A 42,904-nucleotide genomic window follows, 5' to 3' on the forward strand; every position below is an offset into this window, starting at 1 on the left:
CGGAAAAAAGCGAAAGGCAAACGGCAAGCCATTTTTCAACAATTTAAACCAGAAGTCATCCACCATGAATTGACGGGAGAAGCTTGTACTTGTCCAGATTGTCATGAAAAGTTAAAAGAGATCGGTTCGTGTGTGCAACGACAAGAATTAGTCTATGTTCCTGCACAGTTAAAACGAGTGGATCATATTCAGCACGCCTATAAATGTGTTGCTTGTAGCAAGAAAAATGCGACAGATAAAATCATCAAGGCCCCTATACCCAAGGCGCCCTTGGCGCATAGTCTGGGTTCAGCCTCTATTATCGCGCATACCATTCATCAGAAATTCACACTGAAAGTGCCAAACTATCGACAAGAAGAGGATTGGCAGAAAATGGGGCTACCGATTAGCCGTAAAGAGATGGCTAATTGGCATATCAAGTCTAGTCAGTATTATTTCGAACCACTCTATGAATTACTGCGTGAAAAGTTATTAACACAAAGCCTTCTTCATGCGGACGAGACAGCCTATAGAGTTTTAGAAAATGATACCTCTTTGACCTATTACTGGACATTCCTTTCAGGAAAACAAGCAACACAGCCAATTACGCTTTATCATCATGATCAACGGCGAAGCGGCTTAGCAGTTCAAGAATTTCTTGGCGAATATGATGGCTATGTTCACTGTGATATGTGGTCAGCGTATCGCCAACTGCCTAAGGCAAAGTTAGTAGGTTGTTGGGCACATGTGCGCCGAAAATTTTTTGAAGCAACGCCTAAACAGGCAGATAAGAAGTCATTGGGGCGCAAGGGATTAGATTATTGTGATCAGATGTTTTCACTAGAAGCATCTTGGGCTGAGCTGTCTTCAGCTGAAAGATTGTGCAAGCGCAAAGAAAGATTAGCGCCATTGATGACAACGTTCTTTGATTGGTGTCGCAATCAATCAGTGCTTCCAGGATCGAAGTTAGGCCGTGCGATCACCTATGCCTTGAAATATGAGGAAACATTTAAAACAGTTTTAACAGATGGTTCCTTAGTATTATCCAATAATCTGGCTGAGCGTGCGATTAAAGGATTAGTCATGGGACGGAAGAATTGGCTTTTCTCTCAAAGCTTTGAAGGAGCTAAATCTAGCCGATCATCCTGTCACTTTTAGAAACTGCCAAACGAAATGGCTTAGACTCAGAGAAATATCTTACCTATCTTTTGGAGAAGTTGCCAAATGAAGAGTCTTTCGCAAAAAAAGCAGTTCTAGAAGCTTATTTGCCATGGTCAGAAACTGTGCAAGCAGATTGTAAATAAAGAAAAGAATCTCCAAAGTCGAGTGACTTTGGAGATTTTCAATATACCTCGTTATTGGGCGCTTACTTAGCTATTAATATTTATCAATGATAAAAATAGCATGTTTTAAGGGACTGACCCCAAAAAGTGAGAATTTAATAAAAAGACTTGACATAATTCGTTTACAATAGTAAACTTATTTCAAACATATTCGTTTACATCTGTAGACAACTAGGGGGGAAGGAGAATGAGCACAATAGAATTTAATACTTATATCACAGATGCAGAATGGGAAGTCATGCGTGTAGTTTGGGCAAATGATCGAGTAACTAGTAAAAAAGTCATTTCCGTATTGCAAGAAAAAATGGACTGGACACAATCCACTATCAAAACGATCTTAGGTCGATTAGTTGGAAAAGGCGTACTAAATACAGAGCATGAAGGTAGAAAGTTTATTTACACTGCCAATATTGAAGAGACAGAAGCCGTAAGGGATTATGCAGAAGATATTTTTAACCGTATTTGCAATAAGAAAGTCGGAAATGTAATAGGAAGCATCATTGAAGATCATGTTTTAAGCTTCGATGATATAGATCGACTAGAAAAAATATTAGAGATGAAAAAATCTTTTGCAGTAGAAGAAGTGGATTGCAATTGTCCAGAAGGACAATGCGAATGTCATTTACATCATCATTAAGCATAAGGAGGAATTTAAAATGAATAATGACAACAGATATTCGTCCCATAATCACCATGATTATGACGACATGGATAAGTTAAAACACGAGCATGGAATCACAGATGAACATGGATACCATAAGGATCAACATCAAGTACATCATGCTGGGCATGATCACTGCGGGCACAGTGGACATGATCACAGCGGACACAGTGGGCATGCCCACCATCATCACGGAAGCTTTAAGGAACTTTTCTTAAAGTCATTGCCACTAGGAATCATTATTATGCTCTTAGTCCCTTTGCATGGATTTGAACTACCATTCCAGTTTACTTTTCCATATTCTGATATTGTAGTAGCTATTTTATCTACTATATTAATTATTTATGGTGGACGTCCATTCTATCAAGGTGCAGTTGACGAATTTAAACAAAAAGAACCTGGAATGATGGCACTCGTTTCTTTAGGTTTAAGTGTTTCATATTTATACAGTATTTATGCTGTGATCATTACCTACGTAACGGGTGAACACGTGATGGACTTTTTCTTTGAATTTGCTTCATTACTATTAATCATGCTTTTAGGTCACTGGATTGAGATGAAAGCTATTGGAGAAGCAGGAGACGCACAAGCAGAATTGGCTAAGTTAGTGCCGAAAGATGCTCACGTTGTATTAGAAGACGATTCAATTGAAACACGTCCAGTTGCTGACTTACAGGTAGGTGATTTAATTCGTGTTCAAGCCGGAGAAAATGTGCCAGCAGACGGGATTATCGAGCGTGGCGAATCACGTTTAAATGAAGCTCTTTTGACTGGAGAATCAAAAGCAGTTAAAAAAGGCCCTGGCGATGAAGTAATCGGGGGCTCAACAAATGGAGAAGGGGTTCTTTATATTAAAGTGAATGAGACAGGTGATCAATCCTTCATCTCTCAAGTTCAGAATTTAATCAGCCAAGCTCAAAGTCAGCCTTCCAGAGCAGAAAGTATTGCGCAAAAGGTTGCAGGGTGGCTCTTCTATATTGCTGTTATTGTCGCGCTAATTGCTTTTGTAGTGTGGATGATTATTGGAGATATCCCAACGGCAGTTATATTTACTATTACTACATTAGTTATTGCTTGTCCGCACGCATTGGGTCTGGCTATTCCATTGGTAACCGCCCGTAGCACAAGCTTAGGAGCTAGCCGTGGCTTACTAGTAAAAGACCGCCAAGCCTTAGAAATAGCTCAAGATGCAGATGTGATGATTTTAGATAAAACGGGTACTTTAACAACTGGTGAATTTAAAGTATTAGCTGTAAAACTTCTTAATGACAAATATACAAAAGAGGAAATCATTGCCTTATTGGCAGGTATTGAAGGAGGATCTAGCCACCCAATTGCTCAATCAATTATAAGTTTCGCCGAGCAGCAAAATATACGTCCAGCATCTTTTGATTCGATTGATGTGATTTCCGGTGCTGGAGTAGAGGGTAAAGCAGGTGGGCACCGTTACCAATTAATCAGTCAAAAAGCCTATGGACGTAATCTTGATATGGATATTCCAAAAGGAGCAACTCTTAGTGTCTTAGTAGAAAACGATGATGCCATTGGTGCTGTAGCTTTAGGGGACGAATTAAAACCAACGAGTAAAGAGTTAATTAAAGCTCTTAAAAAGAACAATATTCAACCAATTATGGCAACAGGTGATAATGAAAAAGCGGCTCAAGGCGCGGCAGTAGATTTAGGGATTGAATATAGATCAAATCAATCTCCACAAGATAAATATGAGTTAGTTAAAACACTTAAAGATGAAGGAAAGAAAGTTATCATGGTAGGTGATGGTGTAAATGATGCTCCTTCTCTTGCCTTAGCAGATGTTGGTATAGCTATAGGTGCTGGAACTCAAGTTGCGTTGGATTCAGCTGATGTCATATTGACTCAATCCGATCCAGGAGATATTGAATCATTCATTGATTTAGCACACAAAACAACTCGTAAAATGAAACAAAACCTATTTTGGGGAGCTGGTTATAACTTTATAGCTATCCCTCTAGCTGCAGGAATTTTGGCTCCTATTGGTATCACATTAAGCCCTGCATTAGGAGCAATCCTAATGTCTGTGTCAACAGTCATCGTCGCCATTAATGCTATGTTATTACGTTTAGATCCAAAAAATAACAGTTAACAGATTGAATGATGGAAACTCCTTAAAGTATCAAGATACAATAGTTTTACAGGAGAAAAAGAGATGTAAGTAATGGCTCTTTGTAAAATCGTGTTGGTAGAAGTAGACGATTTTTCTACCAACACGATTTTTAATTTATTATAGAACTGATTTCTGTTAAAATCCTAAAAGCCACCTATTTCGACAGTTTTATAGCTTGTTATCCTATTTTCTTGACAATAATACCACCGTCTCCACACGTTTTTTAACCATAAAAAGACACCTCCATGAGCATTTGATTATATTGTACCAAATCCAACTTGGAGGTGTTTTTATTTAATTCTCATTTACGGGGGTCAGTGCCAATTAAAATTGCGTATTTTTTGTTTAAAATGTATTAGAATTAAATTCATATAAAATATGCACGAAAAATAAATCAAAATTAAAAAGTACAAATTAATGAAGTGATTATTGATAAAAATAGTTAATAATTGGTTAAACAAAATATATAACTCGTTTATAAATTTATAGAAATGAACCATTATAAATCTCCTCTTAAATATTGAAAAAACCATTGGCAGTGGACATACTTTAAGACTATATATTTCTGAAACTAGTTTCACAATACAAATATTGACATGCAATTATTAATTGGTGGATTTTAAGTTGACATCTACAAAGCTTAATGTTAGAATACATTCAAAAATATATTTGAATGAGGTGTTTTATGATTCAAAATGTTGTTACTTCAATAATCCTGTATTCTGGGACAGCCGTAGACTTACTTATTATCCTAATGTTATTTTTTGCCAAAAGAAAAAGCAGAAAGGACATCATTAACATCTATTTAGGACAATTTCTAGGCTCTGTTAGTCTAATATTCCTAAGTTTGCTTTTTGCATTTGTCTTAAATTATATTCCTAGTAAAGAGATTTTAGGTTTACTCGGTTTGATTCCAATTTTCCTAGGCCTCAAAGTTTTGCTTTTAGGAGATTCTGATGGAGAAGCTATTGCAAAAGATGGTTTGCGAAAAGACAATAAAAACCTGATTTTTCTAGTCGCTATGATTACTTTTGCAAGTTGTGGCGCTGACAATATTGGTGTCTTTGTCCCATATTTTACCACCTTAAATTTAGCGAATTTGATAGTGACTTTACTTACTTTTCTAGTCATGATTTATCTCTTGGTTTTTTCTGCCCAAAAATTAGCACAAGTCCCTTCTGTTGGAGAAACTTTGGAAAAATATAGCAGATGGTTTATTGCCGTTGTCTATTTAGGATTGGGGATGTATATCCTGATTGAAAACAACAGCTTTGACATGCTATGGGCTGTGTTAGGCTAGGAGAAAAAATTATGAAAAAAGATTATGAAAAAAGATAGTATCTGTCAAGTGGATGTTATAAATCAACAAAATGTTACAACCGCAACGAACTACCTTGAAAAGGAAAAAGTCCAAAAATCACTTCGCATTTTATCAAAATTTACCGATAATAAACAGATAAATATCATCTTTTATCTCCTGGCCGTCGAAGAACTCTGTGTCTGCGATATAGCCTGTTTATTAAATCTCAGTATGGCATCTGCCTCCCACCATCTTCGTAAACTAGCCAATCAAAACATCTTGGACACTAGAAGAGAGGGAAAAATTATATATTATTTTATAAAAGATGAGGAAATCAGAGATTTTTTTAATCAACTAGGATAACAACTATTTTTAATACTTTTCCATGATTATAGGGAGATTATATATGAAATTTTTTGATGAAAATTACTCACAAGAAATACCTACTCGTATCAAATGTTTAAGAAAAAAGTATAATTTAAAGCAAAGCGACCTAGGTAATGCAGGTCAAGTTAGCCAAGTTGAAAAGGGAGGAATTTGAAAGGATTTGTATCTTTTATTTTTTGTTTCATTTATGCCCTATTCTACTGGAATAGTTAGTAGTCATTTCATGAATCATACGGCACAGTTCTTTTATGGACTGATCGTTATTGTTTCAACGGTAGCAAACTGGTTTTTACATAAAGTAATTGATAAACCCAATATAGATCAGAAAGAATTACTTGAAGCTACCGCACAATATAGGAAGTTATTGATACCTGACCTAATAATTAAAGGAGTGGGATTGATTCTATCCTTAATTCTCTATCCTCCGATTATGATGTATAGTGTTTTAATTGCGGCATTTTACATCATAACTTTAAAAACACTATCCGAAAAAAGAGTGAATAACTAAAAAACGGTGACCAAAGTTAGGTGTATTATTTTAATGCTTAGAGACCTAAACTATTCCCCTATTTTAAAAATATTGATTCAGATTTTATGAAATTAAAAAGTAGATATTGTTCAGAAAATCCTTGATATTACGCTGTTTTTAGTCCAACTGAAATCCATACTTTCCAAACCAGGTCTTAAGAAAGCTCGTAAAGCATCACAATTCTCAAAGCGTTAAAACATTGTTATATCAACGTTTCAAGGCACTTTGCAGATTTGCAAGGTGTCTTTTTTTCGGTTTTGACTATCTCTTTAAAAATTAACATAACTAGCGAATTTCTTAGGTGTAACAGCATTTTTCATTAATATATCATGTAGCTGCGTAAATTCTTTGACACTTGCAAGCTGCAAAAAACGCTGTAATCCTTGTGTCCCAAAGGAAAGGTGTATTGAATAATCGATTAAAAGTGTTGTATGTGGTATATAGTATGATAATTTGAAAAATATGAAAATAAATCAGCAAGCCTTCCAAAATTTTTGGAAGGTTTTTTCGCGCTTTTGAGAATTTTTTGCGTATTTAATAAGTAGAGGCAAAACTTAGCTTTAAGTATTTAAACTCAACGTAAGAAGATATAATCCCAATGTTATACTAGAAGTTTTTCTAATTTTTTGAGAGAGCTGTTTGTGCTGCTTTTGATATCCAGTGAAAAGGTTTTATAGTATAAAAAATTTGTGGGGAAGAAAGGAAATTTACATGAAAAAAGAAAATAAAAACCAGGAGTATTTTGGGTTGAGCAATGATGTTATCTTTGGTTGGATTATGGAGAGTGATGAGAACTGTTTGGCGATTATCCGTGCGATTTTGCCAGATTTAAACCTCGCTAGCATTGTTTATAAAGAGGCTAAATACAGTCCTATCCCAGGAACCTCTGTGCAGGAAGTCCAGTTTTATGTCGAGGTGCAAGATGATCAGGACTGTTGTTATGCTATTGAAATTAAGGCCGCAAATACCAATCACTTAGGGCTACGTACGCGCTATTATCAAGCACAAATTGATGAGGCAATCTTTGCAAACGGGCAAACATCTCATGATTTAAAAGAGTGCTTTGTTATTTTCTTATGTTCGTTTGATCCATTTGGCTGTGGATTACGTCGCTACCAATTCCATCAGTACGAAGACACTCTTCAGGATTTGCGCTTAGGTACGCAGTCACATACGATTATTATCAATGCACAGGGGACTAAAGGTGAGGTATCAGATGATTTGGCGGGGATTATCGATGTGATGAATCAAAAACCGAATCAAACCAATCCGTTAGCAAACAAGTTAATGAAAGAAATTGATCACTACAACCAAGATTTGGAAAAGAGGCAAGAACTGATCGACTATGAAACAAGCCTTCATGGCGACTTAATTGGAGAAAAAAGGATTATGAATGATAATGATTGCATTCAAAGCGAATAAAGCTGAGACAAGTTATATTTTTCAATTTCTCAAACTTTGCACTTAAATAAGTGCTTAAATACCTTGATAAATCAATAAAACTTGATATAAATCAATTATTATATTTCTATGCTCGGTTATACTGGATATAGTAAAGGAGGTAGAAATCATGCAAAAATGGTTATCACATTATCGGAATTGGTTGACATCAATAACTGGTGTTCTTATTATACTTGCTTTTTCATCCAAATGGGTTTTTAGTAGTGAGCAGGGCTCAGCTTATCTACTGTTTGTAGCTTCATTAGTTGGCGGTTTACCTATTTTTGTTCAAGCCTATCAAGCTCTTAGAGTTAAGGTGATTAGCATAGATCTCTTAGTAACTCTTGCTATTTTAGGGGCATTCGTTATTAAAGAGTTTGAAGAATCAGCTATTGTAGCTTTTCTCTTCTTATTTGGTGCATACTTAGAACAAAGAACATTAGCCAAGACACGTTCTGCGATTAAGAATCTCGTGGAGATGGTACCAGAGACTACTTTTCGTAAACTACACAATGGTGACTTTGAAGAGGTGTCAGTTGAAGAGGTTAATGAAGAAGATATTCTTTTAGTAAAAACTGGTGGAAAGATCCCAGTTGACGGTGAAGTGATATTTGGCTCTGGTACTGTAAATGAAGCAAGTATTACGGGCGAATCTATTCCAGTCTCTAAAGGTTTAAGAGATAAAGTTTTTGCTGGCACCATTCTCGAAAATGGCACTATACAAATACGTACTGAGAAGATTGGGGAAGATACAACTTTTGGGAAAATTATTGAATTAGTAGAAGAAGCACAGGACAGCAAGTCAAAAGCTGAAAGATTTATTGACAAATTTTCAAAATACTATACTCCTTCAGTTTTAGTGTTAGCGATTATTGTTTGGCTTATTAGCCGCAATATTGAGTTAGCCGTTACTATTTTGGTTCTTGGATGTCCTGGTGCACTGGTTATTGGCGTACCAGTTTCAAATGTGTCAGGGATTGGAAATGGCGCACGACATGGTATTTTATTTAAGGGTAGTGATGTCATTACAAACTTTAGTAAAGTTGATACAATGTTATTTGATAAAACAGGAACATTAACTTATGGTAGCCCTCAGGTTGTACAGACAATCTATTATAGCAGTGATAGGAGTCTTGCTGAGAGCTTACTGGCTAGTGTTGAGAGAGAATCAGATCATCCGCTCGCGAAAGCAATTGTGAACCATTACTCAGGTTCTGTAGTAGAGGTGATTGACTCAACAGAGGTCGTTCAAGGTGGGGGAATTGTTGCTCGTATTCAAAATCACCAAGTTCTCGTTGGGAACTCTTATTTGATGAATCAATATAATATTCCTTTCACTAACCAGATGAAGACCGACATAGCAGGGATGGAAGCAGAAGGGAATTCAATTGTCCTAACTGCTATTGATGGACAAATAGCTCTTGTTGTAGGGATTCGCGATCAGATTAGACAAGGAGTCAAGGAGGATTTAGAGACGCTTAAGAATATGGGAGTAAAAAATCTCATTCTATTATCTGGAGATAATCAAGGCACAGTTGATTTAGTTACTAATCAGTTAGGCTTAACCGAGGCTTATGGTCATCTACTACCAGAAGACAAGGCAGAATTTGTGAGAAAACGTCAGGCAAGTGGAGAAATAGTAGCATTTGTCGGAGATGGTATTAATGATAGCCCATCGTTGGCCTTAGCAGATATTGGAATTGCCATGGGAAACGGTACAGATGTTGCTATTGAAACTTCAAATGTTGTTTTGATAAATTCGGATTTTCACAGAATCCCTCATGCGATTAGATTGGCTAAAGCCACACGACGTAATATGATTGAAAATATCTTCATTGCATTGCTAGTCGTAGTAGTTCTTCTTATCAGCGTTCTCTCAAGTTCGTGGATGAATATGGCAATTGGCATGTTTGTTCATGAAGGTAGCATTCTCGTAGTTATTTTGAATGCTATGAGGCTTTTAAAATATAAAAGAAAATAGAAATTCTTGATAGAAATCAATTTTTTATTCTAAATATCGTACTATACTAAAGATATAATAAAGAAAGGAAGTAAAGATGATGAAAAAAGCTATACTACAGCTTGAAACACTGGCTTGTCCAACATGTATGCAAAAAATTGAGGGAGCCATTAAAAGTGTAACAGGTGTCGATAATGAAAGTGTCAAAGTTCTATTCAATGCCAGTAAGGCAAAAGTAAATTTTGACGATAGTATGACAAACATTAATGAAATTGTGAAGGCAGTGCAAGCAATTGGCTATGATGTCCTAAAAGCATCAGAAAAATAATAGGAGGAAGTTACAATGTTAAGACAATTTTTTGAAGCAAACGATGAGATGCTTGATCTATATACAAATGCTATTACAAAAGCTCATGGGAAAAATCATCCAGAAGTCTTTGATGTTCGCAAAGTTTATGAAACAATTCAACATAAAATTAGGGATAATAATTTGGACCTATCAAATGAATTTTCAGAACTAAGAGCTCTTACAAAAGATTATACAATTCCAAATGATGCTTGTGAGACATTTACTAAAACTTATCAGCTATTAAAACAATTTGATGAATTATCTCAAGAATAGGTTTTATCAATTAGAAAGAGGCTATCCATGATTCAACATATTTGTGTGACACTTGTACCATTATTTAATTATCTGTCAGAAGATGAACAGATTAAAATTAATAGATTGGCACAACACAAAAAATTTAAAAAAAATGAAATTGTTTTTAAACCAGGAGATGAAAATCTGGACATCGTGGCTCTCGGAAGTATGAAAGTATTCCAACTGTCTACAAATGGTGATGAACAACTTTTACGGGTCGTTGAACCAGGTGGCTATGAGGGTGAGAATCAGTTGTTCGGTATTAAAAATGAATCTCTTTTTGGTGAAACTCTTGAAACAACTGAAATTTGTAGATTAAGTAAACAAGCTTTTGATCAAGTAATGCTTAGGAATCCACAAATAGCTATTAAATTATTTGAATTAAGTGCGCAAAAGATGATTCAAGTAGAGAAGCAGGCCAATATTTTATCTATGGAGCGTGTTGAGGAACGTTTAGCGAACTACCTCTTGGATCTGTCAAAAGTAGCGAACGATTATCAGTTCAGTTTACCTATGAAGATGATTGATATCGCGCGATATATAGGGACTACCCCTGAAACTCTTTCTAGAAAATTTAGATTTCTTGAGGATAATAGATTAATAAAACGTTCAGGTAGAAGAATAATTATTCTTAACAGAGATGGCCTGATTGATTTATGAGGTGAAAAATGTCGTTTGACAAATTAAAGGAATATCTACCCTATCGAGGAGAAAAATATATTAAGCCGGAAAAGGCTGGTAATTATCGCCAGTATATGATGGATTTGAGGGACCTAGCTCGACAGGCCCGGGATGAATTCAGTTTAATCAGTAAATCTTTTGAAGACAGGGTAAAGCCATTTAAAGCAGAGCGTGTTAGTCAATGGATGAATCAATCTCAGCTATGTCGTCCACATTTTTGGTGTTATTTCCGATTGCCTTCCGATGATTTGGATGATTCAGCAATGGCTATTCGTCTTTATGGGGAATCTGATAATTTTGGAATTTCCGTTGAGGTTAGTTTTGTAGAAAGAAGGAGGTCTGAAAACAGTTTAGAGAAACAAAATAAAGTTTTGAATCTTCTTCCTTTTGGAGCTATGTATTATTTTGTACAAAAAAATGGTATAAGTTTCAAAATGGATGCAACAGAAGAAAATCGAAAGAATTTACTAAAACAGGTCAAATCAGGTGAGGTTCGTAAGGTCTTGGTTAAACAGGATATTCCAATTGAGACTGACCACTCATTAGAACGGTTAATTGATGATCTATTAAAAAGTTTTGATGAATTACTGCCATTTTATAAGGAAACAAAGAATAAACTAAAGGATAGGTAGAAGTAACACCTATCCTTTAGTTTATAAAAATTATAGAAAGTCAAATTTATCCCAAAAAGAACGAAATAGTATAATTTTCTTTCCATTTCTATTTATTAATCCTTCTTCTTGAAAAGCTCTTAATTTACGGGATATAGTTTCAGGACTGGTAGCTAGATAGCTGGCTAGTTCTTTCAGTGAGACTGGTATCGTAATGGTCTCTTCAGTCATTACCTCTGAAGGGAGAGAGAGCTGACTGAAGTAGGTAGCTAAACGATCCTCTATTGAATCAATTGCCAGTAGTTGCAGTTGATTCTCAATCTCTAAAGATTTGTAGGCGTTTAATTGAAGTAGTTTGCAGCTTAATTGTGGGTAAAGATTGATTAACTTATTGAAATCTGACTTATATAGGATACATACTTTTGTTTCTTTAATGGCCTCTCCATAAAGAGAATCATTTGAGAGACCAAAGAGATAATTCTCTCCGTCGTATTCTCCCTCATTAACAATACGAATAAGCTGTTCCTTACCAGTTTTACTCAGTTTATAGATTCTCATAGCACCAGCTGAAATAATCGATAGCTGCTCTGGATCATCGGGAGAAAAAATAATTTCTCCCTTTTTAAAGGTTTTATGATATAGCAATTCTTGAACCTTACTCTGTTCATCACAAGAAAGATTATTAAAAAGAGGAACCCGATGAACGCAGCCAATTTTTGTCATATTTTTATTCTCCCTTGCATTCTTTTATATTTCCTAAAAAATTGGCCATGGTCAATTTTTTTTTAATTAGGAAAGATATATAATCAAATCACTATATGTAGTGTCTGTTTTTATAACCAAATACAATATATAGGAATTATACATATTAGGAGGGAAAAATGCAAGTGATTAGAATATACTATATCAGTCTTAGCGGGAATACGACTAATTTTCTTGAAAGATTAGATCATTATCTCCAGAGGGAACTTCAAGAGAAATTGGATTATGTTAATGTCAAGGATTTAGTAACTCAAACTTCGCACATAAATTGTAGCTATGAACCTTGAAAAATCAGTATCTAGAACCTATTTAGTTGTCAATGATTCTACTTTATGCAGCTCGCAGTTTCGTTTTCAACATAACTGGTAATGTATCCATAAACGCATCTACTAATTGCGTTATTTTTTCATCTGAAAGTTCAGTATAATCTGTAAGTATCGTTCTAAACATCTGTAGCAGCATTTGAAACGCTTGTATCCATGTGATATCCGCCATCTCATCAGAAAAATGTAGAAAAAGCTCTCCTAGAGACCGAGTATCACTGGATTCCCTACTCTCTAGCGAAAGCATCATGTATCGTGTAAAAACAACCGCAGTATGCGCAGTCATTGCATCGTAGGATAGGGAGTTACATTCTCTACTTAGGTTAAGATAGCTTTTGCATACCTTGAAGAAAACTTCTATATCCCAGCGTTTTCCATAAATTCGAATGATCTCATTTTCGTCCAAATTTACGTTTGTAGAAATCAAGCAGAGATATTCTTATGGAAATAAGTACATTGGAATACTTGTAATGCTAGTGCTGTTAGAAATCAATGGGATAGTGCTAGAATATAGCGATGAAGCGTTGGTCTGTCTTGGGATCAATGTCATAGCCTAATATTATCAACCACTAATCTATAGGCAAGGGACGCCCAAATTACTTGCATTTTTGTGCTACCTAAAGTTTTATATCTTGTGCCCTACCTTCAAATTTTCTATTTCCTTACAAACTCGAAGAAAAAAGTAGCCCATTTTATCCCAAGTGGCATGATTTAGCAATTTGTTCGCAATCGTTGGCTTTCATTTTATAAGTCATAAGCACATCATTTTTAAAAGCGCTTTCTGTAGTGGTATAATATCAAGTGTTAGATTTGTTGTAACGAAAAAGGAGGAGTTTTTATGACTTATCAAACAATTTATCCATATACCAATGAAGTGCTAGCAACTTTTGATAACGCTACCGAGCAAGATTTGGAGGCAGCTTTATCCAAGGGTCATGCTTTATATAAAAAATGGCGTCAAAGGGATTGGCTCACACAACGTAAAGAACAGTTACATCAAGTGGCCGCATTATTACGCCGCGACCTTGATAAGTATGCCGAAATTTTAACCAAAGACATGGGAAAATTATTCACGGAAGCTCAGGGCGAAGTGGCTTTGTGTGCCGATATTGCCGATTACTATGCAGATAAGGCTGAAACTTTCCTACAACCTAGACCATTAGAAGCAGTGCATGGACAAGCTTATTATGTCAAACAAGCAACCGGTGTGTTAATCGCTGTTGAACCATGGAATTTTCCTTTTTATCAAATTATGCGCGTTTTTGCACCGAATTTTATGGTCGGCAACCCAATTATTTTAAAACACGCTTCAATTTGTCCGCAATCTGCACAAGCCTTTGAAGCGTTAGTCAATGAAGCTAATGTCGAACCGGGTGCTTTTAAAAACTTATTCTTATCTTATGACTTAGTGTCTAAAGCCATTGCCGATCCGCGGGTGGCTGGGGTTTGCTTGACAGGCTCTGAACGTGGTGGCGCAAGCATTGCCCAAGAAGCCGGGGCCAATTTGAAGAAAACCTCGATGGAATTAGGCGGAAATGATGCGTTTATTATTTTAGAAGATGTGGATTTTGAGTTATTAGCCGATACGATTACTTTTGCGCGGTTATATAATGCTGGTCAAGTATGTACCTCATCAAAACGTTTTATTGTGGTCGGACAAGAAAATTATCAACGCTTTGTCGATCTTGTTGTCGAAAAATTCAAAGCAGCAAAATGGGGCGATCCGATGAATCCTGAAACGACCTTGGCACCATTGTCCTCAGCCACGGCGAAAAAACAAGTCTTAGCACAAATCAAGCTAGCCAAAGATCATGGCGCAACCGTTGTTTATGGCGATGAAGTGATTGATCATCCAGGTAATTTCGTGATGCCGACTGTTTTGACGGATATTACTAAGGACAATCCAATATATAACCAAGAAATCTTTGGTCCGGTAGCCTCTATTTATCAAGTGGACTCAGAAGAAGCAGCCATCGAACTGGCCAATGATTCAAGCTATGGTTTAGGTAGCACGGTCTTTTCTAAAGATTTAACCCATGCCAAAGAAGTCGCTGAAAAAATTGAAACAGGGATGACCTTCATTAATTCCGGTTGGGCTTCTCATCCAGAATTACCATTTGGCGGGATCAAAAATTCGGGTTATGGCCGCGAGTTAAGTGAATTAGGCTTTGACACCTTTGTGAATGAACATCTCGTATTCGTACCAGATGCTGCACTTTAAAAATCAGATAACCTCTAGAAGTTAGCCGAGCTTCTAGGGGCTGTTTTTGTTCGTTAGGGGGATGATTTCCAAGTTTTGAACTATTGACTATTTTTGTAGATGACCCCAAAGATGGCATAAAAGATGGCGAGATTGTTGAGATTTTGTCGGCGAATTATCCGAAAAAAACACGAAGAGATACGAATAAATCATTGAATCGACGCGGGATTATTCATCAAACCTCTAAATCACCAAGTCGGCACATAATGAATGAAGCAGCCCTGGATAGTGATTAAGTAAGTAAAGATAGCGTACGGACTTTTCTCGTGCGCTATTTTCCGTTTTAAATCTTTAATAATACGATTCGTACCTCCAATCTAATATAAGTTGAATTTGGTATAAATGGGATGCTGTATCGTTTGTCTATCGTTTGAAAAAGGTGAGATAATCGCTAGGAATATTGAAATATCGGTGTTTGTATCGTTTGCCTATCGTTTGACAACAAGATACACCCCTGCAGCGAGCTTCGTGTATATAGCCGGCTGCATGGTTTATTTTTACACTTCTAACAACTGATTAATAGTTTCGGCGGTCTTTTTGAGGTTTTCTTCTAGTTGTGCGAGGCCTTTGAATCCTAGACGCGTGGTTGGACCAGAACAGCCAAGAGCCGCAATTAATTGACCATTTTGATATAGCCCAGTTGCCATACAAGTGAGGCCATATTCATATTCTTCATGATCATAAGCAATGTGATTTTGCTTGATTTTTTGTTGTTCTTCACAAAAGTCAGGATAATGAATAATTGTATTGATTGTACGTTTGAATAACGATTTCTGATAGTATTTTTCCAATTCATCCGCAGCCATTTCGCTTAAAAATATTTTACCCATAGAAGAGCAGTACAGGTCTGTTACTGGTGTTAAGGAAGACTGTAGCATATAGCTTTCTCCACTTTCAGAATGAATAATATAAATTTCATCCCGATATAAAATCGACAAATTAATCGTTTCGCCAGTTTTTTGTGAAAATTCTTGCATATATGGTTTAGCTACTTTAATCAATTGTTGCTCATTTAAAGGCGAAGGTTGGTATTTTAATATTTTGTAACTAATCGCATAAATTTCATCTTCAATTTGCATGACGATGCCGCGATGTTCTAAGGTTTTTAAAATCCGAAAGACAGTGGTTTTGGCTAGTCCAGATAATCTTGTTATTTCTGAAATCCCTAAAGGACCATATTCACTTAATAAATCTAAAAGTGAAAAAGCATTGTCAATTGATTTGATTAGATCATTTTCTTTACTCATCGAATTCCCCCATTCCCATTTTTCCTTATTATAGCAGAAAATTTTTTGTGATAAAACTAACAATTTTTTGTTGACAGACTCTGTTAAAAGATGTACAATCTTTTTCGGAATGGTGTTCCGAAATTATCGAAGAGGAGAATTGAAATGGAGAAAACAAAAGATAATTCATATTTCATCGGACTCATGAAGTTCATTATATTTACAGTGTTAGGAACGGTTTTAGTACTGATTCCCTTTAGTTTTGATGGCTCAGTGGATACAATTCTTTTCCACTATTTAAAAATTTTCGTGAAGACATTCAATGGGCCACTTACTGCGATTATGGTTGCATTTATTGTTTTGAGTGCGCTTTTATCTGTAATTGATCAAGTGAAAAGCGACACAATCATTCGTAAACAAAGACTACTAAAGAAACTCTTTTCTACTAGTCTGTTTTATACGATTAACCGTGTGATTGGGGCAATTATCGCTTTAATGGTTTATTTTAAAGTCGGTCCTGCATTTATTACTTCACCTGATACGGGTGGTACGATGTTATCTTTAGCTACTCAGTTATCCGTACTAGTACCGATGATGTTACTTTTCCAAACCTTTATTTTAGAGTTTGGTGCAATGGAATTTTTAGGTGAAATTGTGGGTGGTATTGTAAAGCCAATCTTCAAGGTTTCTGAAATTTGTGCGGTAAATATAATCAGTGCTTGGGTTGGACCAGGAAATGTTGCGATTATGGCCACTGAGGAGTTTTTCCAAAAAGGGTATTTTACTGTTCGTGAAATGGCTGTTATTGGTTCACAGTTTGCTACAGGTAGTATTGGTTGGATTGTTTTGGTGAGCTCGGTATTAAATGTTATTGATTATTTTGGGTTGATTTTAGCAGGTTTAGCTGTAGTGAGTGTGATTGTTGCAGCGATTGGTGTCCGCATTCCACCGTTATCTACTTTCCCAGATACTTATGCGGATGGTTCGACTGTTTCTAAAATCAAAGTGGAAAAGACCGGTAATTGGTTAACACGTGCTGCGAATAATGCCGTGCGTCGTGCTAATGAATCTAACTTTTCGAATTTTGTTGCTAAAATTGACAATATGACTTTCTATGTATTTTGGTTAACGCCAATTATCGTATGTTGGGGTACGCTTGCTTTAGTGATTTCATTATATACGCCATTATTGAAGATTATTTCTATGCCAGTGGAATGGATTTTAATGTTATTTGGTGTTGCAAGTCCTGAAACCACAGCAAGTGCGATTATGTCAGGACTAGCAGATAACTATTTACCGGTTATTTTAGGACAATCTGTTGAATCTGCAGTAAGTCGTGTGATTATCGCCATGATGAGTATTATTCAAATCATTTACTTATCTGAAACTGCGACATTACTGATTTCAACGAATAAACAGATGAAATTCTGGCATGTCATCGTCATCTTTTTAGAGCGTACTTTCTTATCATTAGTATTTGTTATTTTGATTGCGAAATTTTTTGTTAGATAGATAGGAGAATTTTCATGAAAGTAGTAAGATTATTTGAAGATAATATGTTTGAGCATGAATTACAAGCGATTCAAGCGTTAAATTTAGATTTAGAAATGGTGGTACGTCCTAGTCAAACACCAAGCGAAATTATTGAAAATGCAAAAGATGCGGATATTATTATTACCGTGTATGAACCTCTAACCAAAGAAGTGTTATCGCAATTACCAAATTTGAAATTAGTGGTTTATCGTTCTATTGGGTTTAATTCAGTGGATTTGGCTTATGCGAATGAACGTCAATTGCCAGTTTCACATATTACGCAATATTGTGTCGATGAGGTTGCGAATTATGTTGTTGCGGCCATCCTTTCACATAATCGTCGCATTCTTGATTTCAATCAATCGGTTAAAGTCGATCACAAGTGGGACTATGAATTATTCCCAGATATGCGCCGTTTATCTTCATTAACTGTGGGACTGATTGGTTTTGGAAATATTCCACGCTTAGTTGCGCAGCGTCTACAAGTTTTTGGCTGCAAAGTGATGGCTTATGATCCGTTTGTTCCTGCAGAAGTTTTCGCAAATGCAGGTGTGACACAAGTAAGTCTTGAAGAAATTTTTGCGCATAGTGATTATATTTCTTCTCACTTACCATTAAATGATAGCACGAAAGAAATGCTGAATGCCACATTATTTAATCTTTGTGAAAATCAACCAGTCTTTATCAACTCTTCACGTGGAGGAGTGGTGAATGAAAAGGATTTAGTCGCAGCCTTGCAATCAGGTAAACTTTCTTATGCGATTTTAGACGTGGTGCATAGTGAAGATCCTGATTTGAGCAAACTACCATTTATGCAGATGGATAATGTTGTTTTAACACCGCACATTGCTTTTTACTCTCAAGAAGCTTTCATTCAAGGCGTACAGGACAACTTTAAAAACATTCAAGCCTTCTTAAATGGTGATTTGGCCCATGCAGAAATTGTCAATCTAAAACAAATCCAAGCATAAATCAAATCTTAAACAAGCAACCTCGCAAATCGGGGTTGCTTTTTTTAAACGTCTTTTCGGTTTTCAAGAAATTGCTCGTGATAATATGAGTAGGTGGGAAAGTTGGCTAGAGAAAAGAGACAAAAACGCCATAAAAAGCCACGACCGAATGTGATGATTTTTTGTGAAGGTGAGACGGAAGAAGCTTATATTCATATGATTAAGCGTAGGTAGTTATCGTCATAATAAAGCAGAGCAGATTAGTACTTATGTCGAAAATTTTATACCAACTGCGTTTAGAAATGTAGCATCATTAAATATAGATGATATTCCATTAAAAGAAGCTATAGCATTCAATCCCTATACCAATTTCCATCAAACTTTAAAACATATTTTGGCACAGAATGAAATAGACTTTTAAATAATAAAACCACTTCCGACAAAGTGCTGGGAGTGGTTATTTTTTTGCTGAAATGACTAGTCTTTTTCCAAATTAAACGGGGATTTGCGTAGGTTTTGGGGTATAACGAACAGAGATTTGGGTAAATATAACAAATATTCAGTATATTTAATTTAATAAAATCAGGATTATCAAAATTAATAACGTTGAAATAAAAACAAGTTCTAATCATACAAATAACAGATAGTCAATCCAGCGGATTTTCCAGGTAGCTTTTGTATTTGAAAACGTTTTAAATAAATTGTATAATAAAATACAAGGAAAAGATATTGATGAAAGAAGGTAGGGTCATGGCGCGTTCAAATAAATCATGGGATGAATTTTTCCAAGATGCCTTTATCAAATGGGCACACTCGCTTTTGAATAACGAAAAAGCCAAAATGATTGCCTTTTGGTCTGAATATAGTGAACTCGAAAAAGTATTGCTACAGCTAAAAGATAACATGAATTTATTATATGAACATTTTCCACAGTACTATGAAAAAGTTTATGGCAAAACAGTCAAGGATCCCGTCAGAAAAACATTCAAACAGATGCAAGAAATTTGTTCAAAAGCAGCAGGACTCAATCCTTTAAAAAATCCGACTGTTGATCAATCCATTAAAAGAATGGTGAAGGCTGGGCAGGATAGTCTGTATAAAATATATATTCCTTTGATTTTTGAACATTCGATATTTGATGACGCTGATCCGCTGTACTTTGTATGGTTGGATTCCTTGCTTGAAGCGCAGCAAATTCCGTTTCAATTTGTGCTAGATGAATATTTTGGTATGTATCGGATAGATGATTTTAGAGAGGATTTGATTGCACAAGGAAAGTTACAGCAACTGGAAAAAGAAGCTCATGGACCGATTTTTTATCATCCCAACTTTGATGAGTTATTTCGCGATAATAAAATCAATTACTATTTGAAAAGTATGGCATCAAATGTGGTACACGATATGGATGTTGACGATATGGAAAATGTTTTATCCAAAGCACCTCAGATTCACTATCCCGATGTGGTGGCCAGTATCCTGAATCATTTGAACGAAGAAGTGTTATATATACCGCCGGAATTTAACGTGGACATCCCCTTAGCTATTGAGCGCTTAGTCAGTTATATGAGTGGTTATTTGGCAAAACAAGCAAGAGAACACCAGCTACTTTTGGATTATAAAAAAATGCTTCGTGAATACGCTGAGTTAGATCAGTGTATTGCATTTTCGCGTTATATCCAGACTAAGGATGATTTTACTCATTTCTTTCAAGAATTCTATCATGCGATTGGCGGCGTAATATCTGTTGCGATTGAAGAAGGTGGGCTAAGGGAGCGTTTTATTCAAGCGGAAGAGCCAGAAGCATCTGAAGACTTTGAAATTTTACTGGCAACGTTATGTGAAATGCTTACGACAGAATTATTGAGTCAGGTGATTTTAGATTTGATTCACGAAGATTTGCTGAAAGTCGAATGTGTTTTTGAAGATGATGACGAATGAAAAATACCGCTCCTAGATAGATTTTCTAGGTGCGGTGTTTTTTACTGTAATTGTGATTGTAATTTCCGCTTCTTCGTCTGAATTTCTTGGCCAATCGTGGTGTCTTTGATCAGTGTGCGCTTGGCTACTTTGTCTACCACACGTTTGATAGCGTTCATATCCGTTTGTTGGTTAAACAGATAATCCGTGCTGATAAATGGTTGATGTGTCACAATTTGAAAACCATAGGAGTTATTTAATAGTGAATAGCCCGCGATTCCGGTTTGTTTTTGATAAGCTTTGGACAAACCACCATCAATAACAAATAAATGACCGTCCCCTCTAATTGGAGCTTCACCTTTAGTTGTTTTAACAGGCGTATGTCCGTTAATGATTCTGGAAAACTCGGAATTTAAACCAAATGCTTCCAAAATAAGCTGACAAACTTTTGCAGAATCGCGATATTGATAATAGGCATTTTTGCGTTCGAGATGCGTCTTTTTATCCTTAATGAAATAACGTTCGAAAGTGGTCATTTTATGTTTGCCAAAAAGCGGTGAGAATGGCCCACACCAAGCATACCAACTCAAATCTGTCGCAAAATCTTCATGGCTGTCTAAATTCTGAAAGCTTTCCTTTAAGTGTTTTTCAAAAAAGTTTAGCAATGCTGCACCCTGATAACTATCATTGCCCACGTTAAAATTAATGAGCTCACCTGATTGCGCAAGGGGGATACAGCCGTGATAAAGTAGATGCTGATTATAAATTAAATACATGCTGCCGTGCTTCATCAAAAATGACATGTGCTTTTTCATCTTTAAAGAGTGCTGAAAAGAATACATCAAGCTATCGAGTACTTCTTGTTCGGCCTTAGTTAATTGCAAAGGTTGCTTAGGGTTGACTGTTTGAAAGCAGGGATTTTCTATTTTGTAAGTCTGTCCGTCGATGTCTATCGTGTTATTTTCATAATCAATTTTAGATAACACATCATACATATCCATTTTAAGTTCTGGTCGGCGCGTGGTAATTTGCCCTTCTAGTTTAAACTGCATGATACTCAACGCTTGATGAACTTGTTCTAAGATGAGTTGATCAGCATCTAGCTTTCCTTTTGGGGTAAAAGCAGGATTGGCGTGATAAGTCTTTTCCGCAAATAAAAAGAGGGGTCGCAAATTGATGCCGTAAGCTTTTTCGATATCATAAAGGTATTGATAACGGGTTGCAATCCTCAGTAAATGGCAAAGACAAGCCGCATTACCCGCATAAGCCCCCATCCATAACAAATCATGATTCCCCCATTGAATATCCACAGAAGGTAAGTGACAAATCCGCTCCATAACCAAATCTGCCTCTTTCCCTCGGTCAAAAATATCCCCTACAATATGAATGTGGTCAATGATTAAATTTTGGATAACAGGAGCCACTTTTAATATAAAGGGAATAGCTTCTTTAAGTTCGATTAAATAATGAATCATATTTTTAAAATAATCGGCTTGGTCATTGTATTGTAAATCGGTATAGATAAATTCTTCTAAGATATAGGCATATTCCTCGGGAAATTTTTTTCGCACCTTGGAACGCGTATACTTCGTTGAGACAAAACCAAGCAAAGTGATGAGTTGACGAATGACACGTTCTTGATAGTCTTTGTTATAAAATGGATAGTGTCGTGGATATTGGATGGCTTCCTCGGGATAGGTAATCAGCAGTGTGAGTTGGTTGATCTCGCTGTCGTTGAGTTGTTCCTTAAAGCATTCGGTAATTTTTAGTTTGAGATTTCCCGCACAACTTCTCAAGATATAGTCAAAAGCGGCGAATTCACCGTGAATATCGCTTAAGTATAATTCGGTACCCTTAGGTAAGTTTAAGATGGCTTCTAAGTTGATTAGCTCAGTTAAGATAGCTTGGTTTTTCATAACATTCCTCCAATAATAAAATCACAGCTCGCTGAAGTGAAAGGCAAACTGTGATTTTATTTTTTTATCAATTATAGTTGATCCATAATCGTAAAGGCGGTTTCCTCAATCGATTTTTCAGTGACATCAAGGACTGGAATACCAAGCTTTTCGAATAAGTCATTGGCATACTTGATTTCCGCTTTAATTCGGTCAATGTCACAGTAATTGGCATCTTGATTGAGACCAAGGGCTTGTAGGCGATTTTGACGGATTTTGACCAAAGCTTCTGGCGCACAAGTTAAGCCAAACATTTTTTCTTTTGGTAGTGTAGCAATTATTTCAGGAACAGGTACTTCAGGTATTAATGGCAGGTTGGCTGCTTTAATCGCTTTGTTGGCCAAATACATCGATAAAGGCGTTTTACTTGTTCGAGAAATGCCTAAAAGCACGACATCAGCATCGATAAATCCATGTGGGTCTTTGCCGTCATCGTATTTCACTGCAAATTCGATGGCACTGATACGGTTAAAGTAGTCGCTGTTTAAGGTGTGGACAGTTCCTGGTTTTTGGATTGGTTCGATGCCTGTTTTTGCATGAATCGCTTCAAAAAATGGATGCATCAAATCAATGTAAGGAATGCTCGTTCTTTGGGCAAAATGACGAGCAGCTTGGGCTAAATCTGCATTTACTAAAGTGCTGACCACAATTGCTTTATCATGAACAGCATCTCTTAAGATAGATAGCAGATGTTCTTCGGTATTCACAAATGGGAAACGATAATTATTCGCCACTTCAAGGTCAGGATATTGTGCTAATACGGCAGAAATCAGCTTTTGAGAGGTTTCTCCGATTGAGTCTGAAATAGTGTAGATGGTTACTTTTTTAGTCATGTGCTTTGTTCCTCTTTTCCTTTATCGATTCAGTTCTGTCGCTTTGGCTTGTTCGACAATATAAGCTAAAATACGACTTTTTGTTATTTTACCAATGATTTTACGACTGTTTTCTTGGTCCACAACGGCTAGTGCTTCGGTGTCGTGTTGAATCATGAGTTGAGCGACTTCTAAAATATTCATTTCAGGCGTCACAGTAACCACATTGGCTAGTCGCGTCATGCAGACAGCAACCGGCGTTTGGTCATTACTTGTGGTGAGCGAACCACGTAAAAGGTCTTTTTGATTTAATGTGCCAATCAGCATTTTTTGTTCATCGACAACAAAAATTGCGCGCACATTATACATAAATAGATTGGTAATAGCCTCACGAATGGGTGTGCTTTGTTCAATCAATAAAGGCGGAACCATCAATTCAGAAATCGCAGTATGAAAAGTTTCATCAAATAAAAATGGTTCAATTTGACTGCCCGCGTAGGTATAACCAATTTTTGGAGCCGCTTGCAATATACCTGCCAAAGTTAAAAAGGAGAGGTCACTGCGCAAAGTAGCTCGGGAAATGCCTAGTTCTTCAGCAATCTTTTCACCGCTTAAAGGTTGTTGGGCCTTCACGATGTCTAGGATTTGCTGTTGACGAGGACTCAGTTCCATAAGATCCCTTCTTCCATATATGTGTCATATTGATTGTATTATAGCACATATAAAACAAAATACAAGCATTATATTAAATTAATGTGTGACATATTTAGGTGCGATAAAAATATATACGTCATATATTATATCTGAATAAACATAAATCAATAGTGGGTGATAAATTTTTTCTATATCCTAGACTTTTACAACATTTGTCGAGTTTTGTTGTTTGCATTTTCAAAAATTTTTGGCTAAACTAAGTACGTAATCAAGAAGTGAAAGGAATTTTATACTTATGAAAAACATTTTATTTATCGTTGGTTCATTACGTGAAGGTTCATTTAACCATCAATTAGCCGCTAAAGCAGAACAAGCATTAGCAGGTAAAGCAAACGTTACATATTTAGACTATAAAGAAGTACCTGTGTTCAACCAAGACTTAGAAACACCTGTGCTACCATCTGTTGCCAAAGTTCGTGAAGCAATCCAAGCAGCTGATGCAATCTGGATTTTCTCACCAATTTACAACTTTGCCATCCCTGGATCAGTTAAAAACTTATTAGACTGGGCAAGCCGTGCATTAGATTTATCTGATCCAACTGGCCCTTCAGCATTACAAGACAAAGTGGTGACTGTTTCTTCAGTAGCAAACGGCGGACATGATCAATTATTTGCTGCCTACCAAGCATTATTACCATTCATCCGTACACAAGTGGTTGGTGATTTCACTGGCACACGGGTAAACGACGAAGCTTGGGGAACTGGTGAATTAGTCTTAACTGACGAAGCACAAGCAAGCTTAGAAAAACAAGCAGAACAATTATTAGCTGCTTTATAATTTCAAGATTTTTAGACAGGCATCCTTTTTCACTAGAGGGTGCTTGTTTTTTTGTGCTTCAGGAAAAGAGTTTGACAATTGAAAGTGAGGAGCCGCAACTTTTTTATGAAACATTTGGTATCGTTACGTTAAAGGGTTGTGCGAATAGAGGGTTTAAGGTGTATGATCAAAATGAACAGTATGAAGGTCGCTTTACTTTATTTGAACGTTTTGTAGACATAAAGACTGATTTGCGAATGATTGAATGTCTTTGTGAAAGAAGAGTAATTAAGCGTTATTATATTCATTATGACTTGATGGGTATCATGCATTTTATGTCACGGTTTCAAAAGGCGCAAGTGGACCCAGATAAATATGTATTTATGATTTCTCGAATCTCTGAGCCATATCGGGTACAAGATTTTATGTCTCATTGGTATACACCTGTAGAGCGAGATAAATTTGTCGAATGGCTAGATAATGATGCATATGATTTTGAAGTGGATTATGATGAAGTTTGCGCCCACCGCTTTTTGAAGAAGATGAGATGGTAGAAGCTACAGATGAACAATCGCAAGCAAATGATTACGTACTAAAAGCCTATTATGTAGAAAAAGAAAATACGCTTAGTGCTGATTTGTATTATCAGGGTAAACTAGCTACGGATGAAGATTTTCAGAGATTATACGAAAATCCGGCTTTGGTGAATCATGTCATCATAGAATATCAAGATGTCCAAACTGCTGAAAGAGTAGAAATTGCAACAAATGGACAGTATGTTGTATTTTCACTTGTACGTAGATTGTTACTTGCTTGTATAACAAATATAAAATTAAGCTTTAGATTTTTAGAGCACGAGTTAAGTTTATATTGATAAAAAACCCACCCAACTAGGCTTAGGTGCTTAGCTGGGTGGGTTTAGGTTTATCATTAAATAATTTCGAATTGTACATCGATATTGTTGCGAGTTGCTTTTGAGTAAGGGCATACTTGGTGAGCCGCTGCGACTAATTCTTCTGCTTTTTCTTTTGTTGCGCCTTCAAGATGAACTTCTAAAGTCACGGCTACGCTAAATCCTTCTACTTCATCAGACATCAAGGATACACGTGCACTCACTTCGCTTGGGTAAGTTTCGCCGGCGTTTTCCATTACTAAGCCTAATGCACCGTTAAAGCAAGCACTGTATGCTGCTGCGAATAATTGTTCTGGGTTGGTTGCATTTTCGACACGTTTACCTGGAGCTGTTGTTTTAAAGGCAAAAGAGCGATCTGGTGAAAAGACTTCTCCTTCGCGTCCGCCGATACTAGTTACTTTTGTTTCGTAAATTTTCTTCATGATTGAGCCCTCCTAAGGTTTGAGTAAGTGTTTGCAGTTGTTGCATCAAAGAAAAATAATACGTTTCATCCGATGTCAAATCACTTAAACAATGCCCGATCGTTTGCAGCAAGTCCTCTTTCACTTCCTTGGCTTTTGGCGTTAGAGAAATCAATACGCGACGTTCATCATTGAAATCTCGTGTGCGCATCACATATTCTCTTGCTTCTAGGCGTTTGATTAAAGGAGTCAGCGTCCCACTATCTAAAGACAAAATCTCACCTAATTCAGAAACGCTTAAATGGTCTTTTTCATACAAAGCTAATAGCGTTAAGTATTGCGGATAAGTTAATTCAAAGGGCGCTAAAATCTTACTATATAGGCGATTGAATTCCTTTTGTGCTTGATATAAAGCAAAACACAGTTGATCTTTGACAATTGGTTGAATCATATTCTTTTCCTTTCACATTTACATTGTACACAATTTAATTTTACAAAGCGAATTATTTGCTCAACTATTTTTTCATGATGAGTTGGATGGCTTGGTTGATTTTTTTTTCTCTTTCTTCAGGGTTTTCGCATTCTTCTTCTAAACATTTACGAAAATTCTCAGCCACTAAAAGTCCCATTACACGGTCAATACTAGAACGTGCGGCACTAAGCTGAGTGACGATATCGATACATTCTTTTTCTTCTTCAATCATCTTCAATACACCGCGAATTTGGCCTTCAGCTCTTTTTAGGCGATGGGTTAGTTTGGTTTTATCGGTTACAGGCATGGTTTCACCTCATTTCAATCTATATACCATACTAGGTACTATACTGAAAAAGTAAAAAATTGTCCAGTCTCATTCAAAATGATTGACAAAAGGTTGGTTATCGATTATAAATACCCTATGAGGTATAAAAAGAGAGGAGAAAGATAGCCATGTTTCATTGGTTTGTCAAAGTGCCAAATGTTTCTACAAATGAATTAAAAAGTCAGTTAAATCAAGATATTGTACTATTAGATGTGCGCACCCCGGCTGAATACCGCAGTGGGCATATCAGAAGCGCCAAAAATGTACCGCTCAATCGCATCTCGCAATATGAGGCAAAAGGCAAGCAACCGCATTATATCATTTGCCAATCGGGGATGCGCAGTAAGCAAGCAGCTAAAATATTAGCGAAAAAAGGGATTCAAGTTGTTAATGTCAAAGGCGGCATGAATGCTTGGACAGATCGCGTGATAGGAGGAAAATAACGTGAAAAAAGTCATTATTATCGGTGGAGTCGCAGGGGGCATGTCTTGTGCCACGCGATTAAGAAGGTTAATGGAAGAGGCAGAAATTACTGTTTTTGAAAAGGGGCCGTATGTCTCTTTTGCTAACTGTGGCTTACCCTACCATGTATCTGGAGAAATCGAGAACCGCGAGCAACTTTTAGTGCAAACTGCGGAGAATTTAAAGAAAAGGTTTGCCATCGATGTCCGGGCCAATCATGAAGTCTTAGCCATTGATCGTAAGGCTAAGACTGTTACAGTAAAAAATCAGGAGCAAGTATTTACCCAAGAATATGATGTATTGGTATTGTCGCCAGGTGCTAAGCCGGTTGTGCCGAACTTTCCAGGTTTAGCTGAGGCGCAAAATGTATTTACTGTCCGTAGCGTGCCAGATATTGATCGGATTATGGCGCATTTGCAACAACAAGCCATCCAACATGTGACCGTGGTAGGTGCGGGTTTTATCGGTTTGGAAATGGTTGAAAATCTTGCCAAACGCCAATTGCACGTGACTTTAATTGAAAAAGCCCCTCAAGTATTGCCTGCTTTAGATCCGGAAATGGCAACTTTTGTAGAAGAGGAATTAGTTAAAAATGGCGTGAATGTACTGACTAATCAAGGCGTGTCAGGCTTTAGAGAAAAGGGTCGCGAAGTCGTGTTAGAAGATGGGCAAGTGTTAACTAGTGATTTAACGATTTTAGCGATTGGTGTGCAGCCAGAGTCACGTTTGGCAAAAGAAGCCGGATTAACGCTAGGACTACGTGAGGCTATCGTGGTCGATGAAAATTATCGCACCTCAGATCCCAATATTTACGCGATTGGCGATGCGATTTTAGTCACACAACACACTTCTAAGGAACAAACCTTAATTTCACTGGCGTCTCCTGCGAATCGTCAAGGGCGGCAGGTGGCAGACATCATTGCTGGGCTTCCGCGGAAAAATAAAGGCAGCCTAGGTACCGCAATTGTCCGTACATTTGACATGACGGCGGCTTTCACTGGATTAAATGAGCGCACCTTAAAACGCCTAGGAAAAAACTATCAAGTCGTGCATACATTAGGTAAACATCATGCCAGCTATTATCCACAGGCAACCGATATCTTATTGAAATTACTTTTTGATCCTAAGACGGGTGAAATTTTTGGGGCTCAAGCAGTTGGAGAAAATGGCGTTGATAAGCGAATCGATGTTTTAGCCACAGCGATTAAAGCAGGACTGACGGTAGAAGATTTACCAGAACTCGAATTGACCTACGCACCGCCATTTGGTTCAGCAAAAGATCCAGTAAATATGATTGGTTATGCCGCGTTGAATCTAATGGAAGGTTTGAGTGAAAATGTGCAGTGGTATGATTTGGCAAATGAGCTAAAAAATGGAGCGAAAATATTAGATGTGCGCAATCCTGCTGAACTAGAAAATGGTAAGTTTACCAATGCTATGGCTATCCCGCTCGATGAATTGCGAGCTCGTTTGGTTGAACTAGATAAAAATCAGGCGTATATTGTAAGTTGTCACAGTGGTCAACGCAGTTATTTGGCTGAGCGTATCTTGAAACAACACGGCTTTAAGGTCAAAAACTTGGATGGCGCTTATTATTTGTATTCACATGTCAACAAATAGTCACTATCTAAAGACTGATATTTATCAAAAAATTCACATAGAACTAAAGGAGCTAAAATAGATGTACGAAACCATTGATATTCACAAATTTAAAGAACTATTAGGCAAAGAAAGAATAAATTTAATTGATGTGCGTGAAGAAGACGAGTTTATGTTTGGTCATCTACCACAAGCGGAAAACATGCCGTTAAGTCGTTTCTTAGATTTTGTAGAAGAACTTTACGAAGACGAAACTTATTATGTGATCTGTCATTCAGGTGCCCGTTCCGCTAATGCCTGTGCGTTTTTGGCCAGTCAAGGCTATCACGTGGTCAATGTTGAAGGCGGTATGGCAGCGTTATAAAATATCATAATCGAATCCTATAAACAACACTTCGATGAAATTATTCACAAATAAAAGTGCGACTATTCAGAGCATTTTTCTATTCTTTTGCACAAAACTTCGGTATAATTAAGATAAGAAAATTTGTTGTTTGAGTCGACAATTTGCGGCTCAATTTGGCTTAATTTTGGAGGGATGTGTAAACAAATGGAATTTATTGGTATTTTATGTTTGATTTTAGTCACGACTTCGCTGGCAGCACACATTTGTCGTCGGATAGGTGTTCCTGGAGTGGTTGGGCAATTATTGGTTGGCCTAATTGTGGGAGCAGGGGGACTGAATCTCATTCATTCATCAGAGTTGATTCATATCTTTTCTGAAATCGGGGTTATTTTGTTAATGTTCTTAGCCGGTTTGGAAAGTGATATTGAGCTTTTGAAGAAATATTTTAAACCAGGGATGCTGGTAGCTGTCTTCGGGGTGATTTTCCCCTTGTTACTAGGAGCAGGGGGCGGATTTATCTTCAAATCAACAGCAACAGAGGCCTTTTTCTTTGGGGTTGTGCTCGCAGCGACTTCGGTGAGTATTTCAGTGGAAGTGCTAAAGGAATTAAATGCGGTGAATACCAAGGAAGGTTCGACGATTTTAGGGGCTTCCGTGGTGGATGATATATTAATCGTTTTGGTGTTGAGTATTAGCTTGACTTTCTTAGGCGCTAATCAAGGGAATAACGCATCACTAGGCTTGACCTTGTTGCAAGAGTTGGTGTATTTTGGCTTGATTTTCTTGCTTGTTCGTTGGATTGCACCTTATTTGATGAACTTGTCAGAAAAAATTTACACCACCGCATCAGTCATCATCATGTCGTTGATTATTTGCTTGGGCATGTCATATGTGGCTGATTTGGTTGGCTTAAGTTCAGTAATTGGGGCTTTCTTTGCCGGAATCGCTGTGGGCCAAACCAAAGTCAAAGAACGCGTCTTTATCAATGTTGAATCGATTGGTTACGCGATTTTTATTCCTGTGTTCTTTGTGAATATCGGTTTAGAAGTTGAGTTGGCTAGCATTATCAAACAATTCCCATTTATCGCTCTGTTTGTGGTGATTGCGGTGATTTCTAAATTATTTGGTGGTTACCTTGGTTCGAAAATGGCCGGATTTTCCAATAATAGTGCTTGGATGGTCGGAGCTGGGATGATTTCACGCGGGGAGATGGCACTGATTGTCTTACAAATTGGTCAAACAGGTGGCCTTATTCCTGAAAAATATTTCGCACCAATGGTTATCACGATTTTAATCAGCACGTTGGTCTCACCATTGATTTTGAAATTCTTCGCAAAAAAAGTTTTAAAACACGCATAAACATTTGCACGGTAGTCTATAGATTTAGGCTACCGTGTTTATTTTTTGCTATTATGTTTTACAAGATAGTTGAAGTGTGCTATGATTAGCTTGTAATGCAAGATAGTAGGTGAGAAAATGAAAGGCAAAATCGATTCGCAGCTATTAAAAGGTGTGCTGACGGGCTGTATTTTACAATTATTAACGCAAGAAGAACTCTATGGCTATACTTTGAGTGAGCGTTTGGCGGACAATGGTTTTAGCGAGATTTCCAATGGGACGATTTATCCCTTATTACTATCAATGGAGAAAAAAGGTTGGATTACAGGACAAATGCGTGAATCAGAATCCGGCCCCAAACGTAAATATTATTCGGTCACACCAGACGGACAAGCAGAATTAATACATTTCAAAAACCAGTGGCAGTTACTCAAGCAAAATGTCAATCAAGTGATGAGAGGTGCGGAAAATGAGTAGTCTAATCAAAGAAAATGCAAACTTACAAAAACAACTCCAAGGTGCCAATAAGCAATACTATGAAGATTTGCTCGTGTATGTGCGCCTGAATAGTATGGGGAAAAACGAACGTCAGACGGAAGAAATGTTGCTCGGTATTTTGCAAGATATTTTAGAAGCGCAACAAAACGAGGTATCTGCTCAAGATTATTTCGGAAAAGATCCCCAACCGATTGCCGATGAATTGCTCAAACAGCTTCCAAATGATGCAAAACAAATGGTTAAAATCAGTCTATTAGCGGTATTGACCTATTTTGCGGTGGTATTTATTGGCAGTTATTTTGTATCCCTTTTTAAACCAGGTACGCCACAGCTAATAGATGTTGGCGAGTACGTGATTTGTAGTATATGTGCCGGTATTTCGGCCTTTGTCATCTTGTGGTTAATGGGAAAAAACTATGGTCAGAAAAATAGTTGGAAAATGTTATTTACAATAGGTGGGATATTTGTTATCAACTGTCTTTTGTTTGTTTTCATTCGTACGCCTTGGGTTATTCCACTTTCTCGCTGGATGGCAACTGTACTCGCAATGATTTTAGCTGCAAGTGTTTATCTTTTGAATAGGGATAAAAATTTTGGAGGTGACCATGGCAAAAAAGAAACGTAAAAAATTTTGTGTACGTATCCGCTGCTTGAATGGGAAAATTTATCAGTTTCCTTTACCAAATGATTTACAAAAGGCGATGTGGCAATATAAGACTGAAAATCCTACAAATTGGTTTGATTTATTATCGCAAGCATTGATTAATATTCCGACAAAAGAATATTGCGAAAACTACCAGCCGCCAATGACCGTCGCTTTAGTGGAAAAAATATTTATCACTGCAAATTATGAACATGTCGCCACTCGTGGACAATTTGTGACTAAGGATAATTGGCAAAGGAATGATTTGTCCCGTCATTGGAATAATATTCGCTTTTTACAACATGATTATCCACTAATGACGAAATTACGCATTTTCTTGGCCTATCTGATATGGATGACAAAGTTGCATATATTCCAAATAAAATAGCATAACAAATAAAATAGCACGCAGAAAATAAAATCTACGTGCTGTTTTTTGACTCTTTATTTAACGTCCACCTTTGGGATGCAGGCAGTGGGTCGCCTCCTTTAACTTCTAAATAAATTTTATCATCAAAGCTATTTGAAGTCGAAAAGAAATCAATGGAGAAAATTCTCAACTTGACAATCATTTCGTATATGCCAATTGAGAAAGTAAGGTGACAGGTTACTTAGCAGTGTAGAATGTTTACAATTATAAACTGAAATATTAGTTTTTAAAATACTCTGGGAAATGTTTTGTTACAGCAGCTTGCTCATTTAACATCATGTGTAAATGTAGTGAAGTTTGAAATTCTACTTCTTCAGGATTGCGCTGAATAATTGCATGATAGATAGCTTTATGTTGATCAATAATGGCATTCCAGTCTAAATCAGCAGTTAACAGGCGTAACCATCTGAAGCGTTCGAGATGTGTATTATTGCTATTCATCCAATTCCAAATTTCAAGACGATTCGCGATTCTGTAACAAGTTTGATGGAAGAGATTATCATATTGAAAAAAACTTTTACTATCAGCGTTTTTCATTGCTTCTACTTGTTTTTCTATAAGGCTTGCTAATTCCTCAGAGGATACAGTATCAATTTTTGCACAACATTCAGTCATAATTTTTGATTCGAGAATTTCGCGCACAAATCTTGCGTTACTGGCTTTTTCAAGATCGATTTGAGAAATATAAGTCCCGCTTTGAGGGATAGTATAAACAAGATTTTCTTGTCTAAGTTTAATTAATGCTTCTCGAATCGGTGTACGACCTATTTGTAAGTAATCTTCTAAATTTTTTTCTGATATTTTACTTCCGGGTGGTAGTTCAGAATAGATAATTTGATTTCTAATTGCTTGATAAGCTTGGATTTGTAAATTTTCTGATGTCATCAATAGCACCTCTATATCAATATGTTACTTTCTACACAATCTAATATATCAGATAATGGCTATTTTTTCAAATTTTCTTCAGTTTTTTTTCAATATATCATTGACATACAGCTTGCAAACGATTACTATATACCTGAAAGTAATATATTAGTATATCAGATTGGCGAGTGATAGAAATGGATATGACCTTTAGATGGTATGGAAAAGCATTTGAAAAGATCAGCTTAGAAGATATCCGACAAATTCCTAATGTTCAGGGGATTGTTGGGACTTTAATGGATATTCCTGCTGGAGAGGTATGGCCTGAAGATAGAATAAAGGCTTTAAAAGAGGAAGTTGAAGCTGCTGGCATGCACTTGAAGGTTATCGAAAGTGTCAATGTTCATGATGATATAAAAATTGGCTTACCAACAAGAGATAAATATATCGAAAATTATATTCAAACAATCCGCAATTTAGCGAAGTATGGTATAGAAGTTATTTGTTACAATTTTATGCCGATTTTTGATTGGGCTAAGTCTGATTTGAATTATAAATTGGCAGATGGTTCTTATGCTTTGGCTTATATAGATGCAGATATCCCTGATGATCCACAAGTAATTATTAATCAAGTGAAAAAAGAAGCGGATCGGTTAGTATTACCTGGATGGGAGCCAGAAAGATTAGCTGATATTGAACGACTTTTTGAAGCTTATAAAGATGTCGATGAAGAAAAGCTTAGGGAAAATTTGCTTTACTTTTTAGAAAAGATTATTCCTGTTTGCGAAGAGGTTGGGATTAAGATGGGAATTCATCCAGATGATCCACCTTATTCAATTTATGGACTACCTCGGATTATGAAGGATGTTCAAGATTTACGCTGGTTATGTGACACTATTGACTCTCCGGCGAATGGCATTACGTTTTGTACAGGAAGTATGGCTGAAGATCCGGATAATGATGTATATGCGATGTTATCTGAATTTTGTGCTAGAGATAGAATCCCATTTGCTCATTTAAGAAATATTCAATTTATCAATGGAACAAAAGACTTTCATGAAAGCGCTCATCCATCAAATTATGGACATTTAGATATGTATCGTGTCGTTCAAACAATGTATCAAAATGGATTTGACGGATATATCAGACCAGACCATGGACGAATGATTTGGGGAGAGACTGGACGTCCGGGATATGGTTTATATGATAGAGCTTTAGCAACAGCCTATTTAAATGGCTTATGGGAGGCGATATCAAAGAATAATAGCTAATATGAAGGAATGTTGGTTATACAAACACAGTGAAGGAGACAGAATAATGAAGACGAGTTTCTTAGATAAGATGTCAGATGTTTTAGGAAATGTAGCGAACAAAATCAATAATTTACGTTACATTATGGTTATTAAAAATGCATTTACACAATTAATTCCAGTAATCATTACTGGGGCGTTCGGTACATTATTTTCAGCAATGGTTTTTGATTCAACTAATGGACTGGCTAAAATTAAAGCCTTAAGTTTTTTAGCTGATTTAAAACCAATAGCCTCTTCAGTAAGCTATGTAACATTAAGCTTTTTAACGATTTATGCTGTATTTTTAATTGGGATTGAATTGGCAAAATTAAATAATATTTCTGGTGCTTTTGCTGGTATTATTGCCGTTATGAGTTATCTATCGGTGAACCCTACAACTTACCAATTTTTAGATGGTGATCGCAGTTTATTAGTTGAAAATGTCTTGGCCAAACAATATTCAGATACCAAAGGACTATTTTTAGGAATGTTTATTGCTATTGTTTCAATTGAATTATACTCTTGGCTAAGAAAACAAGATAAGTTGAAAATTAAAATGCCTGATAGTGTTCCGAGCAACGTGTCAGTTAGTTTCTCCTCATTAATTCCAACCATTTTTACAGTGGCTATTATTGCAGTATTTGGTTTCGCGGTAAAAGCAATCACAGGTATGTATGCTTATGACATTATTTACAATGTCGTTCAAAAACCTTTGGAACATATTGTACAGGGTCTACCAGGATTATTAATCTTAATGTTAATTGCGCAAATTTTCTGGGTAATTGGTATTCATGGTAACCAAATGATTAAACCTATACGTGAACCATTATTATTAGCGGCAATTGCTGTTAATACTGAAGCGTTTGAAGCAGGTAAAGAAGTTCCAAATATCATTACTATGCCATTTTGGGATATGTATATGAGTATGGGTGGTTCTGGTGTCACAATCGGTTTATTAATCGCTATTTTCCTTGTAGGTAAACGTGAAGATATGAAGGAAATTGCGAAGTTGTCTGCCGCACCTGGTATCTTTAATATCAATGAACCAGTTATTTTCGGTATGCCAATCATGTTAAACCCTATTTTGGCCATTCCATTTATTTTAACACCATTAGTAACAGGTACAATTGGTTATATTTCTACTTCATTAGGATTTGCAGCAAAAGCAGTCGTTATGGTTCCTTGGCCAATGCCTCCTTTGGTCAATGGTTATTTAGCAACAGCTGGTGACTTTGGGGCAGTGTTAACCCAATTAGTATGTATCGTTGTATCTGTATTGATTTATTTACCATTTGTAAAAGTATCAAATAGAATGGCATTAGAAAATAAATAATAAGAGAGGTTGAGATTCATGCAACTTACAATCCCTAAAGACTTCATTTTAGGAGCCGCTTCTTCAGCATGGCAAACAGAAGGCTGGAAAGGAAAAAAAGAAGGACAAGATTCCTACTTAGATAGTTGGTATAAAAATGAAAAGTTCGTCTGGCATAATGGGTATGGCCCAGCAGTAGCAACTAATTTTATGGAGCAATACCAAGAAGATGTGGATATGATGAAAAAAATCCATTTAACACACTATCGTACCTCTATTAATTGGTCAAGATTTATGATTGATTATGAAAAAGGGGTTGTGGATGAAGACTATGCGCAACATATTGATGATGTTTTAGATGCGTTAATTGCGGCCGGTGTTGAACCAATGTTGTGTTTAGAACATTATGAATTACCTGCCTTTTTACTAGAAAAATATGAAGGTTGGAGTAGTCGGAAAGTAGTTGATTTTTATGTTCAATATGCTGCTGAAGTATTTAAACGATATCATCATAAAGTAAAATATTGGTTTACATTTAATGAGCCAATTGTTATTCAAACACGGTGCTACTTAGATGCTATTCGTTGGCCACATGAGCAAAACACAAATAAATGGATGCAATGGAATTACCATAAAGTTTTAGCAACCGCAAAAGTAGTCGAGTTATTCAAATCCAAAGGTTATGAAGGACAAATTGGCTGTGTGCTAAATCCTGAAATGGTGTATGCACGATCCAGTTCACCGGAAGATCAAAAAGCAGCGGAAATGTATGATTTGTTCTTTAATCGCATCTATCTAGATCCATTAGTTCATGGTTCTTATCCTGAATTTTTTTGGAAAGTTTGTAAAGAAGAAGGGCTTGAATTTACTTACACTCAAGAGGATTTGGATTGTATTGCCCAAAATACGGTTGACTTCTTAGGCATTAATCAATATTATCCAAAGCGTGTGAGAGCTCCTAGATATCAATGGAATAATCAAGCTCCGTTTCACCCTGAAAAATTCTATGAAACTTTTGATTTGCCAGGACGTCAAATGAATAATTCTCGTGGGTGGGAAATTTATCCAAAATTATTATTTGATATGGCAATGTATATCAAAGAAAGATATAACAATATTCCATGGTTAATTACTGAAAATGGCATGGGACGTGAAAATGAAGAACAGTTTATGGATGCATCTGGCGTAGTTCAAGATGATTATCGTATCGATTTTATTGGTAAGCATCTATCTTGGTTATTACGTGCAGTAGAACAAGGAGCGAATTGCAAAGGCTATATGTTGTGGGCATTTACAGATTGTGTATCTCCTATGAATGCATTTAAGAATAGATATGGTTTAGTGCGAATTGAATTGAATCAAGAAAGAATACGTACATTGAAAAAATCTGCAGCTTGGTATCAACAATTAATCGATCAACGTATTTTAGAAATTGAAGATGAAGAAGCTGTAAAATAAGATTATAGGGGATAGCCATTTTTGTGGGTATCCCCTCATTAATGGAATGAAAAGAGGAATACATCATGCAAATTGGAATGATTGGTCTAGGAAAAATGGGAATCAATTTAGTTGAGAATATGTTGCGAAATGAGATTGAAGTATCTGCGTTTGATATTAGTGAAAATGCAAGAAAGCAAGCGCAAAAATTAGGTGCAACTGTTATTCAAGAAGTTGAAAGTCTAAGTAATCTTCCTAAGCCGCGAATTGTCTGGATGATGTTACCTGCTGGAGAAGTTACCAATCAAATGGTTCATCAATTGAGTGAGATTTTAGAGCCAGGCGATTTACTAGTTGATGGAGGAAATTCTTTTTATCAAGATTCCATAGCAAATGCCAAATGTTGTCAATCAAAGGGAATTTATTTTTTTGATTGTGGTACATCAGGTGGTGTGGATGGTGCTTTAAACGGTGGCAATTTCATGATTGGTGGCAATGAGGAAATGTTTCATCGATACTTACAGCCCATTTTTGAAAAAATTGCGCAAAAAGATGGTTATCTATATACTGGAAAAGTAGGCAGTGGACATTATTTGAAAATGGTGCATAACGGAATTGAATATGGCATGATGCAAGCCATAGGTGAGGGCTTTGAAATATTAGAAGAAGGGCCATTTGACTATGATTTACATTCAGTCGCTTATTTATGGAATCATGGTTCTGTGATTCGCTCATGGTTGATGGAATTAATGGCTGAATCATTTAGTAAAGATGCACATTTGGAAAAGTTAACAGGTGTGGTTCATAGCTCAGGTGAAGGCTTATGGACGATAGAAGAAGCATTTAAATTAGGTATTCCAGCACCAATTATCACCATGTCGCTACAGATGCGGCTACGTTCACAACAGTCAGATACTTTTGCGGGGAAGGTGGTTTCTTCTTTACGCAATGGATTCGGGGGTCATGCGGTTGAGCAAGCAAAATAAGTACTATTTAGGGGTGGATATTGGGACCACTTCGACCAAGGCGGTTCTTTTTGATCAGAGGGGTCAGATGGACAAGACGTTTCAAAAAGGCTATCCATTAATAACTGATTTGACAGGAAAAGCGGAACAAAATCCGGATGATATCTTGCAAGCGGTGAAAGAAGTAATGGGGGCAGCCTTTCATTCAGCCAAAGAAAACAAGCAAACAATCATAGGCGTTGGTTTTTCTGCGGCAATGCATAGTTTGCTGTGCCTAGATGAAAATCGCCAAGTACTTCATCCGTTGATTACCTGGGCTGATACGCGTGCGCAAAAACAAGTCGAAGCGCTAGGCAAAAGAGCAGATATTTCAGAGATTTGTGCTAGAACGGGTGTGCCGAATCATCCAATGACGCCGCTAAGTAAAGTGTGCTATTTACGTGAGGAGCTTCCAGCACTTTTTGATCAGACGCGCTATTTTGTGGGGATTAAAGAATATATTCTCGGGCAGCTGACCAATCATTGGGTGGTCGATGAATCGCTGGCAGCAAGTACAGGCTATTATCATCTGCAAAATCATGATTGGGATGAAGAACTGTTATCTTTAGCTGGTCTTGAACGCAAACAATTGTCCGAAATTGTACCTACCACAACGCAACTATCTTTAAGTGAGACGATTTGCGATGAGTGGCAGTTAGCAGAAAGTCCGCAAATCATCGTGGGAGCGAGCGATGGGGTGTTATCCAATCTTGGTATTCAAGAATCTTTGACCAATCAGTTAGTCATTACCGTGGGCACGAGTGGCGCTGTCCGCAAAATCATTGAAACCAAAACACCTCAAACAAGTCAGGGCCTCTTTTTATATCCGTTAGCCCAAGATTTCTTTGTCGAAGGAGGCGCGGTGAATAATGGTGGCGTGATTTTCCAATGGTTAAAAGAACAATTTTTTGCTGGTGAAGATTATCCGAGTTTATTACAAAAAATGACGAAAGTACCTGCTGGAAGTCATGGTTTGCTTGTTTTACCGCATTTCTTTGGAGAACGTGCCCCCTATTTTCAAGCAAACCTTCGTGGGAATATCTTAGGGTTAAATCACAGCCATACCAAAGAAGATATTTTGAAAGCCACGATGGAAGGCATTATTTTGAATTTGCGGCAAATTGTGCAGCGCTTAGATGATAAATATGGACCTTCTAAGCAGATTTGTCTAACTGGCGGGATGACGAATAATACGGTGATTCCTCAGCTTTTTGCGGACATTTGTCAAAAGGAGATTGTCGTGATGGATTGTCCGGAAAGTTCCTGTAAAGGGGCGGCAATGTTGGCGATGAAAGCTTGCGAAAATTTAACGGATTTTCCAAACTGGCCAAATTCTACGCACACCTATATACCAGATGAGACTTGCGCAGTTATTTACAATCAACTTGACCAGCTATTTTCACAGGCTGTCCCTCAAGTTTTGTCTATCAATCAACAACTCGCTCAACTGCAGCAACATTCATTTTAAATCTTAAAGGCTTTTCCATGGGAGAAGTCTTTTTTGTTATAAACCCCGACAAATTAACTTTTAACTCAAAAATTTGCTTTTTAACCTTTGGAAAGTTAAAATGAAATAAATAGAGTTAAAAGCAGGTAGATAGTATGATAAAAGATTTTTTTGGATTAGATATTGAATATGAAAAATGGGAGACAAAAGGACAACTTCCATTATACATTTCGCTCAATTATTCATTTTATTTAGCAAAAATAGTTGATCAAAAATTTATGCTCATTTTACCATTGTCAGATGAATTACCAACAACAAAAGCATTAAAAAAACATTTAGCAAAAATACAAGAAATGTGTCAATTACCTGTAGCCTTGCAGTTGGCATCGATTTCAAATTATCGTAGGCAAAGTTTTATTCGTAATAAGGTGCCATTTGTAACGGATAATCAAATTTTTTTACCTTTTTTAGGAACCTTTTTGACTAACCAAGAGAACAACAATAGCGCCACTGTAATAGAAAAATTTAGAATATCTACCCAGGTACTGTTTTTATATTATTTATATAGTAAAGCTGATGAGATATATTTAGTAGATGCAACGAAAGCTTTACCTTATTCGGCAATGACGATGAGTCGCTCAGTTCAGCAATTAGTAGCTACCGAATTATTTGAAATTAGAAAAGATGGAGTCAATAAAATTATTCAAGCAAAATATGATAAAAAAGAGTTGTTTTATCGTGTACGAGATTATTTAGTATCTCCAGTCTTAGATTCGGGATATATTTTCAAAAATCAATTAACGGAAAAGATGCGTCTGTCAGGGGAATCATTGTTATCAGAATATACTATGTTGAGCCCTTCTCGAATACAAACCTATGCTGTTGCGAATCAAAATTTTAATAGGGAAAATTTACATTCAGAATTAATTGATGATTCTTTACAAGTAAGGCTTGAATTATGGCATTATGATCCCACTTTATTTAGCAGAGAGAAAAATCCAGATTGGGTGTCGGTGATTTTATCTTTGGCAGATAAAGATGACCCACGTATTGAAGAAGCTGTAGAAGAAATAATAGATAAGGAGTTGGGATAATTGGTAGTAGGATTGCAGAATTTTAGAGAACGGTTTGGTCGATTTGATGATCAATTTGTTATTATTGGTGGAACTGCTTGTGAATTGTTAATGAGCGAGGAAGAATTGGATTTTAGAGCTACTAAAGACATAGATGTTGTTCTTATTGTAGAAAATCTTACAAAGGAATTTGGCACGCAATTTTGGGAATACATTAAGGAAGCAAATTATCAACATAACAATAAAAGTACAGGTGATTTGCAATTTTATCGCTTTTCCCATCCTAAAAATAATAGCTATCCATTCATGTTAGAACTATTTTCGAGAAATCCTGTGCATATTGAGCTTACTGAGGATGCAATTTTAACACCATTACCAATTGATGACCAGATTTCTAGTTTGTCAGCCATTTTGTTAGATGAACAGTATTATTTGTTATTAAAAGATGGTCGGAAAATCGTTGGAGGAGTCCCGGTTTTATCAGTTGATTGTTTAATTCCTTTTAAAGCAAAGGCATGGCTTGATCTAAAAAGTAGAAAACAAAATGGAGAACAAATAGATAGTAAAAATATAAAAAAACACAAGAATGATATTTTTAGATTAGCTCAATTGCTAAAAGAATCAGAAAGTAAGATATTGAGTAAAGAAGTTGCTGATGATTTATCTAAATTTATCACTGAAATGCAGAATGAAATAACAGATTTGAAGTCTATTGGAATCAAAGGTATCACTAAAGAAGACATGTTAGCCTTTTTAAGAAACTATTATAGTATATAACCATACAGATATTGACAAATCAACTTTTAACTCAAAAATTTGCTTTTTAACTTTGGGAAAGTTAAAAGTAAAAAACTGAGTTAAAAAGAAAAGACACACGGAAATTAGTTAGCAAATCATTCCGTGTGTTTGTGTTTTGAATACGTTTAGACACCTAACTTTTGCTTTAAGGCATCGGTTAAGGTTTGCGAAAAATTAATATTCTCTTTTTCTGCAAGGATATTTAGCCATTCAGGAATAGAGGTGTTTTTACGTACAATTTTTGCATGATTTTTCCGACGATATTCATTTAAATCAAGCGAGATCATTACGACAAAATCCTCATCACTTTTAAGGTGAATGTCTTTTGGTGAACTGGCTAGGGGCATTTGCGTTCGTTCATACACGGCTAAACCCAATGCTGATTGTGCCATGATTACAGCTTCTGTGATATTTTACCCAAATGTAATCGCTTCTGGTACATCAGGGAAAGTTACATTATATAGCTATCTAGAAACAGATTATGTGTTTCGTGTTTTGCTTTTTGCAAAGTCGGTGTATTTTTACCATTAGAAAGCATATAGCGTTCATAATAACCACTATCTATTTGTCTTTCTAATTCTCTTTTTGAATATTTTTCTTTTATTGCCAATTCGATATAAAATCTTCTTTCCTCTGGGCTTTTAAAACCTGACATGATTTTCAAGTGATTTGTCCAGCTTAATTGTGTCAACAGTGTTGTCACTTTTTCATCATCCCTGTAAATCTCATAGAATTGTTTCATCCGATAAAGTCCTCGACGAGTAAAGCCTTTTAAGTTTGGATAATTTTGCGCAAAAAAATCAGCTACATTTTCTATGTAGTTTGAGCCATAACTTGTTTTTTTGCTTTTCTCACTGAGGTATTTTCCTATCTCTTGGTACATTAAATAATTCTTCATTGACTCTTCTATATGTACGTTCTCTGGCGTTTTCGACAATCCTGATAATCTCTTCAACTGATTCTGGCGTATTCTTCAAAGCTAGGTCATGTACTGCATTTTTATCTTCATCCATAATTTTCATATCAAAATTCGCTTTCCATATATTAATTACGCAGAATCATTCAAAAAGCGTTTTTCAGAAATGAATATGTAGCAGAATTTTTACAGAATATTCGCAGATTAGCCTAATTTTTTTACAGATTAGCAATGGTAATAGATAAGCTCGGCAGAAGAATACCAAAAATCATTTTTGTCACATATATTTGACACTCATTAAGAAACACGTTATACTATAAATGTCACATATAAAGTAAGCGCCCAATAACGAGGTATATTGAAAATCTCCAAAGTCACTCGACTTTGGAGATTCTTTTCTTTATTTACAATCTGCTTGTACAGTTTCTGACCATGGCAAATAAGC

The 42,904-nt window shown here is 36.4% G+C and carries 46 protein-coding genes and 1 pseudogene; 35 read left to right on the forward strand and 12 right to left on the reverse strand.

Features of this window, described 5'->3' with window-relative positions; genetic code table 11:
* The 13 genes and pseudogenes from ACTQZM_RS06650 to ACTQZM_RS06710 form a co-directional block, all read left to right on the forward strand.
* A pseudogene (locus ACTQZM_RS06650) lies at positions 1-1,283 on the forward strand (IS66-like element short variant transposase); the annotation flags it as partial.
* A gap of 226 nt (positions 1,284-1,509) precedes the next feature.
* On the forward strand, positions 1,510-1,959 hold the full coding sequence (locus ACTQZM_RS06655; RefSeq protein ID WP_002908710.1) for a CopY/TcrY family copper transport repressor: 450 nt from the start codon (positions 1,510-1,512) through the stop codon (positions 1,957-1,959).
* Positions 1,960-1,978: 19 nt separating this feature from the next.
* Entirely contained in the window at positions 1,979-4,105 is a 2,127-nt protein-coding gene (locus ACTQZM_RS06660; RefSeq protein WP_441653283.1) for a heavy metal translocating P-type ATPase, read from the forward strand.
* Between the two features lie 706 nt (positions 4,106-4,811).
* Complete coding sequence (locus ACTQZM_RS06665) at positions 4,812-5,426, forward strand: CadD family cadmium resistance transporter (RefSeq protein ID WP_000615736.1); 615 nt, start codon at positions 4,812-4,814, stop codon at positions 5,424-5,426.
* A gap of 24 nt (positions 5,427-5,450) precedes the next feature.
* Positions 5,451-5,789: a Cd(II)/Zn(II)-sensing metalloregulatory transcriptional regulator CadX gene (cadX, locus tag ACTQZM_RS06670; RefSeq protein WP_000711078.1), complete on the forward strand. Its 339-nt coding sequence runs from the start codon at positions 5,451-5,453 to the stop codon at positions 5,787-5,789.
* A 43-nt stretch (positions 5,790-5,832) separates the two neighbouring features.
* Positions 5,833-5,967, forward strand: coding sequence for a hypothetical protein (locus ACTQZM_RS06675; RefSeq protein ID WP_002889641.1), 135 nt, complete (start codon positions 5,833-5,835; stop codon positions 5,965-5,967).
* Positions 5,968-6,036: 69 nt separating this feature from the next.
* Positions 6,037-6,321, forward strand: a complete 285-nt coding sequence (locus ACTQZM_RS06680; protein ID WP_287852884.1) for a hypothetical protein — start codon at positions 6,037-6,039, stop codon at positions 6,319-6,321.
* 732 nt (positions 6,322-7,053) lie between these two features.
* On the forward strand, positions 7,054-7,764 hold the full coding sequence (locus ACTQZM_RS06685) for an Rpn family recombination-promoting nuclease/putative transposase (protein ID WP_441653284.1): 711 nt from the start codon (positions 7,054-7,056) through the stop codon (positions 7,762-7,764).
* A gap of 148 nt (positions 7,765-7,912) precedes the next feature.
* Entirely contained in the window at positions 7,913-9,763 is a 1,851-nt protein-coding gene (locus tag ACTQZM_RS06690; RefSeq protein WP_441653285.1) for a heavy metal translocating P-type ATPase, read from the forward strand.
* Positions 9,764-9,842: 79 nt separating this feature from the next.
* The gene (locus tag ACTQZM_RS06695; RefSeq protein ID WP_026209947.1) at positions 9,843-10,070 is read left to right on the forward strand and encodes a heavy-metal-associated domain-containing protein; all 228 of its coding nucleotides are present in this window, start codon (positions 9,843-9,845) and stop codon (positions 10,068-10,070) included.
* Between the two features lie 15 nt (positions 10,071-10,085).
* Positions 10,086-10,364 carry an iron-sulfur cluster repair di-iron protein, ric gene (locus ACTQZM_RS06700; protein WP_441653286.1) on the forward strand — a complete coding sequence of 93 codons (279 nt, stop codon included), beginning with the start codon at positions 10,086-10,088 and terminating at the stop codon, positions 10,362-10,364.
* A 27-nt stretch (positions 10,365-10,391) separates the two neighbouring features.
* A complete protein-coding gene (locus tag ACTQZM_RS06705; RefSeq protein WP_441653287.1) occupies positions 10,392-11,045 on the forward strand; it encodes a Crp/Fnr family transcriptional regulator in 654 nt (217 codons plus the stop codon).
* Positions 11,046-11,053: 8 nt separating this feature from the next.
* A complete protein-coding gene (locus ACTQZM_RS06710) occupies positions 11,054-11,698 on the forward strand; it encodes a hypothetical protein (protein ID WP_441653288.1) in 645 nt (214 codons plus the stop codon).
* Positions 11,699-11,728: 30 nt separating this feature from the next.
* On the opposite strand, the gene ACTQZM_RS06715 is transcribed toward ACTQZM_RS06710, so the two are convergent.
* Both ACTQZM_RS06715 and ACTQZM_RS06720 read right to left on the reverse strand, forming a co-directional pair.
* Positions 11,729-12,400, reverse strand: a complete 672-nt coding sequence (locus ACTQZM_RS06715; RefSeq protein ID WP_016250599.1) for a Crp/Fnr family transcriptional regulator — start codon at positions 12,398-12,400, stop codon at positions 11,729-11,731.
* A gap of 369 nt (positions 12,401-12,769) precedes the next feature.
* Positions 12,770-13,189 (reverse strand): hypothetical protein, encoded by a 420-nt coding sequence (locus ACTQZM_RS06720; RefSeq protein ID WP_243178773.1) that lies wholly within the window; start codon positions 13,187-13,189, stop codon positions 12,770-12,772.
* A gap of 411 nt (positions 13,190-13,600) precedes the next feature.
* Between ACTQZM_RS06720 and ACTQZM_RS06725 the strand changes: the two genes are divergently transcribed.
* A complete protein-coding gene (locus ACTQZM_RS06725; RefSeq protein ID WP_441653289.1) occupies positions 13,601-14,983 on the forward strand; it encodes an NAD-dependent succinate-semialdehyde dehydrogenase in 1,383 nt (460 codons plus the stop codon).
* 83 nt (positions 14,984-15,066) lie between these two features.
* The gene (locus ACTQZM_RS06730) at positions 15,067-15,258 is read left to right on the forward strand and encodes a hypothetical protein (protein WP_441653290.1); all 192 of its coding nucleotides are present in this window, start codon (positions 15,067-15,069) and stop codon (positions 15,256-15,258) included.
* Positions 15,259-15,519: 261 nt separating this feature from the next.
* Here ACTQZM_RS06730 and ACTQZM_RS06735 read toward each other — a convergent pair whose 3' ends face one another.
* Complete coding sequence (locus tag ACTQZM_RS06735) at positions 15,520-16,269, reverse strand: IclR family transcriptional regulator (RefSeq protein WP_441653291.1); 750 nt, start codon at positions 16,267-16,269, stop codon at positions 15,520-15,522.
* Between the two features lie 144 nt (positions 16,270-16,413).
* Between ACTQZM_RS06735 and ACTQZM_RS06740 the strand changes: the two genes are divergently transcribed.
* The 3 genes from ACTQZM_RS06740 to ACTQZM_RS06750 all read left to right on the forward strand — a co-directional run bounded on the left by ACTQZM_RS06740 (position 16,414) and on the right by ACTQZM_RS06750 (position 20,669).
* Positions 16,414-17,760 (forward strand): YjiH family protein, encoded by a 1,347-nt coding sequence (locus tag ACTQZM_RS06740; RefSeq protein ID WP_171332987.1) that lies wholly within the window; start codon positions 16,414-16,416, stop codon positions 17,758-17,760.
* A 14-nt stretch (positions 17,761-17,774) separates the two neighbouring features.
* Entirely contained in the window at positions 17,775-18,752 is a 978-nt protein-coding gene (locus ACTQZM_RS06745; RefSeq protein WP_171300245.1) for a C-terminal binding protein, read from the forward strand.
* 729 nt (positions 18,753-19,481) lie between these two features.
* Complete coding sequence (locus ACTQZM_RS06750; RefSeq protein ID WP_441653292.1) at positions 19,482-20,669, forward strand: hypothetical protein; 1,188 nt, start codon at positions 19,482-19,484, stop codon at positions 20,667-20,669.
* A gap of 41 nt (positions 20,670-20,710) precedes the next feature.
* Here the strand turns inward: ACTQZM_RS06750 and ACTQZM_RS06755 are convergent, their stop codons facing one another.
* The 3 genes from ACTQZM_RS06755 to ACTQZM_RS06765 form a co-directional block, all read right to left on the reverse strand.
* Positions 20,711-22,564, reverse strand: coding sequence for a fructose-1,6-bisphosphatase (locus tag ACTQZM_RS06755; protein ID WP_441653293.1), 1,854 nt, complete (start codon positions 22,562-22,564; stop codon positions 20,711-20,713).
* A gap of 71 nt (positions 22,565-22,635) precedes the next feature.
* The gene (locus tag ACTQZM_RS06760; RefSeq protein ID WP_349278433.1) at positions 22,636-23,436 is read right to left on the reverse strand and encodes a pyruvate, water dikinase regulatory protein; all 801 of its coding nucleotides are present in this window, start codon (positions 23,434-23,436) and stop codon (positions 22,636-22,638) included.
* 21 nt (positions 23,437-23,457) lie between these two features.
* Complete coding sequence (locus ACTQZM_RS06765; protein WP_113784775.1) at positions 23,458-24,087, reverse strand: CBS domain-containing protein; 630 nt, start codon at positions 24,085-24,087, stop codon at positions 23,458-23,460.
* Between the two features lie 277 nt (positions 24,088-24,364).
* Here ACTQZM_RS06765 and ACTQZM_RS06770 point away from each other — a divergent pair, with 277 nt between their 5' ends.
* The 3 genes from ACTQZM_RS06770 (at position 24,365) to ACTQZM_RS06780 (ending at position 25,760) form a co-directional block, all read left to right on the forward strand.
* The gene (locus ACTQZM_RS06770; protein WP_016250624.1) at positions 24,365-24,907 is read left to right on the forward strand and encodes an NADPH-dependent FMN reductase; all 543 of its coding nucleotides are present in this window, start codon (positions 24,365-24,367) and stop codon (positions 24,905-24,907) included.
* A 158-nt stretch (positions 24,908-25,065) separates the two neighbouring features.
* Positions 25,066-25,440 (forward strand): hypothetical protein, encoded by a 375-nt coding sequence (locus ACTQZM_RS06775; protein WP_349278437.1) that lies wholly within the window; start codon positions 25,066-25,068, stop codon positions 25,438-25,440.
* A complete protein-coding gene (locus ACTQZM_RS06780; protein WP_349278439.1) occupies positions 25,434-25,760 on the forward strand; it encodes a hypothetical protein in 327 nt (108 codons plus the stop codon). The genes ACTQZM_RS06775 and ACTQZM_RS06780 overlap by 7 nt, the downstream gene beginning before the upstream one ends.
* A 56-nt stretch (positions 25,761-25,816) precedes the next feature.
* Here ACTQZM_RS06780 and ACTQZM_RS06785 read toward each other — a convergent pair whose 3' ends face one another.
* From ACTQZM_RS06785 to ACTQZM_RS06795, 3 genes are all read right to left on the reverse strand, one after another.
* Positions 25,817-26,221 carry an organic hydroperoxide resistance protein gene (locus ACTQZM_RS06785; RefSeq protein WP_016250626.1) on the reverse strand — a complete coding sequence of 135 codons (405 nt, stop codon included), beginning with the start codon at positions 26,219-26,221 and terminating at the stop codon, positions 25,817-25,819.
* Positions 26,190-26,651 carry a MarR family winged helix-turn-helix transcriptional regulator gene (locus ACTQZM_RS06790; RefSeq protein ID WP_349278441.1) on the reverse strand — a complete coding sequence of 154 codons (462 nt, stop codon included), beginning with the start codon at positions 26,649-26,651 and terminating at the stop codon, positions 26,190-26,192. Before ACTQZM_RS06790 ends, ACTQZM_RS06785 begins: the two co-directional genes overlap by 32 nt.
* Positions 26,652-26,715: 64 nt before the next feature.
* Positions 26,716-26,979 carry a metal-sensitive transcriptional regulator gene (locus ACTQZM_RS06795; RefSeq protein ID WP_441653294.1) on the reverse strand — a complete coding sequence of 88 codons (264 nt, stop codon included), beginning with the start codon at positions 26,977-26,979 and terminating at the stop codon, positions 26,716-26,718.
* 149 nt (positions 26,980-27,128) lie between these two features.
* On the opposite strand from ACTQZM_RS06795, the gene ACTQZM_RS06800 reads away from it, so the two are divergent.
* The 7 genes from ACTQZM_RS06800 to ACTQZM_RS06830 all read left to right on the forward strand — a co-directional run bounded on the left by ACTQZM_RS06800 (position 27,129) and on the right by ACTQZM_RS06830 (position 32,274).
* On the forward strand, positions 27,129-27,443 hold the full coding sequence (locus tag ACTQZM_RS06800) for a rhodanese-like domain-containing protein (protein WP_441653295.1): 315 nt from the start codon (positions 27,129-27,131) through the stop codon (positions 27,441-27,443).
* Between the two features lies 1 nt (position 27,444).
* Positions 27,445-29,082, forward strand: a complete 1,638-nt coding sequence (locus ACTQZM_RS06805; RefSeq protein ID WP_441653296.1) for an FAD-dependent oxidoreductase — start codon at positions 27,445-27,447, stop codon at positions 29,080-29,082.
* A 61-nt stretch (positions 29,083-29,143) separates the two neighbouring features.
* Entirely contained in the window at positions 29,144-29,425 is a 282-nt protein-coding gene (locus ACTQZM_RS06810) for a rhodanese-like domain-containing protein (protein WP_047242607.1), read from the forward strand.
* Positions 29,426-29,611: 186 nt separating this feature from the next.
* Positions 29,612-30,766: a cation:proton antiporter gene (locus ACTQZM_RS06815; RefSeq protein WP_113784767.1), complete on the forward strand. Its 1,155-nt coding sequence runs from the start codon at positions 29,612-29,614 to the stop codon at positions 30,764-30,766.
* Between the two features lie 117 nt (positions 30,767-30,883).
* The gene (locus tag ACTQZM_RS06820; RefSeq protein ID WP_441653297.1) at positions 30,884-31,222 is read left to right on the forward strand and encodes a PadR family transcriptional regulator; all 339 of its coding nucleotides are present in this window, start codon (positions 30,884-30,886) and stop codon (positions 31,220-31,222) included.
* Entirely contained in the window at positions 31,215-31,868 is a 654-nt protein-coding gene (locus ACTQZM_RS06825) for a DUF1129 family protein (protein ID WP_441653298.1), read from the forward strand. The genes ACTQZM_RS06820 and ACTQZM_RS06825 overlap by 8 nt, the downstream gene beginning before the upstream one ends.
* Positions 31,849-32,274: a DUF7679 family protein gene (locus ACTQZM_RS06830; protein WP_441653299.1), complete on the forward strand. Its 426-nt coding sequence runs from the start codon at positions 31,849-31,851 to the stop codon at positions 32,272-32,274. The genes ACTQZM_RS06825 and ACTQZM_RS06830 overlap by 20 nt, the downstream gene beginning before the upstream one ends.
* 261 nt (positions 32,275-32,535) lie before the next feature.
* On the opposite strand, the gene ACTQZM_RS06835 is transcribed toward ACTQZM_RS06830, so the two are convergent.
* Positions 32,536-33,201, reverse strand: a complete 666-nt coding sequence (locus ACTQZM_RS06835; protein ID WP_441653300.1) for a GntR family transcriptional regulator — start codon at positions 33,199-33,201, stop codon at positions 32,536-32,538.
* Positions 33,202-33,377: 176 nt separating this feature from the next.
* Between ACTQZM_RS06835 and uxuA the strand changes: the two genes are divergently transcribed.
* The 7 genes from uxuA to ACTQZM_RS06870 all read left to right on the forward strand — a co-directional run bounded on the left by uxuA (position 33,378) and on the right by ACTQZM_RS06870 (position 41,522).
* Positions 33,378-34,451 (forward strand): mannonate dehydratase, encoded by a 1,074-nt coding sequence (gene uxuA / locus ACTQZM_RS06840; RefSeq protein ID WP_441653301.1) that lies wholly within the window; start codon positions 33,378-33,380, stop codon positions 34,449-34,451.
* A 46-nt stretch (positions 34,452-34,497) separates the two neighbouring features.
* Positions 34,498-35,805 carry a PTS sugar transporter subunit IIC gene (locus ACTQZM_RS06845; RefSeq protein WP_441653302.1) on the forward strand — a complete coding sequence of 436 codons (1,308 nt, stop codon included), beginning with the start codon at positions 34,498-34,500 and terminating at the stop codon, positions 35,803-35,805.
* Positions 35,806-35,823: 18 nt separating this feature from the next.
* Positions 35,824-37,242, forward strand: a complete 1,419-nt coding sequence (locus ACTQZM_RS06850) for a glycoside hydrolase family 1 protein (protein WP_441653303.1) — start codon at positions 35,824-35,826, stop codon at positions 37,240-37,242.
* 65 nt (positions 37,243-37,307) lie between these two features.
* On the forward strand, positions 37,308-38,207 hold the full coding sequence (gene gnd, locus ACTQZM_RS06855; protein ID WP_441653304.1) for a phosphogluconate dehydrogenase (NAD(+)-dependent, decarboxylating): 900 nt from the start codon (positions 37,308-37,310) through the stop codon (positions 38,205-38,207).
* Positions 38,185-39,693 (forward strand): gluconokinase, encoded by a 1,509-nt coding sequence (locus ACTQZM_RS06860; RefSeq protein WP_441653305.1) that lies wholly within the window; start codon positions 38,185-38,187, stop codon positions 39,691-39,693. The genes gnd and ACTQZM_RS06860 overlap by 23 nt, the downstream gene beginning before the upstream one ends.
* Before the next feature lie 134 nt (positions 39,694-39,827).
* Entirely contained in the window at positions 39,828-40,766 is a 939-nt protein-coding gene (locus ACTQZM_RS06865) for a hypothetical protein (RefSeq protein ID WP_441653306.1), read from the forward strand.
* On the forward strand, positions 40,767-41,522 hold the full coding sequence (locus ACTQZM_RS06870) for a hypothetical protein (protein ID WP_441653307.1): 756 nt from the start codon (positions 40,767-40,769) through the stop codon (positions 41,520-41,522).
* A 146-nt stretch (positions 41,523-41,668) separates the two neighbouring features.
* On the opposite strand, the gene ACTQZM_RS06875 is transcribed toward ACTQZM_RS06870, so the two are convergent.
* Both ACTQZM_RS06875 and ACTQZM_RS06880 read right to left on the reverse strand, forming a co-directional pair.
* Positions 41,669-41,935, reverse strand: a complete 267-nt coding sequence (locus ACTQZM_RS06875) for a hypothetical protein (protein ID WP_441653308.1) — start codon at positions 41,933-41,935, stop codon at positions 41,669-41,671.
* 59 nt (positions 41,936-41,994) lie between these two features.
* A complete protein-coding gene (locus tag ACTQZM_RS06880; protein ID WP_441653309.1) occupies positions 41,995-42,441 on the reverse strand; it encodes a DUF1016 N-terminal domain-containing protein in 447 nt (148 codons plus the stop codon).
* Between the last annotated feature and the right edge of the window lie 463 nt (positions 42,442-42,904).

Origin of the sequence: Enterococcus cecorum, assembly GCF_052119425.1 — a bacterium.
Classification (GTDB): domain Bacteria; phylum Bacillota; class Bacilli; order Lactobacillales; family Enterococcaceae; genus Enterococcus_E; species Enterococcus_E cecorum_C.

What these genes read in the sequence shown, in the direction of transcription:
- ACTQZM_RS06825 (WP_441653298.1), top strand. Translation starts at nt 31,215, where the DNA reads ATGAGTAGTCTAATCAAAGAAAATGCAAACTTACAAAAACAACTCCAA.
- ACTQZM_RS06715 (WP_016250599.1), bottom strand. Translation starts at nt 12,400, where the DNA reads ATGACAAAAATTGGCTGCGTTCATCGGGTTCCTCTTTTTAATAATCTT.
- ACTQZM_RS06655 (WP_002908710.1), top strand. Translation starts at nt 1,510, where the DNA reads ATGAGCACAATAGAATTTAATACTTATATCACAGATGCAGAATGGGAA.
- ACTQZM_RS06815 (WP_113784767.1), top strand. Translation starts at nt 29,612, where the DNA reads ATGGAATTTATTGGTATTTTATGTTTGATTTTAGTCACGACTTCGCTG.
- ACTQZM_RS06680 (WP_287852884.1), top strand. Translation starts at nt 6,037, where the DNA reads ATGAATCATACGGCACAGTTCTTTTATGGACTGATCGTTATTGTTTCA.
- ACTQZM_RS06685 (WP_441653284.1), top strand. Translation starts at nt 7,054, where the DNA reads ATGAAAAAAGAAAATAAAAACCAGGAGTATTTTGGGTTGAGCAATGAT.
- ACTQZM_RS06675 (WP_002889641.1), top strand. Translation starts at nt 5,833, where the DNA reads ATGAAATTTTTTGATGAAAATTACTCACAAGAAATACCTACTCGTATC.
- ACTQZM_RS06830 (WP_441653299.1), top strand. Translation starts at nt 31,849, where the DNA reads ATGGCAAAAAAGAAACGTAAAAAATTTTGTGTACGTATCCGCTGCTTG.
- ACTQZM_RS06665 (WP_000615736.1), top strand. Translation starts at nt 4,812, where the DNA reads ATGATTCAAAATGTTGTTACTTCAATAATCCTGTATTCTGGGACAGCC.
- ACTQZM_RS06710 (WP_441653288.1), top strand. Translation starts at nt 11,054, where the DNA reads ATGTCGTTTGACAAATTAAAGGAATATCTACCCTATCGAGGAGAAAAA.
- ACTQZM_RS06745 (WP_171300245.1), top strand. Translation starts at nt 17,775, where the DNA reads ATGAAAGTAGTAAGATTATTTGAAGATAATATGTTTGAGCATGAATTA.
- ACTQZM_RS06725 (WP_441653289.1), top strand. Translation starts at nt 13,601, where the DNA reads ATGACTTATCAAACAATTTATCCATATACCAATGAAGTGCTAGCAACT.
- ACTQZM_RS06735 (WP_441653291.1), bottom strand. Translation starts at nt 16,269, where the DNA reads ATGAGTAAAGAAAATGATCTAATCAAATCAATTGACAATGCTTTTTCA.
- ACTQZM_RS06785 (WP_016250626.1), bottom strand. Translation starts at nt 26,221, where the DNA reads ATGAAGAAAATTTACGAAACAAAAGTAACTAGTATCGGCGGACGCGAA.
- ACTQZM_RS06845 (WP_441653302.1), top strand. Translation starts at nt 34,498, where the DNA reads ATGAAGACGAGTTTCTTAGATAAGATGTCAGATGTTTTAGGAAATGTA.
- ACTQZM_RS06865 (WP_441653306.1), top strand. Translation starts at nt 39,828, where the DNA reads ATGATAAAAGATTTTTTTGGATTAGATATTGAATATGAAAAATGGGAG.
- ACTQZM_RS06690 (WP_441653285.1), top strand. Translation starts at nt 7,913, where the DNA reads ATGCAAAAATGGTTATCACATTATCGGAATTGGTTGACATCAATAACT.
- ACTQZM_RS06760 (WP_349278433.1), bottom strand. Translation starts at nt 23,436, where the DNA reads ATGACTAAAAAAGTAACCATCTACACTATTTCAGACTCAATCGGAGAA.
- ACTQZM_RS06880 (WP_441653309.1), bottom strand. Translation starts at nt 42,441, where the DNA reads ATGAAGAATTATTTAATGTACCAAGAGATAGGAAAATACCTCAGTGAG.
- ACTQZM_RS06820 (WP_441653297.1), top strand. Translation starts at nt 30,884, where the DNA reads ATGAAAGGCAAAATCGATTCGCAGCTATTAAAAGGTGTGCTGACGGGC.
- ACTQZM_RS06800 (WP_441653295.1), top strand. Translation starts at nt 27,129, where the DNA reads ATGTTTCATTGGTTTGTCAAAGTGCCAAATGTTTCTACAAATGAATTA.
- ACTQZM_RS06705 (WP_441653287.1), top strand. Translation starts at nt 10,392, where the DNA reads ATGATTCAACATATTTGTGTGACACTTGTACCATTATTTAATTATCTG.
- ACTQZM_RS06770 (WP_016250624.1), top strand. Translation starts at nt 24,365, where the DNA reads ATGAAAAACATTTTATTTATCGTTGGTTCATTACGTGAAGGTTCATTT.
- ACTQZM_RS06740 (WP_171332987.1), top strand. Translation starts at nt 16,414, where the DNA reads ATGGAGAAAACAAAAGATAATTCATATTTCATCGGACTCATGAAGTTC.
- ACTQZM_RS06695 (WP_026209947.1), top strand. Translation starts at nt 9,843, where the DNA reads ATGAAAAAAGCTATACTACAGCTTGAAACACTGGCTTGTCCAACATGT.
- ACTQZM_RS06790 (WP_349278441.1), bottom strand. Translation starts at nt 26,651, where the DNA reads ATGATTCAACCAATTGTCAAAGATCAACTGTGTTTTGCTTTATATCAA.
- ACTQZM_RS06750 (WP_441653292.1), top strand. Translation starts at nt 19,482, where the DNA reads ATGGCGCGTTCAAATAAATCATGGGATGAATTTTTCCAAGATGCCTTT.
- ACTQZM_RS06660 (WP_441653283.1), top strand. Translation starts at nt 1,979, where the DNA reads ATGAATAATGACAACAGATATTCGTCCCATAATCACCATGATTATGAC.
- ACTQZM_RS06700 (WP_441653286.1), top strand. Translation starts at nt 10,086, where the DNA reads ATGTTAAGACAATTTTTTGAAGCAAACGATGAGATGCTTGATCTATAT.
- ACTQZM_RS06765 (WP_113784775.1), bottom strand. Translation starts at nt 24,087, where the DNA reads ATGGAACTGAGTCCTCGTCAACAGCAAATCCTAGACATCGTGAAGGCC.
- uxuA (WP_441653301.1), top strand. Translation starts at nt 33,378, where the DNA reads ATGGATATGACCTTTAGATGGTATGGAAAAGCATTTGAAAAGATCAGC.
- ACTQZM_RS06795 (WP_441653294.1), bottom strand. Translation starts at nt 26,979, where the DNA reads ATGCCTGTAACCGATAAAACCAAACTAACCCATCGCCTAAAAAGAGCT.
- ACTQZM_RS06835 (WP_441653300.1), bottom strand. Translation starts at nt 33,201, where the DNA reads ATGACATCAGAAAATTTACAAATCCAAGCTTATCAAGCAATTAGAAAT.
- cadX (WP_000711078.1), top strand. Translation starts at nt 5,451, where the DNA reads ATGAAAAAAGATAGTATCTGTCAAGTGGATGTTATAAATCAACAAAAT.
- ACTQZM_RS06780 (WP_349278439.1), top strand. Translation starts at nt 25,434, where the DNA reads ATGGTAGAAGCTACAGATGAACAATCGCAAGCAAATGATTACGTACTA.
- ACTQZM_RS06755 (WP_441653293.1), bottom strand. Translation starts at nt 22,564, where the DNA reads ATGAAAAACCAAGCTATCTTAACTGAGCTAATCAACTTAGAAGCCATC.
- ACTQZM_RS06850 (WP_441653303.1), top strand. Translation starts at nt 35,824, where the DNA reads ATGCAACTTACAATCCCTAAAGACTTCATTTTAGGAGCCGCTTCTTCA.
- ACTQZM_RS06860 (WP_441653305.1), top strand. Translation starts at nt 38,185, where the DNA reads ATGCGGTTGAGCAAGCAAAATAAGTACTATTTAGGGGTGGATATTGGG.
- ACTQZM_RS06875 (WP_441653308.1), bottom strand. Translation starts at nt 41,935, where the DNA reads ATGGCACAATCAGCATTGGGTTTAGCCGTGTATGAACGAACGCAAATG.
- gnd (WP_441653304.1), top strand. Translation starts at nt 37,308, where the DNA reads ATGCAAATTGGAATGATTGGTCTAGGAAAAATGGGAATCAATTTAGTT.
- ACTQZM_RS06810 (WP_047242607.1), top strand. Translation starts at nt 29,144, where the DNA reads ATGTACGAAACCATTGATATTCACAAATTTAAAGAACTATTAGGCAAA.